This is a genomic window from Nodosilinea sp. FACHB-141 (genome assembly GCF_014696135.1).
Taxonomy (GTDB): domain Bacteria; phylum Cyanobacteriota; class Cyanobacteriia; order Phormidesmidales; family Phormidesmidaceae; genus Nodosilinea.
Genome location: NZ_JACJPP010000011.1, coordinates 111,521 through 168,005, shown reverse-complemented (window position 1 = coordinate 168,005; position 56,485 = coordinate 111,521). Strand labels below are relative to the sequence as shown.

The following is a 56,485-nucleotide window of genomic DNA, read 5'->3' as shown; positions in this document are numbered from 1 at the left end:
CGATGCCCAGCAGGGCAAGCCCGTCTGGCAACAGCTAGACAGTTTTCAGAATCGTACTGAGCAGCACCTAGAGCAGTTTGGGACCATGGTGCGCCAGCTCGGCAGCGCCCTCCACGCCGACACCACCCGCCTAGAGACCATCACCGACGGCCTAGAAAAGGGCATTCGCACCCTGCGCCTGCTGCCGCTGTCTACGCTCTTTAACTTGTTTCCCCGACTGGTGCGCGATCTGGCCCGTCAGGAGGGCAAAGAGGTGCAGCTGTTGATTGAAGGGGGCGACACTCGCGCCGACAAGCGCATTCTCGAAGAGATGAAAGACCCGCTGCTACACATGATTCACAATGCCATCGACCATGGCATTGAGTCACCTGCCGAGCGCTTGCGGCAGGGCAAACCAGAAGTGGCAACCATCACCCTGCGCGGCTACCGCACATCGGCAGGCATCAGCATTGAAGTGAGTGACGATGGCCGGGGGCTCGATGTGGAGTCGATCAAACAAGCAGCTGTACGTCGGGGGCTATATCGTCCAGAAGAACTAGAGCTGCTGACTGCCACACAAATTCAGGGGCTGATTCTCAGTCCTGGGTTTTCGAGTCGCACCCTGGTAACCGAGATCTCCGGGCGCGGAGTCGGCCTAGATGTACTACGCACTAACGTCGATCGCCTCAGGGGCAGTATTGAGGTTCAGTCAAAACCGGGCGAGGGCTGCACCCTCCGCGTTCAGCTGGGAACTACCCTGGCCACGGCCCACGTTCTGCTAGTGGCGGCGGGCGGTCAAACCTTTGCCCTGCCCGCCGAGTTTGTAGAGACGGCCTGCCTAGTGCAGACCAGCGAGATCTTTACTCTAGAGGGCTACAACGCGATCAAGCACGACGATCGCCCACTTTCGGTGGTGTGGCTAGCCGATCTGCTGGGGCTGCCGAGGGTTGAGCCCAAGCAGCGCGGGCGATGGCAATCCGACCAGGGGGAACGGCCCCAGAAGCGGCATGCCTGCATTATTTTGCAGTCTGGCCCAGATCGCCTAGGTCTCTTTGTCGAAGCTTTGCTAGACGAGCAGGAGGTGGTGCTCAAACCCCAAAGCCAGTTGCTCAAGCGAGTGCGGTATATCTCTGGGGCCACTATTTTAGGCACTGGCGATGTCTGCATGGTGCTCAACCCTCAAGATTTGATCACGGCGGTACGTCAGCGAGGCAGCTCTCTAAAGCTGCCGGAGCTTAGCTCGACCGGCACTGCAGCCCCGACCGAAGCCCGTCCTCGGTGCATTCTGCTGGTGGAAGACTCGATCGCCACCCGCACCCAGGAAAAACGCATTTTAGAATCGGCAGGCTACGAAGTGGTGACTGCGGTAGATGGCCTAGACGGCTTTAACAAGTTACAGACCAGGCCTTTTGATGCCGTCGTATCCGATGTGCAAATGCCGAATTTGGATGGGCTGGGCCTCACCCAGCGCATTCGGCAGCAGCGGGAATACAGCGAACTACCCGTGGTGCTGGTGACCACCCTGGCCAGTGAGGACGATCGCCGCAGAGGGGCCGAGGCCGGAGCCAACGCTTATATTACCAAGGGCAGCTTCACCCAAGATGTGCTGTTTGAAACCCTCAACCGACTGATTTAGCAGCCTTCGAGTCACTAAAGAGCCGACCAGCCGTCTTAAGTACTAAAAGAACCTAAAAACAAAAGACCGGAAAAACTAGTTTTTCCGGTCTCTATTGGATTGCAAAGGTGCTCAAATTTGAGCTGGGGAAAGGTTCAAACGCGACTTCGCAGCAGGTCAGCGATTTGGGATGCTGAGGTTAGTTTGTGGCTAGGCCTTTGGGCAGCAGCCTACCCATGACGGCTTTGAGCCGCTCAGGTTCGCAGGGTTTGGTCAAATAGCCAGAAGCTCCCGCCATGCGGGCTTCTTGCCGGTCGGCCTCAGTATCGCGAGACGTGACCATCACAATTGGTAGGTTTTTGAACCGGGGCAGACTGCGCACCGTGCGACAGAGCTCAAACCCATCAATGCCGGGCATTGAGATATCGAGCAGCAGGGCTTCGATCATCTCTTGAGAAATTACAGTCAGCGCATCCACCGCATTGTCGGCCAGCAGCACCCGATAGCTGTTGTCCAAGGCGCGTTTAATCATCTGCTGGCTAATTAAGCTGTCATCCACCGATAGGACGGTTTGTTTGGTGACGGCGCAGGTGGACATATGCAAACAACCTCTTGAAATCATGTGGGTGCTTGTTATAGTTATGCCCAAAAATTAATCTTTTTCATAACGTACTTATACGCAACGGCCTGATAATTACCCAAACATCGCTGTGTTGATGCCAAAATACCGGCGAAATTTCTGTTGCCAAGGGTACTGAACTGTATCCAGTTCAGTTTGCTTGAAGCGATCGCGTTACCAGTTCCGCGGTCAGCTCCCCTTAGCCAGCTGTGGCAGGCGACATCGGTGATGGGGCCAATGGTGTTAGAGTAGTGAGTCAAAATTATCCGTAAGGGCTGGCTTAGAGAATGGAGTTTGAGGCGATCGCGCAGTCGTTAGTAGAGGCAGGCGGTTTCTTGGCCAGCAAAGGCTGGGCACCGGCCACCAGCGGCAACTACTCGGCTCGGCTGGCCGAGGGGCAGTTAGCCATTACTGTGTCGGGACGCGACAAGGGACAGCTCACCCCCGCCGACATTATGGTGGTCGATAGCCAGGGGCAACCCCTCAGCCCGGAGAAGCGGGCATCGGCCGAAACGCTGCTGCACACCAGTCTCTACCTGGCCTACCCAGAGGTAGGCGCGGTGCTGCACACCCATTCTATAGACTGCGTTAGTCTCTCTCGCTGGCTGCTGAGCCGGGGGCAAGACAACCTGGTGTTAACAGACTATGAATTGCTTAAAGCATTGCCGGGTATTACCACCCATGATGGAGAGGTTGCCATCCCAATCGTGGCCAACAGTCAAGATATGGTATCTCTGAGCGAGACCGTGCTGACTCAGCTACAGGCGGCACCAGCGTCGGTGGGCTATATGATTGCGGGCCACGGATTGTATAGCTGGGGAGCCACCGTGCCCCAGGCGCGCATGGCCACTGAGGCATTGGAGGTGCTGGTGAGCTGTGCGCTGCAGGCCCTACTGCTCGATCAAAAATTTGTTTAGCCCCCACTCGCTTATCCCTTCAGGACACCCTCAATTCAAGGACTGACTCCAATGACCCTACTTCGTGTTTTTAGCGATCAAGACGGCGCGACCCTGCTGAATGAATACCGGGATGCAGACGCGATCGCCGCTGCCCTGGCCAGCGCTGGCGTCCGCTTTGAGCAGTGGCAGACTCAGGCACCACTGCCCCCAGCGGCCGACCCCGAAGCCATTCTGACCGCCTATGCCAAAGATATCGATCGCCTCAAAGCCGAGAGCGGCTACATCACCGCCGACGTGATTCGCATGCACCCAGAGCATCCGCAAAAGACCGAGCTACGGCAGAAGTTTTTGGATGAGCACATTCACAAAGAAGACGAGGTGCGCTTCTTCGTGGAGGGACAGGCCGTGTTTTACCTACACTTGGGCGACAAAATCTACGCCACCCTCTGCACCGCCGGCGATCTAATTGGCGTACCCGCCAACACCCCCCACTGGTTCGACATGGGTGAGGAACCTCAGTTCGCCGCCATTCGCCTGTTCAATAACCCCGAGGGTTGGGTGGCCCACTTTACCGACAGCCCCATCGCTAAGGGATATCCCCAGTACCATGCTTTTGCTTGAAGAGCGACCCCTAGGGGCGATCGTGCTCGATATTGAAGGCACCACCACCGACATTGCCTTCGTCAAAAATACCCTGTTCCCCTACGCAACGGAGCGGCTAGAGGCCTTTGTGGCTGAGATCGCTCCCACGGCTGAGGGGCAAGCCATTTTGGCCCAAGTGCGGGCTGAGGTGGGCGATGCCAACCTATCTGTAGAAGGCTGCATCGCCCAACTTTTGGCCTGGGCCAAAGCTGACCAAAAGGTCACCCCCCTCAAAGCCGTGCAGGGCATGATTTGGGACGAGGGCTACCGCACCAAGGCCTACTACAGCCACGTCTATGACGATGCTGCCGCCCACATTCAGGAGTGGCACCGGCGAGGAGTGCCGCTATATATCTATTCCTCTGGCTCGATCGCAGCGCAGAAACTACTGTTTGCCCATACCATTGTGGGCGATCTGACCCCTTGTTTTCAGGGGTATTTCGACACCACCACCGGAGCCAAAGTCGATGCAACTTCCTACGAAAAAATTGCTAATACGCTAGGAATTGCTGCCGGGGAGTTGCTGTTTTTGTCCGATCACCCAGGAGAATTGGCTGCCGCCCAGCATGCAGGTTGGCAAGTATATGCAGTCCAGCGTCCTGGCACCCCAGACTTTGACTCAGACTTGCCGACAGTTCGTCACTTTGGGGAATTGCAAATTCATTTCGACAACGCTTAATTCACTCACTATTTAGCGACAAACAGCGCAGCCTCCGTGAAACGAACGCTGCGCTGTTTGTCGCTATTGGCTCAAGAAACCTGTCTAGGTCTCTTACTCATAGAGCCAGCCCTTGGCGGCGGGTTCCCAGCTGACGAGTTCGCTGTCGGTGAACCACAGGGCGATTTCGGCCTGGGCGGTTTCGGGAGCGTCGGAGCCGTGGATGATGTTGCGGCCTACGGTCACACCCAGGTCGCCACGAATGGTGCCGGGTTCAGCTTCTAGGGGCTTGGTCGCGCCGATGATTTTGCGGGCAGAGGCGATCACACCTTCGCCTTCCCACACCATAGCCACCACGGGGCCAGAGGTGATGAAGTCAACCAAGCCGGCGAAGAAGGGGCGCTCGCGGTGCACATCGTAGTGCTTTTCGGCCAATTCTCGGGAGACGGCCATAAACTTGAGGCCCACCAGGGTGAAGCCCTTGGTTTCAAACCGGCCAATGATATTGCTGATCAAACCGCGCTGGACACCGTCGGGCTTGATCATTAAAAAAGTGCGTTCCATAGATACCTGTTCCTAGTGCGTGGTGAAAGACCTTTACCATGCTCAGAAACGGTGGCCATTTTGTAAAGGATTTGGTCAAAGATTCATGGTTGAGGGGGAGTTTGAGCTTCGGGTTTCGGATCGCAGCTCAGAGGCGAAAGCTGTGCCTGAAACCTGACTTGTACCCCTAACCCTTTGGTACCGGCCAGTAGCGATCGCGCCCAGCATCGTACCGCCAGCCACAGCCGTCGGGATCGCGATCGCGGCTCCATATCAGCAGATTCACCGCCACCGACGGCTGAGTCAACTCAGCTTCGGTGCAGCCCAAGCGCTGGGCTAGATCGGCAGCGGTGAGCGAGAGCACCTGGAGCGTTGCAACCTCGGCGTCTAGGGTAGTGGGACGAAAGGTGTAGAGCACATCCCCGTTTGAGGTAGGTTCAAAGTCGCCCCAAAAATCTTGGGCGCGCTGGTCGAGAAAGCGGCGGGCCTCACTGCCGGTAAGCTGGGCGGCGATCGCAAAGTCGAGCACGCTAAGCCGCCCCTGATGGGCCGCAACCTGGGCATAGAAAATTTGGTGCAGCGCTCGATCTCGGGCTCTTTGCCGCCGCCAAAACCACAGGGCACCCGCAATTAGCCCTCCAACCACTAGCCAGGGCAGCAATAGCTGAATCAACAGCACCGTGACCAGGGCAGCACTGGCCATGATCAGGGCCATCAGCAAGCGATATTCAAGCCCGGCACCGGGGCTATGGAAAGGCCGCTGGGGCATAGGTCCTCGGGGGTGACGGCAGTGCAAGGCTGCCCTCTCGCCTTCTATTGAAGCAGGGGCAGACGAATTTCGCAGGTGCAGGGGTCAGCTAAAATGCTGTCACGCGGTTGCACTGGCGAGATTGATCTCAGCTGGGCCAACCCAGATCGACGCACCGACGCTGTCCTAGGTTTCGCTATGCTAACCTTTGCCTCTCCCACCGATGAAGCCCAAGCGGCTGAGCTCATGCAGCCTTGCCTAATTCGCGTAGTCGACAATATTCGCAAACACACTGAAACCCTCGACTGGCGTACCGATTATCTAGAGCAGCTGCGCTGGCCCGGCGATGCCACCCCTGAGCAGCGCCAGCAAGTTCGTGATTTAGCCGCCCAGCTCTCTGAGGCTTCCCCAGATGACGAAAAAGCTATTCGCCAGCAGCTCAGTCAGCTGCCTACTCCAGCCCCTGGCTATGAGCTGCGGCTGACCCAGAGCGCCGGCGAAGCCGCAGCTGAGGAGTCTCGCACGGCAACCCTAGACGTTTGGGAACTGTGCTTTGAGGTGTGCTTCGACAACTACCAGCCTCAGCAGCCCGTTTCAGTGGATCCAGCTTTGCTCGACGAGGATGGTGAAATCGACTGGTTAGCCCTCGACGAAAAGGCAAAAGCTCTGGTAGAAAAGGCCATTGACCAGGCCACGGCAGCGGCGTAGCGGGCATATACGGCACAATGGAAAGAAAGTAGCTACTCTGCAATGCTCGATCTGCACAGCCACACCACCTTTTCTGACGGCACTCTCTCCCCCGCTGAACTCGTAGCAGCAGCGATCGCAGCGGGGGTGAAGGCATTGGCGATTACTGACCACGACACCGTGGCCGGGTGGGATGACGCGATCGCCGCCGCCGGAGATGCCCTAGAGGTGGTGCCAGGGGTCGAGCTGAGCACCGTGGAGAACGGGCGATCGCTGCACATCCTGGGCTTTTACCCCAATCGAGAATCCCTGGAACCACCACTCGTAGAGCGCATTGAAGGTCGCCGCCGCCGCGCCCAGCAGATGGTCGAAAAGCTGGCCGAACTGGGCTACCCCATTGAGCTACCTGCCATGGCGGGCAATATGGCTCCCGGTCGTCCTCACTTGGCGGCGGCCCTGGTTAAAGCAGGCTATGTCGACTCGAAGCGGGAGGCCTTTGATCGCTGGCTGGGAGACAATGGCCCCGTCTTTGTGCAGTACGACAAATTTTCTGCCGCTGAAGGCATTCAGCTGCTGCGGGACTGCGGGGCCGTACCGGTATGGGCCCATCCCTATTTATTTAAAGGCTCAACCGTCGATGCGCTCCTGCCTCAGCTAGTGGAGGCCGGTCTGATGGGGGTCGAGGTCTACCACCCCCACCACAGCCCCAGCGATATTCGGCGTTTAGAAACCTACTGCCGTGACCACAACCTCGTGATGACCGGCGGCAGTGACTTCCACGGCCCTTCAGAAGCGAAAGCTAGTACTCCTAACCCCAGGGCCAAGCATCAGCCCAAGGAGGCGGCCGGGCTGAATCAGCTCAACTTGCCGTTGGAGTTGCTGAGCCCGCTCAAGCGAGCGGCAGCGACTCTGGCAGCAACTTTGGGCGATGGCGCAGCCTCTCCAGGGGAGAATCGCCTGCCGAGCCCCAACCATGGCTGACCCTGCCTTCAACACCCTTTGGCAGCTAGTGGGAGGGGTGCTGAGATTAGACCCAGAAGCCTTTCAAGTCTTTCACCAGATGCCCGACAGCATCGTCCTGGGGCTGGTGTTTGTCGCGGGCTTTTCCCAGGCGGTGGGTCAGGGCATTGTGCTCTTTGTCAACCGAGTCAAGCCGCTGCGGTTTGTGCTCAGCCTGGTGCTGTCGGCCCTGCTGTTTGTAGCAGGCTATCTGTTTTGGGTGCTCAGCATTTGGATGGTGAGTCGCTGGCTGCTCGATCAACCGATTCCCTGGCGGGTAGTGCAGGGTAGTTTAGCCTTGAGCTATCTGCCTTTGATGTTTAGCTTTTTGGGGGCCATGCCCTATCTGGGCGTGCCGCTGCTGCGGCTACTGGCGCTGCTCAGCCTGCTGGCCGTGGTGTTTGCTCTGGCGGTGTTGGGCCAGATTCCAGTGGGGCAGGCGGCGGGGCATGTGGCCCTCGGCTGGTTGGGGCTGGTGGTGGTGCAGCAAACCACCGTGGGGCAGCCCATTGTCAACCTGGGGCGCTGGCTGGCCAACTGGGCGGCGGGGGTACAGCTGGTGGTCGATCGCGGTCAGCTCAAACTGCTAATTGCGGCCAATCCTTTGGGGCCAGAACTACCGGGGGCGATACCCACCCATATTAGTGCTACACCTTTGCCGGGAGCCCTGCTCAAGCCGCGATCGCGGCGATTGACCCTGCTGTGGATCTACGGCGGTTTGGGTCTGCTAGCCCTGGTGGTTGCCCTTAGCCTAGAACCTCTAAGGGGGTTGATGACCCAGTGGTATGGCCAGAGCCGTCCGGCTCGCTGGTTTGCCGATTTGATCTGGATTGGCGCGATCGCCCTGGTGGTGGGGGCCATGCTGGCTCCCTTGGAGGCTCTAGGCTGGTGGGCCGGTTGGTACGGTGACGGTTCCCCTCCGCCTGAGACGCCCAAGACCGACGGAGCCACCACTAAGCTGCCCCGCCGGTACATTGTCTACCTCGACGGCATCAGCCAGGCCACCGCCGACTACCAGCCCAGCGTGGCTCGCTACCTCGACGAGTTGGATCACAAGCTCCCCGACGACATCACCCTGGTCAAGGGATTGATTTCCTACTCGGTGCTCAACCGTTCGCTAACGGAAAACCGTCCCCTGGCATTCTTTTGGCGCGGGGTCGAAACCCTGACTCGGCGGCTCGGCCCCTGGGTGGGGATGATCATCAACATTCGCAACATTTTGATTGTGGCGGTGTCGGCCGACCAGCGCTTTGGCCCCATCTACAACCAGGGGGTGGCCCAGCAGGTCTACGAAAGCTTGTTAGAAAACGGCTACCCAGTCCAAGGGGGCATTCCCCTCACGCTGATTGGTTACAGCGGGGGTGGGCAAATTGCCGTGGGCATTGTGCCCTTTCTCAAGCGGGCTTTGGGCGCCCCAATTGAGGTGGTTTCTCTCGCTGGGGTGATTGGCGGCAACGGACGGGTGATGGAGGCGGAGCAGCTCTACCACCTGGTGGGCAGCCGCGACCCAGTCGAGCGTCTGGGGCCAATTATGTTTCCGCGGCGCTGGGCGATCGCCCCCTTAAGCTACTGGAATCGGGCCAAACGCAAAGGCAAAATCAGCTTCATCAGCTTAGGACCAGTGGGTCATCAGGTGCCCGGCGGTGTGCTCGACGACCAGGCCTTTTTGCCCGATGGCCGCAGCCACCTGCAGCAAACCCTCGACCTCACCCTCGATATTGTGGCGGGCGACCTGCGCCAGTACCTGGATATTCAAAAGATTCAGGTGGTCAATCCCGGCGACTATTACCGGTTTCAGAGCGCGCCGTTTAACCACCCCAGCTACTACCCGGTGCAGCAGACCTTGCCCGCCCCCCAGTACCGCCCGGTGGGCGACTGGCTAGGGCGGCTGATTTTGCCCAACGCCCACGAGCGCCTCCAGCTAGAGGGCGTCTGGTTCGAGCTATTGCACACGCCTCCGGCTTACCAGCACTACCTGGGGCAGCGAGTACACCTGCGCTGGCGATGCAATCCAGGGCTGAAAAAGCGATTCCAGGCCGTGACCCGCGACATCCACTTCAGCGCCGAGGCCGAGGCCTCGCACCGGGAGGGCATGATTGTGCCTACCCGCCTCAACCACTGGCGGTTGGTCACCCCATTAGAATCTTTGGCCGGGGCTCACCCCGTTGACGACATTATCGTCAAGCTGCCTGACCCCGTCATTGTGGAGGCGATCGCAAGCGACGAATGGAGCACCCTCCCCCTCACTCCCCACTCCCCTACCCCCTCTCTCACCCTCACCATTGGCAATGAGCCGATTCAAATTGCTGGTCTTTATTACGCCCTGGTGCAGTTTCTGAGCCCGGTGGCAGGAGCGAACGATCGCTACCATGTCGTTCACTACAACCCTGACACTCAAACCTTTGACGGACTTAAAGAAACCGTGCGACTGCCGCAGGTTGTGCCCGACGGGGATGGCATTGAGCCATCGACCAGTCGGGATTTGGAGCGATCGCCCCTCAACTCAACCGGCTGGTACATCCACGGTGCCCAGGCCCACGACGGCGAGTTTGTGGTGCAGGCGCTGCGGCCCCGCCGACTCTTTCAGCTGCGACCCGATCGCACCATCGCCAGCGCCCGCCAAGGGCGGCAGCACCTGCACCGAGAATCGTGGGAAAACCTGGAGCAGAAAAAAGGCACCACCGAGTCGGTGCTGATCGACCCTAAAACCCCCTCTGAGCAGGCCGCAATCGCCGAGTGGCAAGAGGGAGACCAGGCCTTGCTGGTGCATGTCTACGGCGGTATCGGCGGCCAAAAACGCGAGCCCGCCGCCCGAGGCCCGGTTTACTTTGGTCACTTTGCCTACGGCATCGCCACCGTGGCACGCGAGCCACTCACCCAGGAGCTACAGTTCGATATCCATTATCACCAGGTCTATACCCACAACCAGCGCGGGCTGGTGGCAGGTACCCTCGACTGGTCAAAGTACATGGGCGATCGCCAGTGGGGATTTTTGGGCACCCGTCCCGTCTCCGACATTTTGATCAAGCTGCCCGCCTACACCGAGCCCTTTGACTTTAACGGGGCCGCCTGGGCCGCCCTCGATGACCTGCGCATCGAGCTAGAGCTCATGACCGCCCGCTACCGCACCGGCGACGGCACCGGCGTTACCTACGTCGGCCCCGCCAACAACTGCGCCCAAGATTCTAACCAGGCCATGTACGCCAGCGCCGCCCACCTGGAGGCTGCGGTCATCGCCCACCGAACTACCCTCAAAGCTTGGGAGGCCAACAACCCTGACCAGGCCCAACAGTTTCAACAGTTGCTTGACCTACGCCGCCACCTTCAGCAAAAACTCCTGCCATTTGGCAGCGCCCGAGCCGACTGGGCCGACGAGCGAGAATCTTTGGGCAGCAACCTGTCAGATTTTCCGCTTCAGACCGTGGGCCGTGGACTGTTGAGCTGGCGCACCATGCTACCTCGCAAAGCCAGCGACACCATAACCCAGCTCTGCCTCCGCTACGGAGCCAGCCTGTGGGTATTGCGCACTAACCAGGTGGGAGGCCACGATCCGACAATAGAGCCCATAGCGCCTGTCACCCTGTAAAGAACCTTGTGCACTTATCAAGTAATGTGTATATGAAGATGAAGTAAAATGTCTGTCAGGCACTTTATAACTTTCTTACGGATCTGTTATCACAAGACTGTAGAAATACGTAGGGTCCCCTGATTGTCGTTAGCGGAACTGGTCGTGTTCCTAGTGTTGTCAATAACTGCTCCTTCCCAGCGCACTGCTGCCTGGCCCAGAGCATTCAAACCCTAAGAAGCTGTTACTGCGGTTGTGCCATGCTGAACGTCGGTAAATTTTATCGTCGGAGCCACCGACGTCTAGCCACTCAAATTACCGGGCTAGCCTCTCTGGTGGCGATCGTGCTGGCGGGTTTGCCAGCCCAAGCCAGTGTGACCCTCACCCGAGCCGAAGTCGAAGCCCTACGCAATCGAGTTGAATTCATTCCTCGAGGACGGCAGGCTCGGGCGGCGAGAATGTCAGACTTTTTAGCCCTCGGGGATGCCCTGCGCACCGCCGCATCGTCCCAGGCTGACCTGCGCTTCAACGATGGATCGCTGGCACGGGTTGGTGAGCGAGCTACCTTTCGGTTTGTGCCCAACACGCGCAATTTTCGACTCACTAACGGCACCGTGCTGCTGCTAATCCCACCGGGGCAGGGCCGCACCAATATTCAAACTCCCAGTGCCGTTACGGGCATTCAGGGCTCAGCGGTGGTTGTACGCTACGTGCCAGAAAGCGACCTGACCCTGGTTATGGCCCTTACCAATAACCCCGCCGGGCCCATGACCATCACCACCAGCAGCTGCGGCGAAGGCGTTGCCGACTGTAGCGCCACCGAATACGCCCTCTACGGCGGCCAAATGGCCCTAATCCAAAATAATCAGGTGCAGGTGGTTGAGTTTGACCTGCCCACGTTCTACCAAACCAGCCCGCTGGTTGAGGGGTTAGAACTCGACAATCCAAATGCTGAGTCTCCCCTAGGGCCTGCCCTAGAGGCTGTGCGCGAAGAGACTCTAGAAGCTCTGTCAGAGCAGGTGCCTTTTGCTGAAAGCATCACTCTGAACCCAGCTTTGATTGGCATAGATAGCAATGGTCAGATTATCACTGACCAAAACCTGCCGCTATCTCCAGCTACGGCTGGGGTTTCTCCTAGCCCTTCTCAGTTTCCGACTGATGTGGTTAATACCCCTGCACCTGACCCGAGTCTTAATCAACCTCCGATCGCTGGGGGGGGAGATTTCGGTAATAACGGCGGCAGCATAGGCATTGGGGTTGGCGGCGGCGGCATCGGTGTGGGTGTAGGTGTCGATCCAAGAGGCAACAACGGCAATAACGGTGTCGGTGTCGGTGTAGGCGGTGACCCCGGCAACAACAACGCTGGTGGAAATGGCAATGGCAACGGCGTTGGCAACGGCAATAACGGTGTCGGTGTAGGTGTGGGCGGTGATCCCGGCAACAACAACGCTGGTGGCAACGGCAACGGTAACGGCGGCAACGGCAACAACGGCGTCGGTGTCGGTGTAGGCGGTGACCCTGGCAACAACAACGCCGGTGGAAACGGTAATGGCAATGGCGTTGGCAACGGTTCCGAGAACGGCGGGGGCAATGGCGTTGGTAACGGCGGCGGGGTCGGCGGGGGTGGTTCCCAACCTGACGACCCGTTTATTCCTCCTGTCAAATAGAATTTGGCTCGCCTAGGGATACATTGGCTGTCAATGGGCAACCAGTCTAACGGGTTGGTGCGGTGTGTTACATCAGAGCCGGCCTGTTTTAGGCTAAACGTGGCCATTACCGACAGTGTTAACCCATGCTGAGCCAGATTAAATCGATTGTTGAGGCGATTTCACCTCGCCTGATTGAGATTCGCCGCCACCTGCACAGCCACCCTGAGCTCAGCGGACAAGAGTATAAAACCGCAGCCTATGTAGCGGGGGTGCTTTCCTCCTGCGGGCTGCGGGTGCAGGAGCTGGTGGGCAAAACTGGGGTAGTGGCTGAGCTACCGGGCAACGGTGACCCTAGAATTTTGGCGATCCGGGCTGATATGGATGCATTGCCCATTGCCGAACGGGTTAACCTGCCCTTTGCTTCAAACCAGTCGGGCATGATGCATGCCTGCGGCCACGATGTACATACAACAGTGGGCCTGGGCACAGCTATGGTGCTGGCTCAGCTGGGCCTGCCGCTGCCGGGCACCACGCGGTTCTTGTTTCAGCCTGCTGAAGAAACTGCCCAGGGTGCCCGCTGGATGATTGAGGACGGAGTAATGGCCGGGGTCGCAGCTATTTTAGGGTTGCACGCCTACCCCACGGTGCCAGCGCGGACTATTGGCATTCGCTACGGGGCACTCACCGCCGCCGCCGATGATCTGGAAATTATTATTGTGGGGGAATCGGGCCACGGGGCACGGCCCCACGAGGCGATTGACGCTATCTGGATCGCGTCGCAGGTGATTACGACCCTACAGCAGGCCATTAGCCGCACCCAGAACCCACTGCACCCCATTGTGCTGACGATTGGCCAAATCCAGGGCGGGCGAGCCCCCAACGTAATTGCCGATACGGTGAAGCTGCTGGGCACGGTGCGATCGCTCCATCCCGACACCCGCAACCACCTGCCCCAGTGGATTGAGTCGATTATCGCGGGGGTGTGCCAGCCCTACGGAGCCAAGTACGAGATCAACTATCGCCGTGGAGTGCCCTCGGTGCTCAATGACCCCACCCTGACCGAGCTCACCGCCCGCTGTGTCAGTGAGGTCCTAGGCAACGAATATCTGCAAATTATCCACGAGCCATCCCTGGGTGCCGAAGACTTTTCGCTGTATTTAGAGCACGCCCCAGGCACAATGTTTCGCTTGGGGGTGGGCTTTACCGATCGCGCCATCAACTACCCACTACACCATCCCAAGTTTGAAGTGGATGAGTCGGCGATTGCCGCTGGAGTGCTCACCATGGCCTACGCCAGCTACCGCTATTGGCAGCTAGCGCCCCAGGCGCCGAGTAGCTAGAAACCCAGTTTAAACCCATCTAAATACTTGCCTTGGGCCAAGGCTAGGCCCGCGCGGGCTGAGCCTTACCCCCCAAGCCAAAACTTCGATAGACTAATTGGTTTGGGTGCCACCCCTGGAGGATGTAACGTTGTCAACGCCGATTCCCATCTACCTGGTAAATCAGACCGATCTCGCCAAAGACCACGCCGACGGCCAAGCCTGGGCCCAGGCCACGGGGTTCAAGGCTGACCCTAGTACTGTCTGCCTAGTGCCCGGTCCCGAGGGTAACCTGGCTAAAGTTCTGGTGGGCAAACCCGACCCGGTCGACACCTGGACTCTGGGAAACCTGGCTAAAACCCTGCCACCCCACACCTACACCCTCGCCGATGAGTGGCCTGCCGCCACGGCCACCAAGCTCTGGTTGGGCTGGTGCCTGGGTCGCTATAGCTTTACCCCCTACAAGCGCCAGTCTCCCCCACCGGCGGCAGAGCTTGTGCCCCCGGCTGGAGCCGACACTGCCTACGTCACCACCACCGTGGCGGCCACCACCCTAGTGCGCGATCTGATCACCACTCCCGCAGGCGACATGGGGCCAGAGCAGCTTCAGGCAGCGGCTCAAAAACTGTGCGATCGCCACCTTGCCAACCTCACTACCCTGGCCGGCGATGAGCTAATTGAGCAAAACTACCCCATGATTCACGCCGTGGGGCGCGCCTATACCCAAGCTCCCAGACTGCTCGACATTACCTGGGGCAACCCCGATGCCCCCAAAGTGACTCTGGTAGGCAAAGGCGTCTGCTTTGACACGGGTGGCCTCGATATCAAGCCCGCCGCCGGCATGAAGCTAATGAAAAAAGACATGGGCGGTGCCGCCAACGCCCTTGGCCTCGCCGAAATGATCATGGGTCTCCATCTGCCCGTGCGCCTGCGGGTGCTCATTCCGGCGGTTGAGAACAGCATCGCCGACAATGCCCTTCACCCGCTGGATGTAGTGCCCTCCCGTCGGGGGCTAACGGTAGAAGTTGGCAACACCGATGCCGAAGGTCGCCTGGTGCTGGCCGATGCCCTGTGGGAAGCCGTGTGCGAAGAACCCGGCCCCCAACTGGTAGTCGATTTTGCCACCCTCACCGGAGCAGCCCGCATTGCCCTGGGCACTGAGCTACCCGCCTGCTTTAGCAACAGACCCGAGCTAGCCAATACGCTGCTGACCTGTGGTTTAGCCGTCGATGACCCCCTCTGGCAGCTGCCCCTGCACCAGCCCTACCGCAGCATGATGGACAGCTCCGTGGCCGACCTCTCCAATATCTCAAACAGCTCCTTTGGCGGATCAATTACCGCTGCTTTATTTTTGCAGGAGTTCATCCGGCCTGAAATTCCTTGGGTACACCTTGATCTGATGGCCTGGAACGTGCGCAGTCTGCCCGGTCGGCCCGAAGGCGGCGAGGCGATGGGCATACGGGCGATGTTTGAATTAATTCGACAGACAGTGGCAAATGGCTAGCCTGAAACTTTGGCATTGTAATAAGCGTAATGGAGTGTAGAGGGCCAGGCAGCTCGTCTAACCACCTCTTAGCGGCTCTGTAGCTTAGCTTTTAACCCCTCAATAGACCAGGGCGAATAGCATTCACTCTGGTCTATTGGGTATATTCGTAAATACCAATAGGCTGACCTTTTCTGAGCAAATGCTGTAACCGTTAATCTTTTCTTAACCAATCCAGGGCAGCAGAGGTTAAAGTTTGCATCCTATCGTTAGCTATTAAGAACCGTCCGAAGTGTTGAAATACAGGACGTTGGCAAAACCAAAAACTGAAAATTTCTGGAGTGCTCTAGTTCGCGATCGCCAAGCTAGACTCACTATCTTTAACTTGGCTTAACAAAGCTAGGAATAGCTCTGTCAAAACTAGGCCTAAAGCCTATCTAAAGGCGTATGGTTCGCTCGGCAGCTTTATATATCATGGGCTTGGCTGTCAATAGTTTCAAGCTCGATATAATTCAGCGCTCATCCTATTTGATAAGAACTCAAATATATAGATAGAACACTCAAAAAAGTCGGCATGCTAATTTCGCCCGTTTGCAAGCCGCCATAGTGGTTTTAGATGTCATTTAGATAACACACAGGAAACTGTGTGACGATTGGTATAAAAATCCTCAATACAACTGCCCCCACTGCTAATCATGAACTCTGCTAAACAATTAAAGATAGTATATTCTTCAGCCCCTGTAGATGCTACGAGCGTGTATATGCACTGGGTTTTAGGGCAAGATGACCCTTCTCACTTTGCAATCACCTACGCTCAACATTTTTATGAATTAGCCAAAAAATTCAGTGCGAAATCTTGGCTTATTTCGTCAAGAGACAAGAAAGGCCTCATTCAAGATAATGACTTTAGAGTTGAATTTAGATCTCTAAAATATCAATCCCGAAGTAGCATGGCCTACTTCGCTGGTCAGTTTTGGTCAGGATTGAGACTGATTTTTTCAGTAATTCTCTTCAAGGCTGATATTTTAATCGTTACTGAAGATAGAACCTTTTGGTTCCTACTAGGTATTCTTCCTTTATTTGGCATTAAGATTATTCCCACAATTCACTGTACTTTGTGGCCCAAGTACAAACGGCCTAGCGCCGTGCAGCAAATTATTCAAAAGCTGAATAGCTGGTTCTTTCGGTACGGCTGTGTAGAAATTTGCGTCGTCTCTGAAGACATTAAAGATCAGATCGTCAAGATTACCAATGGTCGCAGCCGCCCCATTCGGACGTTTGTTCCTGCCTATAGAAAAGAGTTTCTTGACGACATCAAGAGTCGAAACTATGATGCTGAATCTGATAAATTTCAGGTTTTGTTTGCTGGCAGAGTGGAATCAAGCAAAGGGATTTACTTACTTTTAGAGGTTGCGAAAAGATTTATCCTTACCAATCCCAACTGCGTTTTCAATATTTGCGGTACTGGTAGCCAGGTAGAAAAGCTTAAGGCGGCTGCTCTAGAGGCCGGCATTGAGAAGCAATTTGTTCTCCATGGGCATTGCGATCGCAACAAGCTTCGCAAGATGTATGAAATGTCCCATGTCATCGCTGTTCCAACAACTAAAGATTTTGTTGAAGGCTTCAACAAGGTTGTTGCTGAGGGCGTCATCATGGGAAAACCAATCGTTACATCTCCTGTTTGCCCAGCATTATCTGTAGTTAGAGATGCAGCGGTGGAAGTTGCTCCTGACAACGTAGACGATTATTTGAACGCTATCTTGAAGCTGGCAACGGACAAAGAGTTTTATCGGCAAAAGCAAAAAAATGCTCTGGCTCTGAGAGAACAATTCTTTTCGTACTCAAAAAGTTGGGAAGCACAGGTGGAAGATGTTGTTCGAAAAATCTGTAGAAGCAACTTGGATCTCAGTAAATACGGACGAAAAACAGCTCATCGCCCTCTGTTGAACGCCGACTCAAAGCCCAACTTTGTGCCGAAGGAGAAAACAGCTAAAGCTCTAGTTGGTCTCGATAAAGTCCTTTGACTAAGTTGTCAAGCTGCTCGTCGGGGCAACAGTCGATGAGGATATAGAAAGCTTCTAGCAGCTTGGCAGCACTGTCGCCCATCAGTGGGCTGAGACCCCATACATCTTGCACCCAGTCTTGGGGATCGGTGGCGTCAAAAATCATGCGCTCTAGCAGCTGCTTGGCCTCGTCTTTAGAAATAGACATGAAGTTAAAGAGAATAACTCAACTGACCCATTTTATCGTGCAGGGGTGCTGATCACAGTTTAGTAAGGCGATCGCACCTCTGCACGAGGCATTGCGCTTACGAATAGTTCCATAAAGCTTCTATCAACTTTGTCTTGAATGCTCAGATGTTCAAGACTTCTTTTTGTACAAAGGGTTAAAGCCATGCAACTTATACATGAATTTAGAGGAAGCTTTACAGGCTCTGCCCCCAGATGCCGCTGAAGTTATCGTTGAAGGAAATTTTTCCAGAGCTTTCTTAAAAGCTTTAGGATTTGAAGATTTAGAAATGGTGCCCGGCTTTAGGGTCGGTAGACTAACTGTTGACCATGCCGCTCGTAAGAATGCGGGTGATGACATTTTCCTTCATAGTCAAGCGAACCCCTACCTCTATATGGAGGTCAAAGGGCGATCGGCGAATTTTGCAGACGAGCGGCATCCTGACTACCGCAAAGCATCTCTACAGCTTAAACGCTATCTATTAGCTCCATCCTCTGCGTCTGTTGAGTGGGGAATTTTAACAAATTCTCTTCATGCTCAACTATTCCGGAAACACGGCAAGATCGTACATCCTGTAACACCTTGCATACCATTAAGTGGAAATATTCAACAAATCGTCAAAGAATTGAAGGAGCGGATAGAAACTCCTCAAAGAGCGCTGATAGTGGCGGTCTACAACAATAAGGGCGGCGTGGGTAAGACAACTACTACGCTAAACTTAGCAGCTGCCCTTGCTATATTCAAAAAGCGAGTACTAACTGTAGACTTTGACCCTAATCAGAGTGATTTAGGTGATGCTCTTAATCTGCCACCATTAAAAGGAAAGATTCTAGACGTTCTTAAAAGTAAAGAGTCTATTGTTCGAGAGATTATCACAACCTACAAATTTGAACACCCTCGATTGAAAGAGCCGTGGGGTTTCGATATCATTCTTGCCGACGAAGATTTAGTTACTGAGTTCGATGAAGTCAAAGTAAAACAGCAAGTCAAGTTTCATGCTCTACGTAGAGTTTTAGAATCAGTTCAGCATGATTACGACTACATCTTGATAGATGCACCTCCCAATTGGCGAATTTTTGCTCAAAAGGCTGTTTGCGCTGCCGATGTAGTACTTATTCCAGCCCGTCACGACAACTTGCATTCCTTACAAAATGCAGGTACTGCAATCACAAAGTTTATTCCAGAAGCACAGGCAAGACGGCGAGAAGTAGGCGATTCTGGCCCTATAGCATTGCCTATCTTCATGAACAATGCTCTTCGACCCAAAGGTCCTACCGTTCAGTTAATGCATCAAGCAATTGCCAAAATCATTAAAGATACCAAAAGTAATTCGGGAGGTTTTGATTTAACACCTTATTTCTACCCCAAATACCGAAAAGGACACGAAAACCTAAAAATACTCGCTATTCCGTATATGGCTTTCATTTCTAAAGCCGATTTTATGCACATGCCTGCCGCGTTTGCATTTAAGGCGGCGCGAGAGCAATATATGAACCTTGCAAAGGAGTACTTTCTCTAATGAGTCTTTCAGACGTTGGCAACTTAATGTGTTTGCCCTTTGACGAAATTGAACCTGGCGAACCTACCGAGGCCCACGAATATCTCATTCAATCGGCAGCTAGCCAGCTCGGGCCAGAGGGGCGCAACTGGGTTCCGCTTGTGGTCAAAGAACTTGCGCCTGATCAATACCAAGTGATTGGCAATTCGTTTGTTTATGCCGTCGCCGCTGAGGCCGGGCTCGAAGAAGTTTGGTGCATTATTGCCGATGATGCGCCAGAGACCGTTGCGATTACTCAAGCACTGGCCCAAGAAACTCTGCCAAAAACTAACCTTTCCACCGCCAGCCGCGAGGAGATTTCTGCTGCTCTAGATTACCTAATGAGTCAACCCAGCACTCCTCTCAAAGGTGTCAGTCACGCCTCCCTAGTGGCCCGGTTAGATGCAGCTCCCCGCCAATATTGGAAGAACCTGCAACCCATTACTAAACTCGGCTGCCGCATTACCGCTGGCAAAAAACTAAAAACGCTAGAACAAGTTTTTTACCTCACGCCAGAGCCCATGCCAGAGGTAATTACAGACCGTCAGCTGCTAGAGTCGCTCAGCACCCAACAACTCAAAACCATGGCTCAAAAGCGCGATTTCAAAGGACTCTCTAAGCTCAAGAAAGCAGATTTAGTCGCCTTGCTAGCAGCAGCTTAAGCGTCTGTTGTGACGGACGCCCACTTATACTCATCGCCTTCAGGTGAGCTAAGAATTAGGTTTTGGGCGCTCACGGTGCGCCGATACGTGGCTCGATTGTTGCCCAAACCCCTAGGGGACAAGTTCGCCCATAATCCTAAATCGCATGTGGTTAACTGCAATGTCGCCCAGGCGCGTGTCTGGGCTACCCGCCGGCAACACCAGCTTTTCAAAGGATACTTCTTTGCCCATTTCCACATGCCACCAAGGCAGGCCCATAAAAAAGCGGGTGGGGTAGGGGCCGCCTTCCTGCACATCGTCGGGGTTTGACTCCATGGGCACCCAGCCAAAACCGGGTACGTAGAACTCTATCCACACATGGTTGAAGTCGGGCTCTAGGTAAACGCCGGGCTGGTCGGCGTGGGCAGGGCACTTGTAGCGGCCTACAGTGCGACAGGCGATGCCGTTGAGGCGCATTAGAGCCAGCAGCAAACCAACGTATTCACCGCAGGAGCCGCGCCCCCGCTGGAGCACGACCTCGGGGGTTTCGATCGCCGGCGTCACCGCGTAAGACAGCTTGTCGTAGACGTAGTTGCGAATGCTGAGCACCTGGCGCAGCAGATTGGTTTCGCTGCCCACGCTCTCGCGGGCGGCCGCCTGAATCGCGGGCTTATCCATAGACAGTTCGTCATCGTCGATCAGGTAGCGAGGGCCATAGTCCTGGGGCAGGGGCGGGGCCGACTCGACTTGGCGAGGGGTGAGCTGATACTTAATGCCGTAGACCTCGACTAGGGCCTTCCAGCCAAAGAGGTGGCGCTGGTTGGGGTCAATGCGGTCAAACCGGAAGCAGGCAATGCGATCGCCCGCCTGCTGCACCTCGGTAAAGGGCAACCCTACCGGCTCTACTGACTTAACTCGCTGGCGATCGGTCGTGGTAGGAAAGGCGATGCGCCACTCCACGTTCTCTAGGGGCTGGGCGTCTTCGAGGGTGTCTATTTCTTCGACGTAGGTCATTTCGACCAGGTAGCCGGTGGTGCGGCAGTAGTTGGCCTCTTTGTACCAGCGATAGCTGAGGGGATGGATGAGGGTGCGATCGCGAAAGGTCAGCACATAGGGCTCTTCGCCGTTGGGGTCATCGCGCACGTAGGGCTCTTCGTCAGCGTAGGCCACCCAAACGGTGCCGCTGTCGGGGGTGGTGTGAGGCGGCACGGCAATGCCAGTGGGGTTATCGAAAGGGGTGAGCATTTTGACTATCAGCTCGCCCGTGGCGCGATCGAGGCAGTAGACAGTTTGCTCGGTCTGGTCGCAGGCCCACAGATAGTCGCCCCACACTGAGAGATTTTCCACCCCAATGCCCGGGGCCGAAAACTGGGTAATGCGCTGGCCCGAGGTGCGATCGCAGACGAAAATACAGCCCCCCTTTTTGCAGCTAATGTAGAGGGTGTTTTCCCACACGGCGACGCCATCGGCGGGGTAGGGCAGCGTCAGCAGAGGCTCGGGCTGCATGGCGCTAAGAGTGGTGGTGTAGACGGTGTGATCGCAGCTAAACCACAGCTGATCCTGCCAGCAGGCAATTCCCGTCGCCCCATAAAAAGCCTCAGCCTGGGAGGTATTGAGAACTTCTACCTGTTCAGTTTTGGGATCGATGCGCAGCAGGTAGCCGCGAAAAGGGTCTACCGCCAGCAGGCGATCGCCCTGCAAAGTCAGGCCATAGAGCGCCTTAACTCCAATCGGCTGAAGCAGTGAAGCACCCGCCAGGGGCAGGGCCGGGGATATAGAAGGAGAGTCAGGCATAACCAGCGGAGCAACCCAAAACGAAGATAGCTAGCGGAGCCGCAACTGCACCCGCTCAGGTCATATCCTAGGGGACTAAGACGGCAAAAAGTGTAGTTTCCCTAGCCCATCGTAAGAAAACTGTAGTCAATCTCTCTCATTGGAGAGGTGAGAGAAGCGGGGGGAGTGAGAAAGATAGGGGAGATGAGGAAGGTGGGGAGGATGAGGAAGATAGGGAAGGTCCAAGAGCATTCCTACCATCCCCGCATCACCTCCCTCACCTCGCTCTATTCGCCTTCCTGGCTAACCTGCTGCTCCACGGTGCTAATTGCGGCATTGAGGGCAGCGAGGCGAGTTTCTAAGGAATCGCGCCAGGATTTCATCATCTCTAACTTATAGCGCTGGTACTGGCGACGCGATTCGGCGGAAGGGGGGGCACAAAATGGAAGGAACATAGGAAATTTGGGGGCTAAATGGATAGTGAAGGACGCACCCTTGCTTCTGAAAAGAGGCTAAGCAACCACTCGGCTCAGAGCCACTCTGTAGGTCCATGCGGTAGGTTTGCTGACTGCCTAAAGGTGCTCACGACAGCTCACCCCAAGGAACACCAGCCGCTGATAGAACAATTGCATTAGTCCTACTTTAAATTTAGCTCAGCTAGAAAAAGATCGCTTCTTCTAGGTGACAGACCACCAGTTCTAGTGGTCCATAAGGCTTAGGCTGGCTGGCATCAGCACTGCTCAAATCAGTGTTGAGTTTGAAATGTGGCGATCGCCTAGAGAACCAGCACCCAATCGCGACGATGGTATCGAGACTCTAGCGATTTTGCCATCAGCAACCATGGCCAACCCTGACAACCTCTGCCGCCGATTCCGCGACTAATACCTATCTGGATGGCAGCCCTGGCCGAGCTCTCTTTAATCCGGCGAAAGCGTGGCTGGGAAGGGTTATTTTTGCGGGTTGAAGGTGCATGATAGCGGTGACAATAGTCAACGCTATTGCTTGAAAATGTAGTTTTTTATACGTTTTAGACCAAATACCCCTATGTGGAAAATCGTCTTGGGTGCAGTCTCAGCCAGCAGCCTACTGGGCCTGGTGATACTGTTTTCTCCCAGTGCTTTAGTTCCGGCACTGTCATCTGAAGTCTCACTTACCCAAGCGCCAGCCGCCCCAGCCACCCCCACTACCCTGGTGCACCTGTTTGAATGGACCTGGGCCGACATTGCTACCGAGTGCGAAACCTACCTCGGCCCCAACGGCTACCGAGCCGTACAAATTTCGCCACCCCACGAGCACATTGTCCTGGCCGACTACGGCTATCCCTGGTGGCAGCGCTACCAGGTGGTGAGCTATCAGCTCGAAAGCCGCAGCGGCAGCCGTGCCGACCTGCAAGCTATGATCGATCGCTGTCGAGATGCCGGGGTCGCCATCTACGCCGATGCCGTCATCAACCACATGACTGGCTTTGAGAGCGGAGTGGGCAGCGCCGGCACCCGGTTCAGCAAGTACGACTATCCTGACCTCTACGCCCCCGAAGACTTTCACAACTGCCGCCAGCCCGTCACCAACTACGACGATGCCGAAAACGTCACCCAGTGCGAGCTGGTGGGCCTAGCCGACCTTAACACTAGCTCCAACGCCGTGCAGACCACCATCGTCGACTACATGAGCGAACTGGTCGACATGGGCGTAGCAGGCTTTCGCATCGACGCCGCCAAACACATTCGCAACGAAGAGCTGGGGCAAATTTTAGACCAACTGCGCGATCGCCACCCCGACACCGACCTCTACATCTACCAAGAAGTGATCGATCCTGGCACCGAGGCCATTCGCAAACAGGACTTCTACGACAGCGGAAACGTGCTCGACTTTAAGTATGGCCGCTTTATCGGTGAGGCCTTTCTAGGCCTAGAAGGTCAGACCCTAGCCAATTTGCAAACCCTAGGCGAGGGCTGGGGCCTCGCCCCCTCCAGCCAGGCGGTAGTGTTTACCGACAACCACGACAAACAGCGGGGCCACGGCGGCGGCGGCGACTACCTCACCTACAAAAACGGCGACCTCTACGCCCTGGCCAACGTGTTTATGCTGGCCTTTCCCTATGGCAAACCCCAGGTGATGTCGAGCTTTGCCTTCGACGACTCAGAGCAGGGACCACCTGCCGAGGCCGACGGCACCACCCGCTCTGTCTACCAAAATGGCCAAGCCAACTGCTCTGGTGAATGGGTCTGCGAGCACCGCTGGCCCGCTATTTCTGGCATGGTCGGCTTTCGCAACGCCACTCAGTCCGTGGCCGAAGTCACCAACTGGTGGAGCAACCAGGCCAACCAAATCGCCTTTGGCCGAGGCAACTTGGGCTTCGTCGCCATCAACCGCGAAGCCCAGCCACTCACCCACACCTTTCAAACCCAGCTGCCCCAGGGCCGCTACTGCAACGTCGTGCAGGGCGGGCTAAGCGCTGACGGCGCCGCCTGTGCCAACGACGCTAAAGTCGTGCTAGTCAACCGCGCTGGACAATTTACCGCCACCCTACCCGAGATGACTGCCCTAGCCCTCCATGTGGAGGCAAAGCTCAGCCGCTAGCTACATAATCGTGGGGTTGGGCAGCAGACGCGATCCTACTTGGATGCCCTTTATTCAGCTTCTGGAGCAGCTTTTTTTGAGCGGTAGAAGGCCTTGATCGCAAACCGCACTAGCAGAATGAAGACAGCCAACACCAGCACAAACATGACGATGGGAGCCACCAGAGCCAGTAGCGAGATCACGATCGCCCCCACCAGCTCCACCCCAGCAATGATCAAATTCGTCGCGCCACCTGTGGTGGCAGTAGATACGAGTCGGGTCAGACCATTCAACCCTTTCACCGTGGCGGCGGCCCCGCCCCCGGCCACGATCGCAACGCTCCACTGAGCAAATGGGTCGAGCTGGTTAGCCGCGATCGCCATCAGCAGCGTGCCCGCCACTGCCGCCACCGGCAGCGCTACGGTATCGATCACATTGTCGAGCCAGGGCACGCTGTAGGCCAAAATTTCGACCACTAGAGCTATAGAAAGGCCAACAAAGGCGGTAGTACTGCTCAGCCAGGTCATGCCGCTAGTCAGCTCTAGATGGCCAAACAGGGCGGCGGCACTCAGCACCCAAAAAGGCACCACCACGCGAAATCCGGCGGCAACCCCTAAGCCAAGGCCCAAGCCAATGCTCTCCAACAGTTGCAGATCCATAAGGTTTAGAGCCATGGCGCGTCCTTCCCCAACTATTCCTAAATGCCGGTCCTTGGCCTAAGAATAGCCCCCGAGCCAGCCGGCAACAACCCCAGAAATTTGTGGCAGCCTGGCTCTACCACGGCAGGCGACTGCCATCCCAGCTAAAAAACTCGCCGCTATCGGCGGGGGTGAGGCCATCCATCACCGCCATGAGCTGCGCTACCGTGCGCTCAACCGAGAACAGCTTCTCCGGCGGCACCCCCCGCTGAAAGGGCTCCGACAGGCGGGTGTCGGTGGTGCCGGGGTGCAGCAGAGCCAGAGTGGTATTGGGGCTACGGCGGGCGTACTCAAGCGAGGCCGTTTTTATGAACATATTCAACGCTGCCTTAGAAGCCCGGTACCCATACCAGCCCCCCAAGCGGTTGTCGCCAATGCTGCCTACCTTAGCCGATACAGCAGCGAGGATACTGGGCTGATCGTGCTTCAGTAAAGGCATCAGATGCTTGGCCAACAGCACCGCCCCAAAGGCATTAGTCTGAAACGATCGCATCAAGTTTTCGCTGGTAAGCTGCCGCAGGCTCTTTTCAGGCTGAAAATCGCCGTCATGGAGCACCCCCACGCAGTACACCGCCCGGTGCAGCCGCGGGGTCAAGGTTTGGATGTGGGCGATCGCCCCCTCAATCGTGCCCTCATCGGTAACATCCACCGGCAGACAAACCAGCTGGGGCGACTGTTCGGCCAGTGCTAACAGTTCCTGGGCTGTCTCGGGCCGACGGTAGGTGCCGTACACCCGCTCGAAGCGTCCATCGGCCAGCAGCTGCCGCACAAAGCCCAGGCCAATGCCTTGGCTAGCGCCCACCACCAGCGCAATTTGGCGATCGTTTTGCAGTTCAGCGCTCATAGCGGCTCAACCATTCCACAGAGTTAGACTTCTGGATTATGACGCCTCTCCCCCAGCAGCATCTGCCGTCAGAATTAACTCCTCCATTGCCGCTTGAATATCGGCCGTCAGAGTCTCCACCGCCGCCTTAGCCGATCGCCGTGACTCGGCATAGTCAGACCAGCGATCGTTAATATTCATCGGCTCCCCCAAACTGATCACCGCCTGGCGAGTACCCAGCTGGGGACGTTTGGGCACCCTTGTCCCCTTCACCCGCTCCACCAAGTCAAAGAGAATCAAGGTAGTTTCAGCAAAGCGCTCAAAGGTGGGCTTGTCTTTCACATAGGTGCCGGTCACCGCCACAAAGCTTTCTACCAAGCGCATGTGCCGCATGTGCAGCGTGGCTTCCTCCGACATCCAGTTAGCCAAGCCGCGATCGAAGGCTGAGAGCTGCTTCAGGTCAGCAATGTCTTCGCGGTAAATGTAGGCCCACCCCGCCTCTTCTAGACGGCGGCAGCGGGTCACCAGAGTTCCTGTATGGGGTAGGCCAAAGAATCGCTCCCCGATCTTGAGCGAGCCGTCTAGCAAGGGGCTCAACCGCTGGGCGATCGCGGCGGGATGTTCAGAATCTTCGGGCTCGGCAGCTGGCGGCAGGTTATAGAACTGCTGGTAAAACTGCTCTAACCGGCCCAGCAGGTGCCGCCCCAGGGTCAGCAGCCGAGGATAGTAGTCTTCTGGCCCCATGGCCGTCGGCTCACTAAATGACTGCACCGGCAAGCCGCAGTCGGCCTCTAGCTGGGCCAGCAGCCGATTCAAGGCCGCCCAGTCAGGGCGGGGGTAGATGTAGCGCAGCCCCACCGGCAGCAGCAGCACCTGCTCCGATCGCCCCGCTTTTTGCAGATCTTCCACCGCCCAAAAGGCTAGCTGAGCCGTGCCGGGTTCCAGATCGCTGATCACCTCGCCGTGGCCGTTGGTGGCCCCTTCAGGAGCAATCGTCACCGGCAGCGGCGCATTCATCATCCGCTCGCGCACCGCTTTCAGGGCCTTGAGGTCGAGCCGCCGACCCCGGTGCACCGGAATGCCCCCAATGGCGGAGAAAAACCAGCCCAACCAACGCCCTGCCCAGAGAGGCATGCCCCGGTCGTACATAAAAAAGCTGTGCAGCGGGCGCTTGAGGCTAAAACCCCGCTGACGGGCCGCCCGAGGCACCAGCCGCGAAAACAGGTACGACAGGCACAACGGATCGTCAACCTGGCTGTGGCGAAAGGCCATCATCAGCCGAATTTTGCCCGTCTGAAACTGACGAAAGCAATCCGCCAACACCTCAGGGTTGTGGCAGGTCACCGGCCAAATGCCCGCCGGTAGCCAGGGGCGCAGCCGCAGCCGCAGCATTAGGGGCAGCACGACGTAGCAGCCCTGCACCACCCAGGGCTTGTAGCGGGGCGGAATAAAGCCAAGGGGCGGCTGGGCGCGATTGAGCTGAGGCAACGGCAGACTCCGGAGCAATAGGCGGGTTTTCCATAGCCCACTGTAGGGCAGATTCCCCCGCCTGCGTCGGCCTTTCGCCAGTCTTTGACTCTCGCAGCCTCAAGCCCCAAAACAGCAACGTCCCCTCCCAAAGGAGAAGGACGCTGGTACGGAACCACACAACCAAGGCATCCACCCCTGTGGACCACCCCAAAAATAAAAGTGTCTGACCCCTGAAAGCCCCCTGGAGTCAGACACATTTACCTGTAAGGACGCTTTCTCAAACAAACCAGCTCTTAGGTTCAAATGCCCCCAAGTGAGCCGCTGAGCTGACCTGCATGCGTTCTTCAGAATTAAATTTATTCTCTTCGGTTTCGACCCTGGCGGCGTCCAGGGAATTACGTAACCTGGCCAACTTTCCCTAAGCAAGAAAGGGCAAGGCCGGTGGTATTACTCAGGGTGGCGACGGCAACCCTGATTAGCAAAGTAGGGCAGCAGCGCCCGGTGCTTGGGCCAGTGATAGACCACGTAGCGCAACACCCAGGGAGCCGACACCAGCAGGCAAAGCACCCCCAGCCACCAGCTGGCGCGAAACTCCGCCAGGGTGTCGATAGTGTTGGCGGTGGGCTGGTTGGAGAGAACGTCGATGCCTGAGGCGATCGCATTGTTGATCGCGTGGGCGGCCATGGGCACCAGCAGCGATCGCGTACTCAGGTACAGCAGCGACATCACCACCCCAAACACAAACAGCCCAATCAAATTGGAGTGCAGCACCCCAAACAGCACCGAGGTCAGCACAATGGCCGGGCGCACCCCCCATTTCATCCCCCAGCGGTGCAGCAGCACACCACGAAAAATAAACTCCTCGGTAATCGGGGCCACTACCAACACCGAAAACAGCATTAGCCCGTTATAGAGACTCGGGTCAGTCGCTTGGTCAGCCGATAGCAGCAGCGACTGCCGCAGCGTGGCCTCCACCAGCCCTGGGGCCACTATCGATAGACCCAGGTACGACACCTGAAACGCCCCCAGCGAAAACAAAAATACTCCCGCCACTAGCCACAGCAGCTGCACCCAGGCCAGCCGTCTGGGCCAGGAGCCCAGCAGCGCCGCCAGGTTGAGGGGCAGGCCCGATCGCCGGGCCGCCAGCAAAATCGAGCCGCACAGGCCCAAAAAAATTAGGCTGTAGAGAATGGGCGCCAAAATCGGGTCATCGCCCTCCAGGGGCAACAGCTCTAGGGCCCCCAGAGTGCCTAATACCATGAGCCAGCCGATGAAAATAGCAAAAAACGTCGCCACCACCAGCCGGGCCTTCAGGACTAGAAACGGATTGTTGTCGCACGCTGCCATAGACCAGAACCCGTTCTAGAAACCGCCAATCGGCGCGATCAGCCCTCGAGCCATCCGGTGATGCAGTTGATCCGGTTTTCCCCGATTCAACCATGAATTGATTAGGGAGCGCTATAACTGAGGCACTATGCCCTTGACCAAGGGCAGCCGGGCAGGGCTTAGCCCCAACCAGGGTTCTATCCTATGCCCGACCGCAGGGTGCTTATTGACGGTGACTGTTCTGCGCCTCCGGGTCAGCGCCTATAGTTATGGGGGCTGTCATTCTTGCTCCAGGGCCCCATGACCAACGCTTCGCCAGATTCCGGCGCAATTCCCGGCATCATTTTAGTGGCACCAGTGGCCGATAGCCCCTTGGGGCCTCTGGTGGAGTTATTAGACGTGCTACGAGCCGCGGGCTATGAGGTGCACCAGGCCACTGGCGAAGACGACACCATTGCGGCAGCCGAAGCAACTCCTCCCGACCTGATTTTGCTAGCACTAGAGCAGTTTGATACGGCCGCTATGCGGCTGTGTCACCGCCTCAAAAAACGGCCCCTCACTCGCCAGGTAGCCATAGCCGTCATCGGCCGAGATCAGGCCCTGGCTCGACGCCTGCGGGCCTTTGAATTTGGCGTAGTCGACTACATAGACCAGGCTCTCTGGGTTGAAGAGGCCGCCGCCCGCATTAAAGCCCAGGTAACTACCCACCGCATGCAGCGACGGCTGCGGCAGCAGGCACAGCGGGCAGTATCGGCGGGCAGTGCCACTAACCTCTTGGCCGATCTGCAAAAGGCCTTGCGCCGCCAAGCCCAGCTATTGCAGGCTCAAAATCTTCAGCTTCAGCAAGAAATGCAGGAGCGCGAACAGGCCCAACAGGCCCTGCGCCTAGAGCAGCAAAAGTCAGAGCAGCTGTTGTTAAACATTCTGCCGCGGGCGGTGGTCGACAAGCTCAAACAGCTCGAGGGGTCGCTGGCCGAGCGCTTCGACGACGTCACGATTCTGTTTGCCGACATTGTTAACTTCACGCCCCTGGCTGCTCAGATTAGCCCCCTAGAGCTGGTCAACTGGCTCAATCAAATCTTCTCAGCCTTCGATCGCCTAGCCGAACAGTACCAGCTAGAGAAAATCAAGACTATCGGCGATGCCTACATGGTGGTGGGAGGGCTGCCTTTGCCCAGACCAGACCATGCCGAGGCCATCATGGAAATGGCCTTAGCTATGCAGGAAGCGGCCGCCCACATCACCCGCAACGATGGGCAAAAGTTTGAGCTGCGCATTGGCATTAACACTGGGCCGGTGGTGGCCGGAGTGATTGGCATTAAAAAGTTTAGCTACGACCTCTGGGGCGATGCCGTCAATATCGCCAGCCGCATGGAGTCCCACGGCGTGCCGGGCAAAATTCAAATTACCGAGGCGACCTACCAGCACCTCAAACACCGCTATACCTTTGAAGAAGTGGGCCAGGTGATGGTCAAAGGTCATGGCTATTTGACTACCTATCAATACAGCGGCCCTGAGCAAAAAGCTTGATAGACTGGGGAGGCTAAAAATTCGGGCCGCTGAGCTAGCTATCCTGTAAACACGGCATAGCCTAGCCCGGTACAGCGCTCAAGACGGCCCCCGAGATCATGCCCGGTTAACTCATACCTCTACTCTATGGCGACATTTTTACTGGAAGTTGGCACCGAAGAACTGCCCGCCAGTTTCGTTAGCGATGCCCTCCACCAGTGGCAGACCCGGATTCCTGCCGAGTTGGCAGAGCAAGCCCTCGCCCCCGAAGCGGTGCGCTTCTACGGCACCCCCCGCCGCCTGGCGGTGATGCTCGACGCACTGCCCCTACGCCAGCCCGATCGCCAGGAAGAGGTCAAAGGCCCGCCGGCCCAGGCGGCCTTTAAGGATGGTCAGCCGACCAAAGCCGCCGAGGGGTTTGCTAAATCTAGGGGCGTCGATGTGTCTGCCCTAGAGGTGCGCGACACCGACAAAGGCTCGTTTGTGTTTGTCAATCAGGACATTCCGGGGCGGGCGGCCACCGATATTTTGACCGAGCTGATTCCCCAGTGGATTTTGGGGCTGGAGGGCAAGCGGTTTATGCGCTGGGGCGACGGCGACCTGCGCTTTCCGCGCCCGATTCGCTGGTTGGTGGCGCTGATGGATAACGAGGTGCTGCCCATCACCCTCGAGAATGGGTCGCTGGTCTGTACGAGCGATCGCATCTCCCAGGGCCACCGCGTGCTGCACCCTAAGCCCGTACCACTACGTCGCGCCCAAGACTACGTCGAGGCACTGCGCGACGCCTTCGTCGAGATCGACCCCGCCGCCCGTCGGCTTTTGATCCAGCACCAGGTCGAGGAGAAGGCCAAGACCCTGGGGGGCGTGCCGATGATTTCTGCTGACCTGCTCGACGAAGTCACTAATCTGGTGGAATGGCCCACCGCCGTCGTGGGCAAGTTCGACACCGAATTTCTCGACCTGCCGCCGGAAGTTGCCATCATCGAAATGGAGAGCCACCAGCGTTACTTTCCGCTGAAGCAGAAAGCCGACGGGTTGGCGCTGATGCCCAGTTTCATCACTATCTCCAACGGCGACCCCAGCAAAGACGCGATTATCGCCGAAGGCAACGCTCGGGTGATTCGCGCCCGCCTTTCCGACGGCAAGTTTTTCTTCGACGCCGATCGCGCCCAGCCCCTCGACGCCTTTGTCGCCAAGCTCGAAACCGTCACCTTTGAAGAACGGCTGGGCTCCATGGCCGCCAAGGTGAAGCGGATTGGCACCGTAGCTGACCACCTCTGCGACCAGCTCAACCTAGGGGCTCAGCCCCGCCAGCACATTCGCCGCGCCGCCTACCTGTGCAAGGCAGACCTAGTCACCCAAATGGTGGGTGAGTTCCCCGAACTCCAGGGGGTGATGGGGCAAAAGTATGCCCTCCACAGCAGCGAGCCCGAGGCCGTGGCCACCGCCATCGTCGAGCACTACCTGCCCAAGGGCGCGCAGGATAGCCTTCCCCAAACCCTGGCCGGTCAGGTGGTAGGCATTGCCGATCGCCTCGACACTCTAGTTGGCATTTTTAGCACTGGCCAGCTGCCCACGGGTTCCTCTGACCCCTTTGCCCTGCGGCGGGCCGCCAACGCGGTGCTGAATATTATCTGGGCGGCGGGGCTGCCCCTGAATTTGGCCAAACTGTTGGATACCGTCGTGCAGGACTTTGCTCAAGATCCGACCCTGGCGATCAACGCCCCCGAAGCGCTGCGCACCCAGCTCCACGACTTTTTCTTGCAGCGGGTGCAGACGCTACTGCAAGACGAGCAGGGCATCGACTACGACCTAGTGAATGCAGTACTGAGCGATCGCGCCCTCAGCGATCCGCTAGATGTCAAAGATCGCGCCTTGTTCTTGCAGGCTATGCGCCGCAGCGGCCGCATGAATAAAGTCTATGAAACCGTAAACCGGGCCACTCGTCTTGCCGCCCAGGGCACCCTCGACACCGCCGTGCTCGACCCCGAGGGCGTGATTGCCGAGGCCAAGCTAGAGGCTAAAGCCGAGCATGCCTTCTTGGCGGCGCTCAAAACCCTGGTACCCGAGACCAAGGCCGCCCAGGCTAGCCACGACTACGACAAGCTGGTGGCGGGCCTAGAGCAGGTGGCCCCGGTGGTCAGCGGCTTCTTTGACGGCCCCGATAGCGTGCTGGTGATGGCCGACGAGCCAGCGGTGCGGCAAAACCGCCTCAACCTGCTGGGGCTGCTGCGCAACCACGCCCTGGTACTAGGCGACTTTGGCGCCATCGTTAAGGGATAGCGATGCCATGAAAAACGCCCATGTAATTGGTCTGGGTAAGTCAGGAGTAGCGGCAGCGCGGCTGCTGCACCGCGAAGGCTGGCAGGTAGTGCTGAGCGATCGCGGCACCAGCCCATCTCTAGTCACCCAGCAGGAGGCTCTACGCCAGGACGGCATCACCGTGCTGCTCGACTACAGTTTTGTGCCCGATAGTCGCACCAACCTACTAGTGGTCAGCCCCGGCGTTCCTTGGGATAGCCCCGCCCTGGTAGCCGCCCGCGAGAACGGCTTGGAAGTGATTGGCGAAACCGAGCTGGCCTGGCGATTTCTGCAAGATCGCCCCTGGGTCGGCATTACCGGCACCAACGGCAAAACCACCACCACGGCCCTGACCGCCGCCATCTTCCAGGCTGCTGGGCTCAATGCGCCTGCCTGCGGCAACATTGGCTATGCCGCCTGCGAACTGGCCCTAGAATCAACGGTGCCCGACTGGGTGATTGCCGAGCTGAGCAGCTACCAGATCGAGGCCTCAGCCACCCTGGCTCCGCAGATTGGCCTGTGGACTACGCTCACCCCCGACCATCTCCAGCGCCATGGCACCGTCGAGAACTACGCCCAGATCAAAGCCACGCTGATGCACCGCTCAGAGCTGGCGGTGTTCAACGGCGACGATCCCTACCTACGCCAGCACATGCCGGAGGAGTTTCCCTCCGCCTACTGGACGAGCGCCGCAGGGAAGCGGGCCATTGCGCCCCTGCGACCTACCGCCTACATTGACGACGGCTGGGTTAAGTTTGAGGGCATTCCTATCGTGCAGGCCGATGCGTTGCGCATGGTGGGTGACCACAACCAGCAAAATCTGCTGCTGGCGGTCACGGCAGCTTGCTTGGCAGAGCTGGATGCAGAGGCGATCGCCGCCGGAGTGACTTCCTTTCCCGGCGTGCCCCATCGCCTAGAGCATATCTGCACCTGGCAGGGGATTGATTTTGTCAATGATTCAAAGGCGACTAACTACGATGCGGCTGAGGTGGGGCTGCGATCGGTAGAGGCCCCAGCTGTGCTGATTGCCGGTGGCGAAGCCAAGGAAGGCGACGACACCGCCTGGGTGCAGCGCATTCACGAACGGGCCGCCACCGTGCTGCTGATTGGCGATGCCGCCCCGCAGTTTGCTCAGCGCCTAGAGACCGCAGGCTATCGCAACTACACCATTGTCGAGAACATGGAGCGAGCAGTGGAGCGGGGCGCTGAAGTGGCCCCATCCTTAGGGGCCTCAGTTGTACTGCTTTCCCCTGCCTGTGCCAGCTTTGACCAGTATCCCAACTTTGAGCAGCGGGGCGAACACTTCCGCCAGCTTTGCCAGGAGCGATTTTCCTAGGGCCTTAAACGTCCAAGTTGGGCTAAGGAAATGTTCAAAAGCTGGAACAATTGTTGTTAAGGTTTGCAGTTTGAAAGTTTCTAAACTTTATATCCTGCAAACCTTTTTGCTGGTCTAAACCTGACTATTCAGGTATAAATTGGAGCAGATGGTGCCTAACTCTGCCCTTCAAACCATTTGATCCAGGGCAATCATTTCCCAAGTCAGTTCCTGATCTACCCTCATCCGCCTGACTCAGTCTCCCTTATGCCCTATGGACAACTCGTTTGATTCTGCTGAATTCTCTGCAGTGCCCTCCCCTACTGTGGGTGCCGGGGAAGGACGTTCTGCTCAACGGCCGGTTTCGTTTACCATCGGTGTCAGCAGGCCCGCTAGCGCTGATACTCCTGCTAGCGGCGCTGATTCCAAGCCGGTGCTCCAGGCTATGAATGCCCCGGCCCACCTAGCTCCCTTTCCAGTGCAGGCTCAGCTTTCGCATTTGCCCCTGCTACCGCGTCGCAAATCGCCAACCTTTAGCCGCCACCGCCACGATGCCAACCCAGCCCTGGCAGTTAAGGTGCTGCAAGACATTCAAATGGCGGTAGAAGCCTGGCACCAAGACCTAAAACAGACAGTGCATCGCATTCAGACCCTCTATATGGAAGGGCCGATTGTCGATGGCTGGCTCGAAACCGTAGACGAGCACCTTGGTCAAGCCGCTGCCCTCGATGCTGCCCTGCTGCGCCATGGCGACCCCCAAGCCCTCTCCAGCTACGTCGAGCAGCTGTGTCAATCGCTAGAGTCACCCCAAGATCAACCCGCCCCTCCTGGCACCGACCTAGGTCGTCCTGGCTATCGTCTGTGCAGCCTCGACTCTGACGGTCGGGTGCAGTACTTTCCCTGCCCACCCGAGCAGCTGTCTACGATTAGTTTGGCGATCGCCCGCCACCAAAAGCTGCGCCAGCTACTCGACCACAAGCAGTTTCTAGAAGCCAAGCTCAAGCGCACGGTGGATATTATGACCACTAGCCGCGACAACTTGGGGATTGCGCCGACCTGTAGCTCGGAGACGGGGGAGGAGTAGGCGGGTGGATGGGTGGATGGGTAGCTGAGTAATAGATAGCTCCCCGAATTACCATCCCCAGGTGCCAGGGTCGCCTTTAAAGGGGCCAACGATATCTGAGGTAATCCAGCCGCCGTAGAAGTCGCCGGGCTGGGACTTCACCAGCTCATCATCGACGTAGCAAGCTTCCATGCGGCTGGGGTAGAGGGCGATGTAGTTGGCAATACTCTCGAACGCTTCCGTAGGCTGAGGATAGGCCCAGGCAACCTGCTCGGCCACCCGTTCGCCCACCGCTATTGTGAAATACACCGCTGCCCCTTTCCATTCGCAGAACGTCGAGCGGGGCACCGACTGAAAATACTGCATCTGCACATCCTCAGGGGGAATGTAGTATGTCGGCGGATGGCTGGTCTCTAGCACCCGCTTGGTGCGCCGCGAATCGGCAATCACCACACCGTTAAACACCACGCGAATGTGCCGAGTCGAGTCTTCTAACCGAGGTGGACGCGGGTAATCCCAGACGGATTCTTGGCCAGGGCCGGGGGCAATGCGGTTGGGGGGAGAGAACATGGGTTAGGGAGTAAAGGGGTAGGGGGTGGATGGGTTTGGGGTAAGAGGATTAGTAGAGCTGGATTTGGATGTGATTTATTAGCAGTGCATTGTTTCAAGCATAAACTCCTTACCCATTTACCCTCTACCCATCCACCCTCCCACCCATCCACCCCCAACCCTCACTGCCCCTGCCACTGCTGAATCTCCTGCTGAGCCTGCTCATATGCGCTGGTACCTGGGGGCACTAGGCCCGCGGCGGAGATAGCGCTGGGAAGCTGGCCAGAGGCAGCGCGGGCGCGAGCGATCGCCAAAATATCTCGGCTCCACTGGTCGATGCGCTCCTGGGCGATCGCCGACTCGGGGTAGTCGGGGGGAATTTGCTGAGCGATCGCGATCGCCGATTGAAACGAGGTGGCCTGGTCGGGCTGCAGTAGGCTCTGGGCCTCTTGCAGCAGCTGCCGGTTGACTCGGCTCTGCTCCCACTTTTGAATTTGGGCCTGGGCCTGTCCCCAGGTCTCACCCTGGTCTTCAGGCACAAGGCGGGCGGCCGAAATGGCTGCATCTAAATCACCTGCAGCGGCTCGGCCTTCGGCAAGGTCTAAAATTACCAAACTCCAGCGCTCAATATCAGCCTGAGCCTGTTCGTAGGCCAGATCCCCAACAGGCACCTGCCGCGCCTGCTCAATGGCATCGTTAAACAGGGAGGCCGAAACCGGCTCAATCAGGCGGCGGGCCTGGTTGAGAGCAGCCCCCCCCGACAGCTCAGCGTTGGTATAGCCCATTTCCGCTTGGTTAACTAGGGCTTCGTAGTCTTCAGGACGTTCGTCCTCAGGAATTTGGGTTAGCCAGCTCAGCGCCTCGCCAAACTGACGCTGGTCAAGGGCCGTTCTAGCTCGTGCTAGGGCCTCGGCACCACTCGCAGCCGTTCCCGGAAAGAGGGGTTCCCCAACCGTCTCAGCAGCAGGATTGGCAACTCCCCCCGCAACAGCCCCATCGGGAGGGGGGACGACGGATGGCGCGGTGGCAGAACCTCCCCCCACAAAGCTCTCTTGGTTGCGCCACAGCACACCGAGCAGCAGGAGGCCCGCTACCAAAATTCCCCAGCGCTGCCAGGGCACCAGGCTAGGAACAGACGGCTGGCTCGGAGCAGGGGGCTTTGTGACCTCGGGCAGAACTCCCGGCGGCAGCTCCGGGTCTAGCGGCTGGGTCGGTGGCCAAGGCTTAGCAAACTCATTATTAGGCGGATCTATAGGCACCAGAGCTGGGTAAACCGGCCAGCCTGGACTCGGCTCTACTGGCAAGGCAATTTCTGGCTCTGGCTGAGGTTCTGGCAGTGTCTCAGGCTGGGGCATAACGCCAACGGGCATTTGGCCTACCAGGCTGGGGGGTACGAGCATGGCGTACTGCTGGCCAGCAGGCACCAATGCCACAGGATTTTGCACTGGTCGCCAGTGGTGCTGACACAGCTCAGGTACGCGATCGCGCAGGTAACTCACCAATTGCGCCAGGGTCAAACAGCCGTGGAACCGCATCCCTTCAATCAGGGCCTCGGTAAACAGCCCATGGCGCACCGCCAGCGTCTCCTGAGAAAACTGGTTGGGCTGGCAGGAGAGCACCAGAGGAATCTCCAGACTTTTAGCCAGAGCCAGGGTTTGATCGCCTAGGTTGCCGCCCCCAGAAGCAGGGCTGAGAGCACTTTGGGGTCGGTTCATGTCGAGCATGACGATGGATTGGCGCTGATTCCCCTGGGCCAATTGATTCAGCAGCGTTTCTACCAAAATGCCGGTCTGCTCAATGCGATTGGGGTCAGCATCAATGGGCAGTAGGTAATCTTTCCCCTGCCACAGCACCCCGTAGCCGCTAAAGAAAAACCACACTGTATCCTCGGGGCCGGCGCGATCGCAGCTCTGGGCCAACCGTTGCAGCATCACCTCGCGGGTTGGCGCAGCTGCCCCCTCATAGACCACCGCCGAGATATCTGTCAATAGAGAGCAATACTGGGCTGGCAACCCCACCTCGGCCACTAAAAAGTCTCGCAGTTCGAGGGCATCAAACTGGGCGTACATCAGGGGCTGAAGCGATTGATATTGATTGATGCCAACGATCACGGGCCAGTGGCTTGCCATGCCTTTTGAATGCCTCTCGTACTGTAGAGTTGAGGGATAAAAATTCCCCTGCCATAGTAGCGCCTGCTCGACCAAACGGAAGCTCAGACCGGCAACCCTAGACGGCGACAATTCTTAATTGACGATTGGCGGCTCTGTAGCTAGAGTTAAAGCACTTTTTGGACATCCCGCGAGGATGTGTGGAGCAGCAGGCCATGGAATTGATGTCTCTTCTAAAAAATGGGCGCGCCAAAAGACACAATAGGCCGTCCAACATTGCGTCTCTGGGAGCACGATTCACCCTAGCTGCGTTGGTGGGTTTTGGGAGTGTGGCCCTGCCGTCGTTGGTTACCCCACCCGCGGCCCAAGCCTACACGTCGCGAGTCAACCTCTACCTGGTGCGCGAACAGGGCGAAAGCTTTGAGACTCTAGTGCAGCGCTCCGAAATCATTGCTCGGGCCGCCATTCAGCGCAGCTTCGACGCCGATGTACTGATGACCGACGTCATCGTTACCGTCATCGGTGACAACCAGGGCATCTCTGTCCCCATTCTCACGGTGCCGGTCAGCCGCAGCGAGTGGCAGCTCCTGCCCGATGTACCGCAGTGGGCGGATTACTTTGAAGCAGCTAGGTACTTGGTCGGCGATGAGGATGCAGTTGAACCCTAGAGCTGGAGCAATTCTTACCAAGTGTGGTTGGGTCCGCAAGGCTAGACAGAAAAATAAAATTGCATAGAGTAGCCCTCTTGCCCTATGCTTGAAAGGTTGTGAAGTCTTAAAGTATTGTGTCATGGCGGTTCCCAAGAAGAAAACCTCCAAACAAAAGCGTGACCAGCGTCGCGCCACTTGGAAGCGCACCGCAGCGCTCCAGGCCAAGAAAGCCATGTCCCTAGGTAAGTCTGTGCTCACCGGACGGTCCACTAGCTTTGTGTATCCCACCGATGATGAGGACGACGACGAAGAGTAAGTTCTTCATCGTCATCCGGCCTTCCTTCACAGGGCAAGTTTATCAAGCTCTAATGGCAGCTATTTAGCTGTTAGGCTTAGTAAACTTAGCCCTGTCATTTTTGTTTTGAATCCAATTTCCCACGTATAACAGAGTAAATAGTTGTATGGGAAGCATTAGTATGTATCCCTCTGCAACAAGGGAAACGTCCAAGCTTGCCAATGCACCTAGTACGGTACTACTAGAGATAAGTAATATTAGTAAAGGATACTTTTTGGCCAAAAGGCTGGTTTTTAATCTCATATTTTTTCATGTGTTTAGGGCACTGAGCTAGATTGAATTTGAGCTAGTGACTATGAACTGCCAAGCATCTAAGGTTGTAAGAGAGCTAGGTAAAGCACTGTTATAGTATCTAGCGATGACTCGAAGAGCGTAGTATCCAATAAAAACTGCCGACAAGCTAACAGCAAAACCAATCGCAAAAAGGGGGTGATACTTTCTAAACGGAGAAAGTATCACCCTTTTAGATGTCAGTAGACTTATCAAGCTAAAGGCCAGCAAGCCGATGAAGCCTAAAAAGATTGCTGGACCGAATGCATGATAGCTAACAGATTTTTGCAATTGTCCATTAATAAGCGCGACTAAAGATCGAGTCAGTCCACAGCCAGGGCCAATTATCCCAAATATGTCTTGAAAATAGCAATGGATAAGTTTACTTCGCCAACCTTTAGAGTAAAGCCACATTACTCCTAGTGCTGCACTCGATGTTGCAGCAGTTAGAAAAAAGTAAGTTTCATCTCTTTTGTGTAAGTTGAGAATTTGTCTCCCTAAAACCATGGCTTCTTATTTTTGATATAAGTATCGACAAATTCTTCGTCAGTTTTAGTTAAATACAATATGCCTTCAACTAACCCAATAACACTCATGGCGAAAGTCCCAATCACTGGAATGATCAGACAAGATAAAACGATTCCAACAAGTGAAACTGCTAGCATAATTATGCCCTCTTGGTTATAGCCAAGAACGAACTTGTGAATTCCCAAAGAGCCTAGTAAGATGCCACAAATGCCAGCCGAAATTTTCTTGTCAGCGTCTGGGGGTTTTGATGTCGTCATTTTGTTCATCTCCTAAAGTAAAAGACATATAGCTAAAGCTTCTTTGAAATAAATTAATATTTGGCTTTCAGCTATAGCTATTTACTTAGTATTCCCCAGATAAACAGGAAGATCGGTAGCCTGCATTCAAAACAAGCCACAGCGTCGAAGGCTCAGCTACCGCTAGACCTTGGTACTGTAGCTAGTAAATTAGTGAAGCTAAATAAACGGACGAACTTCTGGAGCTAGGGGCGATCGCGGCGCAACCTTAGGCTGCTCAGTGCGGGGCAACTTTGTAGGCTCGTCGGTCTCGGCCTCTGGGGAATCTGCCTCAGGGGCTTTTTCGGTGCTGGGCGGGCTGGGCTCTGCTTGTTCCTCACCTGTAGAAGGAGCGGTAGGCTCGCTAGGTAGCTCAGGGGCTGCATCAGCCTCTGGGTTAGACAACCCATCTGGGACAGGCGTGGCCTGGGGAAGCTGATCAAAGGTATCTTCTGGGGTATCTGGGGCGGGGTTAGCGGGCGCGGGGGGCGAATTGGCCGGGTTGCGCCACTGCTTAAAACGATTGAGCAATCCTTTTGGGCTGGGTTCTGGAGTAGGTTCTGAGATTGCGGGGGGAGTTGGGAGCACGGGTACAGGCTCGGGCTCTACCTGGGGCGACAGCACGGGGGGAATCCCTAAATCTGTTGGGGGCACCATATCCTCAATGGCATCTTTTGACTCAGGTGCGATCGAGGCAGGGGCTTCTTCAGCAGGGCGCTCAAACTCCAGGCTATCCTCTTCGGCATCCTTCCCAGTGCTATCGTCTTCCAGCATAAGTTGATCTTCCTTAGCCGCCTCTGACTCTATTGATTTCTCTGGCGAAACCAATGGAGTGGGTGGTGTCTCGTCTTCAGGCTCAGCCGGGGGAAGACCCTGAGTGGCGGTGTCTGGAGCAGTTAATTCAGGTGCGGGTTGCTCCTGCGCTTCAGATTGGGATGGTTCTGGAGCAGCGATTTCTGGTTGAGTAGTCTCAGGCTCAGGAAGATTTTGCTCTGGCGTTTCTATTTCAGCGGAGGGAGGCTGAGGTTCTGGCTCGGGGGTCTCAATTGTCGGCTCCGGAGCTGGGGGGGCTGGGGGCACGTAGGTGGGGTCGATAATTCCTGCCACGTCCTTTAGACTCAGTTCGCCGCGCACTAGGCGAGAGAGAGTATCGCTGGCGCCGGGCTGATAGTCGATGATGCGCACGGTGTTGTTAAAGCGGTTGTCGATGGGGTTGCCGCTTTCGTCAATCAGTTCGAGCTGCACCCAATTGCGCCCCGGCTTGAAGCCTTTGAGCCAGATGGGCTGCCACTGGTCAAACACAAAGCTTTGGTCATTGACGGTGCAGCGAATGCGCCAGTCATGCAGATCATCATCGGCCTCGGTTTGGGCGCTCATGTGCAGGGGCGCATTGGTGAGATAGAAGTCGAGCATGATTGGCTCGGCCCCATAAGTCGCCTGGGGGCGGCTATAGGTAAGCAGAGGGGCCTTGGCGTTGAGTTCGTTTTGGGGCGTGGGGGCCACGATGTGGAACGTGCGCTGATCAAAGGCTCCTTGGTTTTTAAAGCTTTCGTGCCAGGGGCGTGAGGCAAACACGCGCAGGGTGTGGGTGCCGGGGGAGAGCCCGTCAAAGGTAACAGGTTCTGACAGGTCGTAGACAGCTTTGTAGGGTTCGTTGTCTAGGAACAGGTGCAAATGGGGGCCAAGTTCGTAGGTGTCGTCTTTAAACAGCGGCAGACCGCGCACCTGGAGTCGCACCGAGACGCTGGTGTCATCTAGCACTTCGCCGGGGCGGGGGCTAAGAATGCGCACCTGTGGCGTGTAGGCGTCGATAATTTGCTTGAGAGTCTCTAGGGTTTCGGGGGGAGACACCTCGGCGATTTGCCCGGTGAGACGGTTGGATTGAGGGGTAGGCTCTGACAGCAGTTCGGTGGGCTGCACAGGTTTAGCGCAGCTAGCCAGACCAAAGGTGAGCAGCGCGATCGCACAGAGGGCCACAACCCGCCGTCCTAGTCCCATGACCTTGCGGATGAACCCTTGTGTCGTGCCCATGCTGCTATTCTCTACGTCTTTACAACCAATACCATAGGCCACTTTAGGGTCTTTACAGCAATCGCCACACAGCTTTTTGCTAGCGTGGGAGAGCTGAGCTAGACTGGCTCGATGATATCTGTTAAACGACCGGGAGAGGGTTGTCAGACATGCGGACAAAGCAGGCTGTTGTACTGGCGCTATCACTATTGATCGGTCTCTCGGCGGGGGCTGCCGCTGCCACCGCTTTCTATTGGAACCGGGCTACGGCCCTGCCGACCTGGTACAGCACCAGCGGTGCAGATACGGCCGTGGCCGATGTCAATACCGGCAGTGGCAACCTGCTAGAGAGTAAGCTCGCCAGCGGCCAGGGAGTACGCTACGGCGACAACAACCGCATCGAAATTTCCCTCACCGAGGCTGAGCTAACCCAGCTGCTGGCCGAGGGCATAGCCCAGACGCCCGAGGTAGCTCAGTTTCTGCCAGAGGCAGATAGTTTAACCGCCACGATTCGCGGCGATCGCGTCGCCGGCGGCATTGTTGTCAACCCTGCCGACCTACCCACCCAACAGCTGCCGCCCCAGGCTCAGCAAGCTCTAGAGACTGCCCTGAGTAGCGTACCCATGCTGGGCGATCGCCCCCTCTACATCGGCATCGAAGGCAGCCCCCGCGTAGATAATGGCCGACTGGTGCTAGGCGATGACACCCGCATTCAAGTCGGCCGGGTCAACCTATCGCTAGACGATGTAGCCCGCCTCACCGGCCTTGACCCGGCTCAAATCACTGAGCGCATCAACCTCGCCCTGCCCCAAGCCGGCCTCACCCTCGACGGTCTAGAATTTGTGAACGGCGAGGCCGTGCTGCGCGGGGCAACCCAAAACTAGAGCCGTCTAAACTGCCGAACCGGCGGTTAACAACGCCTCTAGCCGAGCCACCAAGTCATCCTTGGAGATGACTCCTTCAACGGTGTCAACCCGCTCCCCATTCTGAAAGAAGATCAGGGTGGGGATGGCCATCACGTGGTACTGAAGGGCCAGGGCATCTTCTTCGTCAACATTGAGCTTGGCGACCTTGGCCCGACCGGCAAAGGTTTCGGCCAGCTCTTCCACAATCGGGTTCATAATGCGGCAGGGGCCACACCAGGCGGCCCAAAAGTCGACCAGCACCGGCACATCGCTTTGCATCACCTCAGCCTCAAAGTTGTCGGCGGTCAGGGTGAGGTAGGTTGCATCGTCAGCCATTTCAATCTCTCCTTCTCTGCGTCGTTTTAGGTCTGCGTTGGGATTTTGTGGGTGTAAAAAACTATCCGGCCCTTGTTTTCTACGGTACTGCAAAGCCTGGGCGATGGGGTCAAGACCACCCAACTTTAGCGCCCCTGAGAGCAGGGGGCCGCTACCCAGTTCAGGCTGCGCTGCCACAGGGCGACGAGCTGAAACTCTAGTTGGGGGCCAAGTTCGACCACCAAAATGCCCTCGGCGCTGGCGGCATTGTCTGCTAGCCAGGTGCCCCGCAGGGTAACTTCGAGCCAGTCGATGTCGCAGGGAGAAATGTCGATCGCTCCCTGACTTCTAGCCTTGAGTGCAGCAATTCCCGGTAGGTCGGCGGGCAGGGCAAAGGCTCCATAGCCCGGCTGCACCACCAAAGGCTGTCCGGCCCGCAGAGCCACCAGACTGCGCTGGGTGACCATCGCTTCCACGGTGAGGTCTAAATGCTCAATCAATAAATCTGCATCGGAATAAGTTAGCTTCAACATGATCCCTCATGCCTTAATACTTGTGAACTAGTTTCGTTGCTTAATTTTGCTGTGTCGGGGCGGCAGTGGCCCTAAAACGGTGGCCTAACCAGGCGATCGCATGGTGGATCACGAGCACTACAGGCGGCCTTGAGCAGCCAGACCGTGGGTGAATACCGATGCGAACCCTTGGCTTTCTGAAAGGCCAACGGCGGCAATACTGCTGCAAAACCAAATTTGGAACCCGATCGAAACGGAATTAGCTGAGAACAGCTATCTCTAGGCGCTGGGCCAGATCGGGGGTCGGGTTAATGCTGAGACACAGAATGCTGGGAGAAATAGTGGGGATAGGGCCAGCCCAGACGTTGGCACGGCTTCCCCAAAGGGGAATCGCCCTTAGCGAGGCATCCCATTAGCACCAGGGATGGCCTGAACCACAAGAACAGATCTCCCCAAAGGCAATCGCCTCTCAAGGCATCCCCTTTAAATAGATCGCTCCTGTCAGAATTGCCCAGGGCTAACCCGCCAATGAGGCGCAGTCGGCTAATCAGGCCACTAAAATACCCATCGAACCCCGCCACAATGCCCAGCTGGCCAGCATCGCCCGTGGTGACGGCGATATTCATTGCGGTGCCAGTAGACAAGATCCGTAACATGGCAGAGTTCCTCAAGCGTAAAACAGCAAGGCTTAGGAAGGCATGAGGGCATCCGTTAGTTCAAGACCTTTCGCTCAGCGAGGAGGCTTGACGGATACGCTCGAATAACGTTAATACTACACGTGTAATACAAACGTGTCTAGTCTGTCTAAACTGTTAGTTAGACACAACTCGTTAGTGACAACCACAGTCGAGTTGTGACACGTTCCAGAAAAAGTCTTTTATGTTCCCCTTGGAGGTGTGCCCGCTAATGCCAACCCTAACTCGCGTATCGACCACTGATATGGAAGTTACCAGCATTCGCCTAGAGCGATCGCTGAAAGAAAAACTTAAAGCCCTGGCCGGTAACCGGGGATATCAGGCGTTGATTCGCGACATTCTTTGGCAGTATGTGGAGCAAGGACCTAGCGAAGGTACAACCCAGGTACAGCCCGAGGATATTTGCGCCAGCTTTGGGGCGGTGGCTGAGCGCGAACAGGTGTGTGCCCTGACTGGCAATCCCATTCTCGCCAACCAGCCCATGCGACTAGGGCTGACCGCCCAGGGCCGCCTCGTGCCCCTGTGTGTGGAGTGATCTAACGTGGAGAGCCGCACGGCAAAGGAACAAAGTTTTCCGAGGGTGGTTAATTCTGCCAGAATAGATAACGGTCTATTCTGGTAATTTGCCCGATGACATCTTCTACCGCCACCACTCGCCACCACCAGCAGGTGCTGACCCTGCGATCGCGGGGCAAATCTCTCCAGCGGTTCACTGCTGAGGTTGAGCAGGTGGTGCGCGCCTCGGGGGTCGAGACTGGGCTGTGTACGGTGTTTTTGCGCCACACCTCTGCCAGCCTGATCATTCAAGAAAACGCCGACCCCGACGTGCTGGTGGATCTGGAGAATTTCTTGGCCAAGCTGGTGCCCGAGGGCAATCACTACATCCACAGCACCGAAGGCCCCGACGACATGCCGGCTCACATTCGCACGGTGCTCACCCACACCAGCGAAACTATTCCGGTTGTGCAGGGACGACTGGGCCTGGGCACCTGGCAGGGCATTTACCTGTGGGAACACCGGGCGCGGGGATCAAGCCGCGAGGTGATCGTCCATGTTACAGGCTATTAGCATGGTCGACACCTTTGACCCAATTGGCTACAGCGCTATCCCCACCCCGCCGGAGGGGTTTAAGTCTGGATTTGTGGGCATTGTGGGCCGCCCCAACGTGGGCAAATCGACGTTGATGAATGCTCTGGTGGGGCAAAAAGTAGCCATTACCTCCCCCACCGCCCAAACCACTCGCAACCGCCTGCGGGGCATCCTCTCTAACGACCAAGCTCAGATTATTTTTGTCGATACCCCCGGCATTCACAAGCCCCACCACGAGCTGGGCAAAATTTTGGTCAAAAACGCCCGCATGGCCATCGACTCGGTGGATACCACCCTGTTTGTGGTCGATGGCAGCGTAGACGCGGGGCGGGGCGACCAGTTTGTCGCTGAACTGCTGGCCCACACCAGCGGCCCAGTTATCCTAGGCATGAACAAAGTTGACCAGCAGCCGGAGGAACCGGAGGCGATCGCCCCCCTCGACGCCAGCTACCAGCGGATGGCTGACGCCCACGGCTGGCCCCTGGTCAAATTCTCGGCCCTGCACGAAACCAGCCTCGATACCCTGCTAGCCACGCTAATCGACCAGCTCGACCCCGGCCCTTACTACTACCCGCCCAATCTGGTCACCGATCAGCCCGAGCGGTTCATCATGGGTGAACTCATCCGCGAGCAGATTTTGCTCAACACGCGGGAAGAGGTGCCGCATTCGGTGGCGATCGCCGTTGACCGAGTCGAAGAAGACACCAACATCACCCGCATTCTCGCCACCATCCACGTTGAGCGCGAGTCGCAAAAGGGCATTTTGATCGGCAAAAAGGGCAGCATGCTGAAGGTGATTGGCTCCGATGCTCGCCAGCAAATTCAAAAACTGGTGATGGGTCAGGTGTATCTAGAGCTGTTTGTCAAAGTGGTGCCCAAATGGCGACAGTCCCGCAGCCGCCTCGAAGACTTTGGCTACCGGGTCGAGGAGTAGCGAGGTATCGGTTGTGGTGCGCTTTGAGGGCAAGCTTGCCAGAATAGGGTTAAGCGATTTTTTGCACCGACAATAGGCTTTCCTCGCAACCGCCCAAGAGACTGCCAGAGATTCTCAAATAGCGCCGGCGATCCCATGACTCGAATTACCCTTGATCTCTCCCCAGAACTAGAAATCCAACTGCGGGCAGAAGCCGCCAAGCAGGGTCTCGACCCCCAGCACTACATTTTAGAAACACTGCATACTCGATTGGCTGCCAACCAAACGGCAGCTAACCATTTACTCACTGCAGAAACTGATCTAATTCAGCACATCAATCTCGGCCTCTCCGGCGAAATGTGGGATGAGTACTATGCCTTGATTGACAAGCGCCAGGCTGAGAGCTTAACCGCCGATGAGCACCATCGACTAATTGAGATTTCAGACCAGATAGAAGCCCTTAATGTAGAGCGCATTCAAGCTCTCGTGCAACTCGCTGCGTTACGGCAGCAATCCTTAGAGAATGTCATGGACGATCTAGGCATCAAGCCCATTGTTCATGGCTAAGCCCTCCCTAAGTTCGTCACAAAAACAAGCCGTTGCACGGCGGGCTTCCGGGTGTTGCGAGTACTGTCTTTGCCAGGTCAAATATTCCCCCGACCCCTTCTCCATTGAGCACATCATTCCTCGCTCAAAGGGCAGTGATGACAGTTTAGAAAATTTAGCGTTGGCCTGCCAGGGCTGCAACAATCGCAAGTACGTTCAGCCCCAAGCCTATGACCCTGTGATAGGATACATAGTCCCGCTCTACAATCCGCGCCAGCACCAGTGGCAAGAACATTTTGTTTGGAGCCAAGATTTGACCCTTATGCTGGGCATCACACCCACTGGCAGAGCGACCGTAGACAAACTGGCGCTCAATCGAGAGGGTATTGTAAATCTTCGCAGGGTATTGGCGGCACTTGGTAAGCATCCGCCCTGAGCACTCCGGCAAAAGTTGAAGAGTAAGCCGAACCCGCTTTAAGGAAGGGCTTCTACTACCAGCTCTAGGTAGCCTGTGACCGGATCGGGCTGGCGGTGCAAGCGCAGGTGGGGCAGGTTGGCGATCGCAATCTCTGCCGTCGTGCGAATCAAGCAGCCCGGCATGATGTGACCACCGTAGACTTGGCCCTGGGCATCGGCCACTGCCCCGTGCAAATGCATGCCGTGCCGCGACAGCGTCCCGCTAAGGGAAATCAGCTCCAGTGGGCTAGCGATTATCGTAGCCTCTGGGGCAGCCGCAAACCGCAGCGATGCCTGGGTCAAACTACCCAACGCTGTGAGAATAATCCCAGCTTCCAGCGCTTGAGCCTGGGCAAAGGCTTGTAGCTCTTGCTTGAGATCTTGGCCTGGGGTAAAGCGTAGGCAGTGGGTTTGCATAGGAGTGATGGGGTGATGGGGTGATGGAGTAAGGGAGTAAAGGGGTGATGGGGTAATGAGGTTTGAGTTTACTGCTCCCCCACTCTTCTACTCCCCACTCCCCCTTAAGCCATCGCCTCATCATCCCGTTCTGGTCGAGTTGGACGAGCCTCAAAGGCAGGGCACACCCCATCAGGGCTCACCTGCAGCCCGTACAGGGGAGAATCGCCGCCGTGGCAGCGGCCTTCTCGCTGAAAGCGACAGGTTTGACAGCTGGGCGGTTGCCAGGGAGCCTCTCCACCCGTTACGGTACGCAGCAGGTCGCGCTGGGTTAGCCCTTTGATTACTAAATCGTTGCCCTGCCAGCGGGCCTGGACCAGGCCGGTGTCGGCCAGGGCCGTCCAGCGGGGGTCGGTGGTGAGGTCTTCGGGCAACAGCAGCAGTACACTGTCGTCGACCTGGGTGATTTCGCCTTCAAAGACTGGGTCGGGGGCGGCGGGCTGAATGAAGCGATCGCCGATGGGAAACTCCACTTCCTTACCGGCAGAGGGCAGGTGGAGCTGGTAGCGGGTTTGCAGTTCTTCTAGCCCAGCCAGGTCAGCTAGGTGAGTGGGCTTGCCGTGGACAAAGGCCACGTGCTGGGGCCTGAGGTTGTGGATTAGCTGGGTGGTGCCGACGCGATCGCTGTGGGTGGTGAGCTGGTAGGTGTCGAGCTGCACCCGCTCAGACTCCAGCTCGGCGGCCAGGGTTTGCAGCCAGCCCAGGGCGGCCCCAGCTTCGGTAGCGGGCGTGCCCAGCACCGTATCGGCAATGGCGGTGGCAAACGAGTCGGGCAGCAGCACGGTCCAGGGTTGGGCCGAGGCGAGGCAGTAGTCGCTGAGATCGACTTCACGGTGGGCGATCACAATGCAGGGGGCACCGGAAGAATCGCCCTGGGGGTGACCGTCTGTGCCTAAGCGGCGCACGCGAGGCAAAATGCGCTCGTCCCAAAATAGCGGCTGGTGACGGGCAAAATTCTGCACGCTGCTGGGGAAGGCAGGCATCAGCTCCAGGTAGAGGTCGCAGCCTGCCGCCACCGTTTCATCGACCCAGACGGTAATATCTTGGCCAGTGAACTGATAGTGACTGCGCAACAGCATCACCAGCTCCTGCCCAATGCCTAGGGTTGGCGTAGGCAGCAGCACCGATCGCCCCTGCTGCACTAGGCCATGGAGCGTACTGGCCAGCAAATTTTCCTGCTGGCGGCGGTGGGGATGGCGGGCAGACCCAGAGCTACCTTCGATGATCAACACATCTGGCTTGAGGCCTCGCAGCGCCTCTAGGGGCAGACCATCCACCAAGCGCGAATTGGACATAAAAAAATCGCCCGTGAAAAACACCGTGTAGGGGCGTTGGGGCGCGTGGTAGGTGAATAGGGCGCAGGCGGCTCCCGGCAAGTGCCCAGCGGGCCAAATTTGAACCGTCAAATCATCGGCCAAGCTGATGGGAGTTTGCCAAGGCAGCGCCTGGCAGAGGTGGGGCGGCACCTCTGCGCCCAGCCAGTTGAGGGGTAACAGCTGGGCGGTCACCTCGCTGCCGTAGATGGGCACTTGGGGAAAGGCCTGGCTAAACGCCCAAACACCGCGAGCGTGGTCGCTGTGGGCGTGGCTACAAAAGAGCAGGTCGGCGGAGGCGATGCGATTCGCAGAGCGTTTGGAAACCGACTCAGGAGTATCGGTTTCAACATCGCCCGCCGCCGTCAAAACCGACAGATCTCGCAGGCCGCAGTCGAGCACGATGCGCCGTGGCCCCATGCGCAGCTCTAGGCACAGCCCTTCTTGGCCGTGACCCGCACCAAACGGAAAGCAGACCAGATTACTCACGGAACGGCGAACACCCTAACGGCGGCACATCAAAGCCAATGAACAGGCCAATATGCTGAGTGAGCCTAGTGAGCTGAACCGTTGCCGTGGTAGTCGTCAGTGTCGTAGAAGCCGTTTTTGGTGCCAAAGAAGAGGGTGGCAACCACAAACAATCCGGTGAGCACAGCCAATACAAGTTTGATATCCATAGGAGCAGTAGGGATGATAGAAAGGTCGGTGTTATCGGAGCCTTGGTTTTGAGTCATCTTAACAAGCCTGCCTCAGAGGACAACATAAAGCTTTGTAATCAGCCTGCGCCCATTCCCCCAGCCTGGCTAGGGCGATCGTCTTTAGAAGTAGCACCAGACCTGCTGGGCTGTAGGCTGGTGCGGCGGTGGGCCGACGGTCGCCAGCTCAGCGCCACCATTGTCGAAACCGAGGCCTATACCGAGGGCGATCCGGCCTGCCATGCCTACCGTCGCGAAACCGTCCGCAACCGGGTGATGTTTGGCCCGCCCGGCTACAGCTATGTGTATCTGATCTATGGCATCTACCACTGCTTTAATGTGATCACCGATCGCGATCGCATCCCCAGCGCCGTGCTAATTCGCGCCGTCGAACTCGATACCATTCCACCGTGGCTAGTCGGGTATCGGGCAGAAAAACCCACTCGCTGGGGAGCTGGTCCTGGCAAGCTTTGCCTCTTGCTGGATATCAATCGCACCCTCACGGATCTGCTCCTGACCCCGGCCTCTGGTCTCTGGCTAGAGCATCGGGATATTGACTGGCAGCAGCGGCTTGAGGCGGGGGAGATCGACTTCACCCAAACCACCCGTATCGGCATCACCCAGGGGGCCGATCTGCCCTGGCGCTGGTATGTTACAGCGTCCAAAGCCGTGTCAAAGCGGTAATTTTTATGGGCCAGCAACCGTGGCCCTCATCCGAGAGACTTTTGGTAAGTTAGGTAAGTTTCTTTGATGGTGAATCCTGCGGATTCGTACAGCCCCATAGCCTGGTTAGGGTTTTGGGTGTCTACCCCTAGCAGGGCTGTTTCCATCCCCGATGCCTGAAGCTGATGCAGCCCTTGCAGCAGCATCGCCCTCGCCAGCCCCTGGCGGCGGTAGCCTCTTCGGGTGCCCAGAATGTTGATCCACCCTTCTTTGCGGTTTTTCAGGGTGTTTTCCTCATGGTCAATGGCACCGCCGCAGAACCCGGCCAGGGTGCCATCGGAGGCAACGGCCACCCAGTCAAATTCGGGTTGGTAGGTGGGATAGGTGAGGCGAAACTGGCGATCCTCCAACGTCATCGGCGTAAAGTGCCAGTGATCGACAAAGCTCTCGTTGAACATCTCTACCCAGGCAACGGCTTCGTCGGCATTGGTTGGGCGAGAAGTAAAGCCCTCGGGAAACTGGGGCTGAGGGATGGGGTCGAGCAGCGATCGCACCATAGTGTGAAACTGGCGGATAATCTCGTAGCCCGGTGTCTCGTAGATAGCTCGGTAGTAGGTGGCATCGGCTCTGGTCCCGGCATAGAGCTTGGCGGAGCGCTGAGCGACAGTGGCCTGCTCCCGCACCTGCTGCTCGGCCCAGCTCAGCAGTTCAGCTTCTAGGTGAGCACCGCGCCGGTTGGGATGCACAAAGATGCCCGCCCAACCCTCTAGCGCATCGGTAGCCACATCAGCAGGGTTGTCGATCCACAGGGCAACCAAACCCACCAGTTCGCCCTCTGGGGTTTCCCAAAGCTGGCGGTGGTGAGTGCCGCCGGGGGGCGGGTAGTCGATGCGGCGCTGGAGGTCGGCGAGAGTTGGGGTGTTGTCGAGCTGGTCAACTTGTTCACAGATCTCGTAAAAGGCGGCGATCGCGGGCAAATCGGCGTGGCTTGTGCTGGGGCGCGACTGAATTGAGGTCAGTTGTTGAGCAGTCATAGATGCAACGGACGAGGGGGCTTTAAAACTGCTACAGCTCAGCGGGGGCCAATTCCTGAATCCCATCCCTTAACTAAGGCTTACGATTTACCCCATAAGTTAGAGAGGGATTTATCCTTCAGAGTTAGCTAGGGATTTATCCTGAGGTTGCACCTGGTTGACCTTGGAGCAAATTTTGACCCTATGAGTATTCAAACCGTATCCACACAGCCCTATAGCGACCAAAAGCCCGGCACCTCGGGCTTGCGGAAAAAAGTTAAGGTTTTTCAGCAGTCAAACTATCTAGAAAACTTTGTCCAGTCGATTTTTGACAGCCTAGAGGGCTATCAGAACGAAACCCTGGTGGTGGGCGGCGACGGACGCTACTACAACCGCCAAGCGATTCAAATTATTCTTAAAATGGCGGCGGCCAATGGCTTTGGACGGGTGCTAGTGGGCCAGGGCGGCATTCTCTCCACCCCAGCGGCCTCCTGCGTGATCCGCAAGAACAGCGCCTTTGGTGGCATCATTCTCTCGGCTAGCCACAACCCCGGCGGCCCCGACGAAGACTTTGGCATTAAGTACAACACCGGCAACGGCGGCCCCGCCCCCGAAGGCGTTACCGATGCGATCTATGCCCGCAGCCAAACCATTACCGAATATAAGATTCTCGATGCGGCTGACATCGATCTTGATCGCATCGCCACCCACAGCCTCGGCCACACCACCGTCGAAGTGATCGATTCCGTCACCGACTACGGCGCGCTGATGGAAACCCTATTTGACTTTAGCCAGATCAAGCAGCTGCTTTCCAGCGGCAATTTCCGCTTCTGCATGGATTCGCTGCACGCGGTGACTGGCCCCTATGCCAAGGCCCTATTTGAGCGACGGCTCAATGCTCCGGCGGGCACTGTGGTCAACGGCGAACCGCTGGAGGATTTTGGTGGTGGCCACCCCGACCCTAACTTGGTCTATGCCCACGACCTAGTAGAGGTAATGTTTGGCGACAATGCCCCCGACTTTGGGGCGGCGTCGGATGGGGACGGCGATCGCAACATGGTGCTCGGCAGCAATTTCTTTGTCACCCCCAGCGACAGCCTCGCCATTCTGGCCGCCAACGCCACGTTAGTCCCCGGCTACCGCAACGGCTTGGCGGGTATTGCCCGCTCTATGCCCACCAGTCAAGCCCCCGATCGCGTTGCCGAAAAGCTGGGCATCGACTGCTTTGAGACCCCCACCGGCTGGAAATTCTTTGGGAATTTGCTGGATGCGGGCAAGGCCACCCTCTGCGGCGAAGAGAGCTTCGGCACCGGCTCTAACCACATCCGCGAGAAGGACGGACTGTGGGCAGTGCTGTTTTGGCTGAATATTCTTGCCGTCAAGGGCCAGTCGGTGGAGGACATTGTTAAAGAGCACTGGAGCACCTACGGGCGCAATTACTACTCGCGCCACGACTACGAGGGGGTAGAAAGCGATCGCGCCAACACCCTGATCAGCAACCTGCGCGGAGCATTGAGCACCATGCCCGGCCAAACCTTCGGCCCCTACACCGTCGACTACGCTGATGACTTTGCCTACACCGACCCGGTCGACGGCAGCGTGGCCAAAAACCAGGGCGTGCGCATCGGCTTCACCGACGGCTCGCGGATTGTCTACCGACTGTCGGGCACCGGCACCTCGGGCGCGACCCTGCGACTGTATGTAGAGCGCTACGAGCCAGACGCCACCAAACACAACCAAGATACCCAGGAGGCCCTGGCCAACTTGATTGCCCTGGCCGACGAGCTCGCTCAGATCAAGACGCTGACCGGGCGCGACCAGCCCACGGTGATCACCTAAAAGACTGGAGAGTTTTGAATGTTGAGTTTTGAGTTTTGAATCGCTACCTAAATTCAGAACTCAAAACTAAGAACTCAAAACTCTCCCCTTCACCACTTCTCCCCCCTCTGTTGTTCAAAGAGCCCCCGCGATGACAGCATTCATGAATTGCCCCACCGTCGATGTCGAAGACGATCGCACTGGCATTAGCGTTGAAACCCTGCGCCGGGCCCTGGCCGATCACTTGTTTTACATCCAGGGCAAGTGGCCCGAGGTGGCCAGTAAGAACGACTTTTACCTAGCGCTGGCCTACATGGTGCGCGATCGCATGATGCAGCGCTGGCTCAATTCCACCCGCAACTACCTGCGCTCTGAGGTGCGGCTGGTCACCTACCTGTCAGCGGAATTTCTCCTGGGGCCGCACCTGGGCCGCAACTTGCTCAACCTCGGCATCGAAGAGCCGGTCAGGCAGGCGCTACAAGAATCGGGTCTCGACCTTAACGATCTGATGGCTCAGGAAGAAGAGCCCGGTCTGGGCAACGGCGGCCTCGGTCGCCTCGCCGCCTGCTATATGGAATCGCTCTCTAGCTTGCAAATCCCGGCGATCGGCTACGGGATTCGCTACGAGTTCGGCATTTTTGACCAAGAAATTCGTGACGGCTGGCAGGTCGAAATTACTGACAAGTGGCTTCAGCACGGCAACCCCTGGGAGATCGCCCACCCCCAAGAGGCCGTCACCGTGGGGTTTGGCGGCCACACCGAGGGCTACACCGACTCCGATGGCCGCTTTCGCAAGCGCTGGATTCCCGCTAAGCAGGTGAAAGGCATTCCCTACGACACGCCGATTCCCGGCTATCGGGTCAACACCGTCAACACCCTGCGCCTGTGGAAGGCCGAAGCGGTGGAGTCCTTCGATTTTCAGTCATTCAACGTCGGCAACTACTACGGCGCGGTCAACAGCAAAGTCACCTCTGAGAATATCTCTAAGGTGCTCTACCCCAACGACGAGCAAATCGAAGGCAAACAGCTGCGCCTAGAGCAGCAGTTTTTCTTTGTCTCCTGCGCCCTGCAGGATATGATTCGCATTCATCTCACCTCGGGCCGGCAGCTCGACAGTTTCCACGAGAAGTTTGCGGCCCAGCTCAACGACACCCACCCCGCCGTCGGCGTCGCCGAACTCATGCGTCTGCTGATCGACGAGCACGGCATCGAGTGGGAAACGGCCTGGGAAGTCACCCAAAACACCTTTGCCTACACCAACCACACCCTGCTGCCCGAAGCCCTAGAGCGGTGGTCACTGTCTCTCTTTGGCGGCCTGCTGCCCCGGCACCTGGAGATTGTTTTTGAAATCAACCACCGGTTTATGGATCAGGTGCGGGTGCAGTACCTCAACGACTCGGCCAAACTCTCTAGCCTGTCGCTGATCGATGAGTCGGGGGAGCGTTACGTGCGCATGGCCAACTTAGCCAGCTTGGGCAGCCATGCTATTAACGGCGTGGCCGAGTTGCACAGCGAGCTGGTCAAGCAGACTATTCTCAAAAACTTCCACGAGATGTTTCCCGGCAAAATTCGCAACATCACCAATGGCGTCACCCCTCGCCGCTGGCTTGCCCTAGCCAACCCCCGCTTGGCGGCTCTCTACACCGAGAAAGTGGGCGACGGCTGGCTACAGGACATGGAAAAGCTGCGATCGCTGGAAGGCTACGCCGACGACCCCGGCTTTCGCCAACACTGGCGGCAGATCAAGCGCGACATCAAGCAAGATCTGGCCACCTACATCCAAACCCGCACCGGCATCACGGTGAGTCCTGATTCGCTGTTCGACGTGCAGGTGAAGCGCATCCATGAGTACAAGCGCCAGCACCTCAACGTGCTGCACATCATCACCCTCTACGACCGGCTGAGGCAGAATCCTAATCTGGATGTCGCCCCCCGCACCTTTATTTTTGGCGGCAAGGCAGCCCCCGGCTATCGCATGGCCAAGCTGATGATCAAGTTCATCACCGCCGTCGGCGATGTGGTGAATAACGACGCGGCGATCGGCGATCGCCTCAAGGTCGTCTTTTTGCCCGACTACAACGTCACTCTGGGCCAGCGGGTCTACCCAGCCGCCGACCTATCCGAGCAAATTTCCACCGCCGGCAAAGAAGCCTCCGGCACTGGCAACATGAAATTTTCCATGAACGGTGCCCTCACCATCGGCACGCTGGATGGGGCCAACGTCGAAATTCGTGAGCTAGTCGGTGACGAAAACTTCTTTCTCTTTGGCCTGGTCACCGAAGAAGTCATGGCCCTCAAAGCCAGCGGCTACAACCCTTGGGACTATTACCACAGCAACCCCCAGCTGAAGGGAGTGATTGATCTCGTCAACTGCGGCTACTTTGCCAAGGGCGACAGCGAGCTGTTCAAACCCCTGATCGACAACCTGCTCCACCACGACCCCTACCTGCTGCTGGCCGACTACCAATCCTATATCGACGCCCAAGACCGAGCCAGCACCGCCTACCAAGACCAGGAAGACTGGTCGCGCCGGTCCATCATCAACGCCGTGCGCATGGGCAAATTTTCGAGCGATCGCTCCATCCGCGAATACTGTGAGCAAATTTGGCACGTCAAGCCCGTGCAGATCGAGCTAAAGGAATACGTGCAGGCTCAGGCCGGATTCAAGGTGTAGGTGGGTAGGCGAGTAGGAGGGTAGGAGGGTAGGAGGGTGAATGGGTAGATGGGTTAGGCGGGTAGGTGAATGAACCCAAGCCCGAACTCACTCGCCCACCTATCCACTCTCCTACTCTCCCACCCATCCACTCTCCTACTCGCCCACCCATCCACTCGCCCACCCATCCACCCATCCACCCCTCACCCATGCCCCTCAACCTCTACCTCCTGCGCCACGGCGAGACTGAGTACAGCCAAACCGGCGGCTTCTGCGGCGAGCTTGACCCCGAGCTAACCCCCGAAGGCGTGGCTATGGCCGATGCCTTTGCAATCAAGTATCAAGCCATGCCCTGGCAGGCCATCTTTGCCAGCCCGATGAAGCGCACGATCGCAACGGCCATGCCCCTGAGCAAAGCCGTGGGCGTGAATGTGCAGATTCGCAATGGGTTAAAGGAAATCAACTACGGTCAATGGGAGGGGCTCACCGCCGAGTACGTGCGAGAGCACTTCAGCGACGACTACCTCCAATGGCTTACCGAACCGGCCTGGAACCCGCCCACCGGAGGCGAAAGCTCGGTGCAAATCGCCAGTCGGGCCTCGCTGGTGATGGCTGAAATTGAAGAGAACTTCACCGAGGGCAATGTGCTGGTGGTGTCGCACAAGGCCACCATTCGAATTATTTTGTGCAGCCTGATGGGGATGGATGTGGGGCGGTACCGCAATCGCATCAATCTGCCGGTGGCCTCGGTTACCCATGTGCAGTTCAACAACAACGGTCCCATGCTGATGAAGCACGGCGATCGCACCCATCTACCCGCAGAGCTGGAGACCAGACCAGGTACCTAGGGGGGATGTCAGCGATCAAGTCAGCAAAGACGATAGGAAGGCGGCGATCGCCCGTTTCCCTTAACTTTTCTCTCCTCCATGGCTCTCAACCTCTACTTTCTGCGCCACGGCGAAACCGAATCGAGCCAGACCGGCACCTACTGCGGTTTATCTGACCCGGAGCTGACGGCTGAGGGGATGGCTATGGCCCAGGCTTTCGCA

General features: G+C 57.2%; 53 protein-coding genes (2 of these 53 cut by a window edge). 31 read left to right on the top strand and 22 right to left on the bottom strand.

The genetic code is table 11. The annotated features are described in order from the left end of the window. Positions 1-1,615, top strand: partial view of a response regulator gene (locus tag H6F59_RS09400; protein ID WP_397193536.1) — the 3' portion only. The gene continues 776 nt to the left of window position 1, outside the view; 1,615 of the gene's 2,391 nt are visible here — the last part of the coding sequence; its start codon lies off the left edge, out of view; it ends in the stop codon at positions 1,613-1,615. A gap of 178 nt (positions 1,616-1,793) precedes the next feature. Here H6F59_RS09400 and H6F59_RS09395 read toward each other — a convergent pair whose 3' ends face one another. Continuing rightward, positions 1,794-2,192 carry a response regulator gene (locus tag H6F59_RS09395; protein ID WP_190522857.1) on the bottom strand — a complete coding sequence of 133 codons (399 nt, stop codon included), beginning with the start codon at positions 2,190-2,192 and terminating at the stop codon, positions 1,794-1,796. A gap of 308 nt (positions 2,193-2,500) precedes the next feature. Here H6F59_RS09395 and H6F59_RS09390 point away from each other — a divergent pair, with 308 nt between their 5' ends. Genes H6F59_RS09390 through mtnC form a run of 3 tightly spaced genes read left to right on the top strand, consistent with a single transcriptional unit; the run spans position 2,501 to position 4,433 of the window. After that, complete coding sequence (locus tag H6F59_RS09390) at positions 2,501-3,130, top strand: methylthioribulose 1-phosphate dehydratase (RefSeq protein ID WP_190698120.1); 630 nt, start codon at positions 2,501-2,503, stop codon at positions 3,128-3,130. 51 nt (positions 3,131-3,181) lie between these two features. After that, positions 3,182-3,733 carry an acireductone dioxygenase gene (locus H6F59_RS09385; protein WP_190698117.1) on the top strand — a complete coding sequence of 184 codons (552 nt, stop codon included), beginning with the start codon at positions 3,182-3,184 and terminating at the stop codon, positions 3,731-3,733. Next, on the top strand, positions 3,720-4,433 hold the full coding sequence (gene mtnC, locus H6F59_RS09380) for an acireductone synthase (RefSeq protein ID WP_190698114.1): 714 nt from the start codon (positions 3,720-3,722) through the stop codon (positions 4,431-4,433). Before H6F59_RS09385 ends, mtnC begins: the two co-directional genes overlap by 14 nt. A gap of 93 nt (positions 4,434-4,526) precedes the next feature. On the opposite strand, the gene ndk is transcribed toward mtnC, so the two are convergent. Beyond that, positions 4,527-4,976 carry a nucleoside-diphosphate kinase gene (ndk, locus tag H6F59_RS09375; protein WP_190698111.1) on the bottom strand — a complete coding sequence of 150 codons (450 nt, stop codon included), beginning with the start codon at positions 4,974-4,976 and terminating at the stop codon, positions 4,527-4,529. Positions 4,977-5,142: 166 nt separating this feature from the next. Then, positions 5,143-5,724: a hypothetical protein gene (locus tag H6F59_RS09370; protein WP_190698107.1), complete on the bottom strand. Its 582-nt coding sequence runs from the start codon at positions 5,722-5,724 to the stop codon at positions 5,143-5,145. 93 nt (positions 5,725-5,817) lie between these two features. On the opposite strand from H6F59_RS09370, the gene H6F59_RS09365 reads away from it, so the two are divergent. The 7 genes from H6F59_RS09365 (at position 5,818) to H6F59_RS09335 (ending at position 17,429) form a co-directional block, all read left to right on the top strand. Continuing rightward, on the top strand, positions 5,818-6,411 hold the full coding sequence (locus H6F59_RS09365) for a hypothetical protein (RefSeq protein WP_190698103.1): 594 nt from the start codon (positions 5,818-5,820) through the stop codon (positions 6,409-6,411). Positions 6,412-6,453: 42 nt separating this feature from the next. Then, positions 6,454-7,371, top strand: coding sequence for a PHP domain-containing protein (locus tag H6F59_RS09360; protein ID WP_190698099.1), 918 nt, complete (start codon positions 6,454-6,456; stop codon positions 7,369-7,371). Then, positions 7,364-10,975, top strand: coding sequence for a CAAX protease (locus tag H6F59_RS09355; RefSeq protein ID WP_190698096.1), 3,612 nt, complete (start codon positions 7,364-7,366; stop codon positions 10,973-10,975). Before H6F59_RS09360 ends, H6F59_RS09355 begins: the two co-directional genes overlap by 8 nt. A 239-nt stretch (positions 10,976-11,214) precedes the next feature. Further along, a complete protein-coding gene (locus tag H6F59_RS09350; protein WP_190698094.1) occupies positions 11,215-12,621 on the top strand; it encodes a FecR family protein in 1,407 nt (468 codons plus the stop codon). 125 nt (positions 12,622-12,746) lie between these two features. Continuing rightward, positions 12,747-13,943, top strand: coding sequence for a M20 family metallopeptidase (locus H6F59_RS09345; protein ID WP_190698091.1), 1,197 nt, complete (start codon positions 12,747-12,749; stop codon positions 13,941-13,943). A gap of 130 nt (positions 13,944-14,073) precedes the next feature. Further along, the gene (locus H6F59_RS09340) at positions 14,074-15,426 is read left to right on the top strand and encodes a M17 family metallopeptidase (RefSeq protein WP_190698088.1); all 1,353 of its coding nucleotides are present in this window, start codon (positions 14,074-14,076) and stop codon (positions 15,424-15,426) included. 674 nt (positions 15,427-16,100) lie between these two features. After that, on the top strand, positions 16,101-17,429 hold the full coding sequence (locus H6F59_RS09335) for a glycosyltransferase family 4 protein (RefSeq protein ID WP_190698085.1): 1,329 nt from the start codon (positions 16,101-16,103) through the stop codon (positions 17,427-17,429). On the opposite strand, the gene H6F59_RS09330 is transcribed toward H6F59_RS09335, so the two are convergent. Continuing rightward, complete coding sequence (locus H6F59_RS09330) at positions 17,395-17,616, bottom strand: hypothetical protein (RefSeq protein ID WP_190698082.1); 222 nt, start codon at positions 17,614-17,616, stop codon at positions 17,395-17,397. The two genes, H6F59_RS09335 and H6F59_RS09330, sit on opposite strands and share 35 nt — an antisense overlap. A gap of 196 nt (positions 17,617-17,812) precedes the next feature. Here H6F59_RS09330 and H6F59_RS09325 point away from each other — a divergent pair, with 196 nt between their 5' ends. Together H6F59_RS09325 and H6F59_RS09320 are read left to right on the top strand one after the other, a co-directional pair. Then, positions 17,813-19,153 carry a ParA family protein gene (locus H6F59_RS09325; protein ID WP_190698079.1) on the top strand — a complete coding sequence of 447 codons (1,341 nt, stop codon included), beginning with the start codon at positions 17,813-17,815 and terminating at the stop codon, positions 19,151-19,153. After that, positions 19,153-19,833, top strand: coding sequence for a transcription termination factor rho family protein (locus H6F59_RS09320; protein WP_190698076.1), 681 nt, complete (start codon positions 19,153-19,155; stop codon positions 19,831-19,833). The genes H6F59_RS09325 and H6F59_RS09320 overlap by 1 nt, the downstream gene beginning before the upstream one ends. A gap of 111 nt (positions 19,834-19,944) precedes the next feature. Here H6F59_RS09320 and H6F59_RS09315 read toward each other — a convergent pair whose 3' ends face one another. Together H6F59_RS09315 and H6F59_RS09310 are read right to left on the bottom strand one after the other, a co-directional pair. Then, positions 19,945-21,606 carry a transglutaminase domain-containing protein gene (locus H6F59_RS09315; RefSeq protein WP_190698074.1) on the bottom strand — a complete coding sequence of 554 codons (1,662 nt, stop codon included), beginning with the start codon at positions 21,604-21,606 and terminating at the stop codon, positions 19,945-19,947. 266 nt (positions 21,607-21,872) lie between these two features. Continuing rightward, on the bottom strand, positions 21,873-22,040 hold the full coding sequence (locus H6F59_RS09310) for a hypothetical protein (RefSeq protein ID WP_190698071.1): 168 nt from the start codon (positions 22,038-22,040) through the stop codon (positions 21,873-21,875). A 589-nt stretch (positions 22,041-22,629) separates the two neighbouring features. On the opposite strand from H6F59_RS09310, the gene H6F59_RS09305 reads away from it, so the two are divergent. Further along, entirely contained in the window at positions 22,630-24,165 is a 1,536-nt protein-coding gene (locus tag H6F59_RS09305) for an alpha-amylase family protein (RefSeq protein WP_190698068.1), read from the top strand. 50 nt (positions 24,166-24,215) lie between these two features. Here the strand turns inward: H6F59_RS09305 and H6F59_RS09300 are convergent, their stop codons facing one another. The 4 genes from H6F59_RS09300 to H6F59_RS09285 form a co-directional block, all read right to left on the bottom strand. Continuing rightward, positions 24,216-24,818: a DUF4126 domain-containing protein gene (locus H6F59_RS09300; RefSeq protein WP_190698065.1), complete on the bottom strand. Its 603-nt coding sequence runs from the start codon at positions 24,816-24,818 to the stop codon at positions 24,216-24,218. Between the two features lie 100 nt (positions 24,819-24,918). Beyond that, complete coding sequence (locus H6F59_RS09295) at positions 24,919-25,686, bottom strand: SDR family NAD(P)-dependent oxidoreductase (protein ID WP_190698061.1); 768 nt, start codon at positions 25,684-25,686, stop codon at positions 24,919-24,921. A 36-nt stretch (positions 25,687-25,722) separates the two neighbouring features. Then, positions 25,723-27,153: a 1-acyl-sn-glycerol-3-phosphate acyltransferase gene (locus H6F59_RS09290; RefSeq protein ID WP_190698058.1), complete on the bottom strand. Its 1,431-nt coding sequence runs from the start codon at positions 27,151-27,153 to the stop codon at positions 25,723-25,725. A gap of 429 nt (positions 27,154-27,582) precedes the next feature. Then, complete coding sequence (locus tag H6F59_RS09285; RefSeq protein WP_190698055.1) at positions 27,583-28,482, bottom strand: CPBP family intramembrane glutamic endopeptidase; 900 nt, start codon at positions 28,480-28,482, stop codon at positions 27,583-27,585. A 279-nt stretch (positions 28,483-28,761) separates the two neighbouring features. On the opposite strand from H6F59_RS09285, the gene H6F59_RS09280 reads away from it, so the two are divergent. The 4 genes from H6F59_RS09280 to H6F59_RS09265 all read left to right on the top strand — a co-directional run bounded on the left by H6F59_RS09280 (position 28,762) and on the right by H6F59_RS09265 (position 34,670). Then, entirely contained in the window at positions 28,762-29,991 is a 1,230-nt protein-coding gene (locus tag H6F59_RS09280; protein ID WP_190698052.1) for an adenylate/guanylate cyclase domain-containing protein, read from the top strand. 126 nt (positions 29,992-30,117) lie between these two features. Next, the gene (glyS, locus tag H6F59_RS09275) at positions 30,118-32,253 is read left to right on the top strand and encodes a glycine--tRNA ligase subunit beta (protein WP_190698049.1); all 2,136 of its coding nucleotides are present in this window, start codon (positions 30,118-30,120) and stop codon (positions 32,251-32,253) included. 7 nt (positions 32,254-32,260) lie between these two features. Next, on the top strand, positions 32,261-33,607 hold the full coding sequence (gene murD / locus H6F59_RS09270) for a UDP-N-acetylmuramoyl-L-alanine--D-glutamate ligase (protein ID WP_190698045.1): 1,347 nt from the start codon (positions 32,261-32,263) through the stop codon (positions 33,605-33,607). A 253-nt stretch (positions 33,608-33,860) separates the two neighbouring features. Next, the gene (locus tag H6F59_RS09265; protein ID WP_190698041.1) at positions 33,861-34,670 is read left to right on the top strand and encodes a hypothetical protein; all 810 of its coding nucleotides are present in this window, start codon (positions 33,861-33,863) and stop codon (positions 34,668-34,670) included. A 48-nt stretch (positions 34,671-34,718) separates the two neighbouring features. On the opposite strand, the gene H6F59_RS09260 is transcribed toward H6F59_RS09265, so the two are convergent. Continuing rightward, complete coding sequence (locus tag H6F59_RS09260) at positions 34,719-35,219, bottom strand: DUF427 domain-containing protein (RefSeq protein ID WP_190698038.1); 501 nt, start codon at positions 35,217-35,219, stop codon at positions 34,719-34,721. A 161-nt stretch (positions 35,220-35,380) separates the two neighbouring features. Further along, positions 35,381-37,327: a caspase family protein gene (locus tag H6F59_RS09255; RefSeq protein WP_190698035.1), complete on the bottom strand. Its 1,947-nt coding sequence runs from the start codon at positions 37,325-37,327 to the stop codon at positions 35,381-35,383. Between the two features lie 308 nt (positions 37,328-37,635). On the opposite strand from H6F59_RS09255, the gene H6F59_RS09250 reads away from it, so the two are divergent. Next, positions 37,636-37,974: a hypothetical protein gene (locus tag H6F59_RS09250; RefSeq protein WP_242021362.1), complete on the top strand. Its 339-nt coding sequence runs from the start codon at positions 37,636-37,638 to the stop codon at positions 37,972-37,974. A gap of 121 nt (positions 37,975-38,095) precedes the next feature. Further along, entirely contained in the window at positions 38,096-38,272 is a 177-nt protein-coding gene (gene rpmF / locus H6F59_RS09245; RefSeq protein ID WP_190698029.1) for a 50S ribosomal protein L32, read from the top strand. Between the two features lie 309 nt (positions 38,273-38,581). Here the strand turns inward: rpmF and H6F59_RS27565 are convergent, their stop codons facing one another. From H6F59_RS27565 to H6F59_RS09230, 3 genes are all read right to left on the bottom strand, one after another. Continuing rightward, positions 38,582-38,995 (bottom strand): DUF2752 domain-containing protein, encoded by a 414-nt coding sequence (locus H6F59_RS27565; RefSeq protein ID WP_397193534.1) that lies wholly within the window; start codon positions 38,993-38,995, stop codon positions 38,582-38,584. A gap of 83 nt (positions 38,996-39,078) precedes the next feature. Beyond that, a complete protein-coding gene (locus H6F59_RS09235) occupies positions 39,079-39,366 on the bottom strand; it encodes a TM2 domain-containing protein (protein ID WP_190698022.1) in 288 nt (95 codons plus the stop codon). A gap of 198 nt (positions 39,367-39,564) precedes the next feature. Beyond that, positions 39,565-41,415: a hypothetical protein gene (locus H6F59_RS09230; RefSeq protein ID WP_190698019.1), complete on the bottom strand. Its 1,851-nt coding sequence runs from the start codon at positions 41,413-41,415 to the stop codon at positions 39,565-39,567. A gap of 149 nt (positions 41,416-41,564) precedes the next feature. Here H6F59_RS09230 and H6F59_RS09225 point away from each other — a divergent pair, with 149 nt between their 5' ends. Beyond that, positions 41,565-42,278 carry a hypothetical protein gene (locus H6F59_RS09225; protein WP_190698016.1) on the top strand — a complete coding sequence of 238 codons (714 nt, stop codon included), beginning with the start codon at positions 41,565-41,567 and terminating at the stop codon, positions 42,276-42,278. 6 nt (positions 42,279-42,284) lie between these two features. Here H6F59_RS09225 and trxA read toward each other — a convergent pair whose 3' ends face one another. From trxA to H6F59_RS09210, 3 genes are all read right to left on the bottom strand, one after another. Then, entirely contained in the window at positions 42,285-42,635 is a 351-nt protein-coding gene (gene trxA, locus H6F59_RS09220) for a thioredoxin (protein ID WP_190698013.1), read from the bottom strand. Positions 42,636-42,760: 125 nt separating this feature from the next. Further along, a complete protein-coding gene (locus H6F59_RS09215) occupies positions 42,761-43,147 on the bottom strand; it encodes an alr0857 family protein (protein ID WP_190698010.1) in 387 nt (128 codons plus the stop codon). 287 nt (positions 43,148-43,434) lie between these two features. After that, positions 43,435-43,782, bottom strand: coding sequence for a hypothetical protein (locus H6F59_RS09210; RefSeq protein ID WP_190698007.1), 348 nt, complete (start codon positions 43,780-43,782; stop codon positions 43,435-43,437). A 250-nt stretch (positions 43,783-44,032) separates the two neighbouring features. Between H6F59_RS09210 and H6F59_RS09205 the strand changes: the two genes are divergently transcribed. The 5 genes from H6F59_RS09205 to H6F59_RS09185 all read left to right on the top strand — a co-directional run bounded on the left by H6F59_RS09205 (position 44,033) and on the right by H6F59_RS09185 (position 46,805). Next, entirely contained in the window at positions 44,033-44,356 is a 324-nt protein-coding gene (locus H6F59_RS09205) for a hypothetical protein (RefSeq protein ID WP_190698004.1), read from the top strand. A gap of 95 nt (positions 44,357-44,451) precedes the next feature. Then, positions 44,452-44,889 carry a secondary thiamine-phosphate synthase enzyme YjbQ gene (locus H6F59_RS09200; protein WP_190698001.1) on the top strand — a complete coding sequence of 146 codons (438 nt, stop codon included), beginning with the start codon at positions 44,452-44,454 and terminating at the stop codon, positions 44,887-44,889. Continuing rightward, a complete protein-coding gene (gene era / locus H6F59_RS09195; RefSeq protein WP_313887167.1) occupies positions 44,873-45,844 on the top strand; it encodes a GTPase Era in 972 nt (323 codons plus the stop codon). The genes H6F59_RS09200 and era overlap by 17 nt, the downstream gene beginning before the upstream one ends. 135 nt (positions 45,845-45,979) lie before the next feature. Beyond that, positions 45,980-46,390 carry a hypothetical protein gene (locus H6F59_RS09190; RefSeq protein ID WP_190697998.1) on the top strand — a complete coding sequence of 137 codons (411 nt, stop codon included), beginning with the start codon at positions 45,980-45,982 and terminating at the stop codon, positions 46,388-46,390. Further along, positions 46,383-46,805 carry an HNH endonuclease gene (locus tag H6F59_RS09185; protein WP_190697995.1) on the top strand — a complete coding sequence of 141 codons (423 nt, stop codon included), beginning with the start codon at positions 46,383-46,385 and terminating at the stop codon, positions 46,803-46,805. Before H6F59_RS09190 ends, H6F59_RS09185 begins: the two co-directional genes overlap by 8 nt. A 38-nt stretch (positions 46,806-46,843) precedes the next feature. On the opposite strand, the gene H6F59_RS09180 is transcribed toward H6F59_RS09185, so the two are convergent. The 3 genes from H6F59_RS09180 to H6F59_RS09170 form a co-directional block, all read right to left on the bottom strand. Next, positions 46,844-47,242, bottom strand: coding sequence for a PPC domain-containing DNA-binding protein (locus tag H6F59_RS09180; RefSeq protein ID WP_190697992.1), 399 nt, complete (start codon positions 47,240-47,242; stop codon positions 46,844-46,846). Positions 47,243-47,346: 104 nt separating this feature from the next. After that, complete coding sequence (locus tag H6F59_RS09175; protein WP_190699746.1) at positions 47,347-49,014, bottom strand: MBL fold metallo-hydrolase; 1,668 nt, start codon at positions 49,012-49,014, stop codon at positions 47,347-47,349. Positions 49,015-49,148: 134 nt separating this feature from the next. Then, a complete protein-coding gene (locus tag H6F59_RS09170) occupies positions 49,149-49,328 on the bottom strand; it encodes a hypothetical protein (protein ID WP_190699928.1) in 180 nt (59 codons plus the stop codon). Between the two features lie 54 nt (positions 49,329-49,382). On the opposite strand from H6F59_RS09170, the gene H6F59_RS09165 reads away from it, so the two are divergent. Beyond that, on the top strand, positions 49,383-49,973 hold the full coding sequence (locus H6F59_RS09165; RefSeq protein WP_190699743.1) for a DNA-3-methyladenine glycosylase: 591 nt from the start codon (positions 49,383-49,385) through the stop codon (positions 49,971-49,973). 26 nt (positions 49,974-49,999) lie between these two features. Here H6F59_RS09165 and H6F59_RS09160 read toward each other — a convergent pair whose 3' ends face one another. Next, entirely contained in the window at positions 50,000-50,986 is a 987-nt protein-coding gene (locus H6F59_RS09160) for a GNAT family N-acetyltransferase (RefSeq protein WP_190697989.1), read from the bottom strand. A gap of 183 nt (positions 50,987-51,169) precedes the next feature. Between H6F59_RS09160 and H6F59_RS09155 the strand changes: the two genes are divergently transcribed. The 4 genes from H6F59_RS09155 to H6F59_RS09140 all read left to right on the top strand — a co-directional run. Next, positions 51,170-52,804: an alpha-D-glucose phosphate-specific phosphoglucomutase gene (locus H6F59_RS09155; RefSeq protein WP_190697986.1), complete on the top strand. Its 1,635-nt coding sequence runs from the start codon at positions 51,170-51,172 to the stop codon at positions 52,802-52,804. 130 nt (positions 52,805-52,934) lie between these two features. After that, the gene (locus H6F59_RS09150) at positions 52,935-55,457 is read left to right on the top strand and encodes a glycogen/starch/alpha-glucan phosphorylase (RefSeq protein WP_190697983.1); all 2,523 of its coding nucleotides are present in this window, start codon (positions 52,935-52,937) and stop codon (positions 55,455-55,457) included. 188 nt (positions 55,458-55,645) lie between these two features. After that, the gene (locus H6F59_RS09145; protein ID WP_190699740.1) at positions 55,646-56,284 is read left to right on the top strand and encodes a histidine phosphatase family protein; all 639 of its coding nucleotides are present in this window, start codon (positions 55,646-55,648) and stop codon (positions 56,282-56,284) included. A gap of 78 nt (positions 56,285-56,362) precedes the next feature. Beyond that, positions 56,363-56,485, top strand: partial view of a histidine phosphatase family protein gene (locus H6F59_RS09140; RefSeq protein WP_190697981.1) — the beginning only. It continues 516 nt past the right edge of the window; 123 of the gene's 639 nt are visible here — the first part of the coding sequence; it begins with the start codon at positions 56,363-56,365; its stop codon lies off the right edge, out of view.

Excerpts from the sequence above, each read along its gene's own strand:
- H6F59_RS09260 (WP_190698038.1), bottom strand. The coding sequence starts at position 35,219 with ATGTTCTCTCCCCCCAACCGCATTGCCCCCGGCCCTGGCCAAGAATCC.
- H6F59_RS09150 (WP_190697983.1), top strand. The coding sequence starts at position 52,935 with ATGACAGCATTCATGAATTGCCCCACCGTCGATGTCGAAGACGATCGC.
- H6F59_RS09190 (WP_190697998.1), top strand. The coding sequence starts at position 45,980 with ATGACTCGAATTACCCTTGATCTCTCCCCAGAACTAGAAATCCAACTG.
- H6F59_RS09355 (WP_190698096.1), top strand. The coding sequence starts at position 7,364 with ATGGCTGACCCTGCCTTCAACACCCTTTGGCAGCTAGTGGGAGGGGTG.
- H6F59_RS09395 (WP_190522857.1), bottom strand. The coding sequence starts at position 2,192 with ATGTCCACCTGCGCCGTCACCAAACAAACCGTCCTATCGGTGGATGAC.
- H6F59_RS09315 (WP_190698074.1), bottom strand. The coding sequence starts at position 21,606 with ATGCCTGACTCTCCTTCTATATCCCCGGCCCTGCCCCTGGCGGGTGCT.
- H6F59_RS09300 (WP_190698065.1), bottom strand. The coding sequence starts at position 24,818 with ATGGCTCTAAACCTTATGGATCTGCAACTGTTGGAGAGCATTGGCTTG.
- H6F59_RS09360 (WP_190698099.1), top strand. The coding sequence starts at position 6,454 with ATGCTCGATCTGCACAGCCACACCACCTTTTCTGACGGCACTCTCTCC.
- H6F59_RS09210 (WP_190698007.1), bottom strand. The coding sequence starts at position 43,782 with ATGTTACGGATCTTGTCTACTGGCACCGCAATGAATATCGCCGTCACC.
- H6F59_RS09205 (WP_190698004.1), top strand. The coding sequence starts at position 44,033 with ATGCCAACCCTAACTCGCGTATCGACCACTGATATGGAAGTTACCAGC.
- H6F59_RS09170 (WP_190699928.1), bottom strand. The coding sequence starts at position 49,328 with ATGACTCAAAACCAAGGCTCCGATAACACCGACCTTTCTATCATCCCT.
- rpmF (WP_190698029.1), top strand. The coding sequence starts at position 38,096 with ATGGCGGTTCCCAAGAAGAAAACCTCCAAACAAAAGCGTGACCAGCGT.
- trxA (WP_190698013.1), bottom strand. The coding sequence starts at position 42,635 with ATGGCTGACGATGCAACCTACCTCACCCTGACCGCCGACAACTTTGAG.
- H6F59_RS09180 (WP_190697992.1), bottom strand. The coding sequence starts at position 47,242 with ATGCAAACCCACTGCCTACGCTTTACCCCAGGCCAAGATCTCAAGCAA.
- H6F59_RS09365 (WP_190698103.1), top strand. The coding sequence starts at position 5,818 with ATGCTGTCACGCGGTTGCACTGGCGAGATTGATCTCAGCTGGGCCAAC.
- glyS (WP_190698049.1), top strand. The coding sequence starts at position 30,118 with ATGGCGACATTTTTACTGGAAGTTGGCACCGAAGAACTGCCCGCCAGT.
- H6F59_RS09145 (WP_190699740.1), top strand. The coding sequence starts at position 55,646 with ATGCCCCTCAACCTCTACCTCCTGCGCCACGGCGAGACTGAGTACAGC.
- H6F59_RS09215 (WP_190698010.1), bottom strand. The coding sequence starts at position 43,147 with ATGTTGAAGCTAACTTATTCCGATGCAGATTTATTGATTGAGCATTTA.
- mtnC (WP_190698114.1), top strand. The coding sequence starts at position 3,720 with ATGCTTTTGCTTGAAGAGCGACCCCTAGGGGCGATCGTGCTCGATATT.
- H6F59_RS09155 (WP_190697986.1), top strand. The coding sequence starts at position 51,170 with ATGAGTATTCAAACCGTATCCACACAGCCCTATAGCGACCAAAAGCCC.
- H6F59_RS09370 (WP_190698107.1), bottom strand. The coding sequence starts at position 5,724 with ATGCCCCAGCGGCCTTTCCATAGCCCCGGTGCCGGGCTTGAATATCGC.
- era (WP_313887167.1), top strand. The coding sequence starts at position 44,873 with ATGTTACAGGCTATTAGCATGGTCGACACCTTTGACCCAATTGGCTAC.
- H6F59_RS09160 (WP_190697989.1), bottom strand. The coding sequence starts at position 50,986 with ATGACTGCTCAACAACTGACCTCAATTCAGTCGCGCCCCAGCACAAGC.
- murD (WP_190698045.1), top strand. The coding sequence starts at position 32,261 with ATGAAAAACGCCCATGTAATTGGTCTGGGTAAGTCAGGAGTAGCGGCA.
- H6F59_RS09200 (WP_190698001.1), top strand. The coding sequence starts at position 44,452 with ATGACATCTTCTACCGCCACCACTCGCCACCACCAGCAGGTGCTGACC.
- H6F59_RS09390 (WP_190698120.1), top strand. The coding sequence starts at position 2,501 with ATGGAGTTTGAGGCGATCGCGCAGTCGTTAGTAGAGGCAGGCGGTTTC.
- H6F59_RS09350 (WP_190698094.1), top strand. The coding sequence starts at position 11,215 with ATGCTGAACGTCGGTAAATTTTATCGTCGGAGCCACCGACGTCTAGCC.
- H6F59_RS09305 (WP_190698068.1), top strand. The coding sequence starts at position 22,630 with ATGTGGAAAATCGTCTTGGGTGCAGTCTCAGCCAGCAGCCTACTGGGC.
- H6F59_RS09235 (WP_190698022.1), bottom strand. The coding sequence starts at position 39,366 with ATGACGACATCAAAACCCCCAGACGCTGACAAGAAAATTTCGGCTGGC.
- H6F59_RS09285 (WP_190698055.1), bottom strand. The coding sequence starts at position 28,482 with ATGGCAGCGTGCGACAACAATCCGTTTCTAGTCCTGAAGGCCCGGCTG.
- H6F59_RS09175 (WP_190699746.1), bottom strand. The coding sequence starts at position 49,014 with ATGGGGCCACGGCGCATCGTGCTCGACTGCGGCCTGCGAGATCTGTCG.
- H6F59_RS09345 (WP_190698091.1), top strand. The coding sequence starts at position 12,747 with ATGCTGAGCCAGATTAAATCGATTGTTGAGGCGATTTCACCTCGCCTG.
- H6F59_RS09325 (WP_190698079.1), top strand. The coding sequence starts at position 17,813 with ATGAATTTAGAGGAAGCTTTACAGGCTCTGCCCCCAGATGCCGCTGAA.
- H6F59_RS09230 (WP_190698019.1), bottom strand. The coding sequence starts at position 41,415 with ATGGGCACGACACAAGGGTTCATCCGCAAGGTCATGGGACTAGGACGG.
- H6F59_RS09265 (WP_190698041.1), top strand. The coding sequence starts at position 33,861 with ATGGACAACTCGTTTGATTCTGCTGAATTCTCTGCAGTGCCCTCCCCT.
- H6F59_RS09320 (WP_190698076.1), top strand. The coding sequence starts at position 19,153 with ATGAGTCTTTCAGACGTTGGCAACTTAATGTGTTTGCCCTTTGACGAA.
- H6F59_RS09310 (WP_190698071.1), bottom strand. The coding sequence starts at position 22,040 with ATGTTCCTTCCATTTTGTGCCCCCCCTTCCGCCGAATCGCGTCGCCAG.
- H6F59_RS09385 (WP_190698117.1), top strand. The coding sequence starts at position 3,182 with ATGACCCTACTTCGTGTTTTTAGCGATCAAGACGGCGCGACCCTGCTG.
- H6F59_RS09330 (WP_190698082.1), bottom strand. The coding sequence starts at position 17,616 with ATGTCTATTTCTAAAGACGAGGCCAAGCAGCTGCTAGAGCGCATGATT.
- H6F59_RS09255 (WP_190698035.1), bottom strand. The coding sequence starts at position 37,327 with ATGGCAAGCCACTGGCCCGTGATCGTTGGCATCAATCAATATCAATCG.
- H6F59_RS09185 (WP_190697995.1), top strand. The coding sequence starts at position 46,383 with ATGGCTAAGCCCTCCCTAAGTTCGTCACAAAAACAAGCCGTTGCACGG.
- H6F59_RS09225 (WP_190698016.1), top strand. The coding sequence starts at position 41,565 with ATGCGGACAAAGCAGGCTGTTGTACTGGCGCTATCACTATTGATCGGT.
- H6F59_RS09335 (WP_190698085.1), top strand. The coding sequence starts at position 16,101 with ATGAACTCTGCTAAACAATTAAAGATAGTATATTCTTCAGCCCCTGTA.
- ndk (WP_190698111.1), bottom strand. The coding sequence starts at position 4,976 with ATGGAACGCACTTTTTTAATGATCAAGCCCGACGGTGTCCAGCGCGGT.
- H6F59_RS09280 (WP_190698052.1), top strand. The coding sequence starts at position 28,762 with ATGACCAACGCTTCGCCAGATTCCGGCGCAATTCCCGGCATCATTTTA.
- H6F59_RS27565 (WP_397193534.1), bottom strand. The coding sequence starts at position 38,995 with ATGTGGCTTTACTCTAAAGGTTGGCGAAGTAAACTTATCCATTGCTAT.
- H6F59_RS09295 (WP_190698061.1), bottom strand. The coding sequence starts at position 25,686 with ATGAGCGCTGAACTGCAAAACGATCGCCAAATTGCGCTGGTGGTGGGC.